The 52,220-nt window shown below is 65.1% G+C and carries 45 protein-coding genes; 28 read left to right on the top strand and 17 right to left on the bottom strand.

Annotated features, from left to right (window positions below):
- From AC0L3B_RS33870 to AC0L3B_RS33910, 9 genes are all read left to right on the top strand, one after another.
- Positions 1-267: cupin domain-containing protein (locus tag AC0L3B_RS33870; protein WP_473333206.1), on the top strand; the 267-nt coding region annotated here is incomplete at its 5' end.
- A 184-nt stretch (positions 268-451) separates the two neighbouring features.
- Positions 452-1,456, top strand: coding sequence for a Gfo/Idh/MocA family protein (locus AC0L3B_RS33875; protein ID WP_247819919.1), 1,005 nt, complete (start codon positions 452-454; stop codon positions 1,454-1,456).
- A gap of 39 nt (positions 1,457-1,495) precedes the next feature.
- Positions 1,496-2,647, top strand: coding sequence for a DegT/DnrJ/EryC1/StrS family aminotransferase (locus AC0L3B_RS33880; RefSeq protein WP_247541691.1), 1,152 nt, complete (start codon positions 1,496-1,498; stop codon positions 2,645-2,647).
- 43 nt (positions 2,648-2,690) lie between these two features.
- Positions 2,691-4,217, top strand: coding sequence for a murein biosynthesis integral membrane protein MurJ (gene murJ / locus AC0L3B_RS33885; RefSeq protein ID WP_018457510.1), 1,527 nt, complete (start codon positions 2,691-2,693; stop codon positions 4,215-4,217).
- A 163-nt stretch (positions 4,218-4,380) separates the two neighbouring features.
- Entirely contained in the window at positions 4,381-4,797 is a 417-nt protein-coding gene (locus AC0L3B_RS33890) for an SRPBCC family protein (RefSeq protein WP_085348818.1), read from the top strand.
- Between the two features lie 285 nt (positions 4,798-5,082).
- Positions 5,083-5,361 carry a DUF1127 domain-containing protein gene (locus tag AC0L3B_RS33895; protein WP_085348852.1) on the top strand — a complete coding sequence of 93 codons (279 nt, stop codon included), beginning with the start codon at positions 5,083-5,085 and terminating at the stop codon, positions 5,359-5,361.
- A 278-nt stretch (positions 5,362-5,639) separates the two neighbouring features.
- Entirely contained in the window at positions 5,640-7,949 is a 2,310-nt protein-coding gene (locus AC0L3B_RS33900; RefSeq protein WP_247392532.1) for a xanthine dehydrogenase family protein molybdopterin-binding subunit, read from the top strand.
- 88 nt (positions 7,950-8,037) lie between these two features.
- Entirely contained in the window at positions 8,038-8,484 is a 447-nt protein-coding gene (locus AC0L3B_RS33905) for a c-type cytochrome (RefSeq protein ID WP_018457514.1), read from the top strand.
- 289 nt (positions 8,485-8,773) lie between these two features.
- Entirely contained in the window at positions 8,774-10,069 is a 1,296-nt protein-coding gene (locus AC0L3B_RS33910; protein WP_473381816.1) for a cystathionine gamma-synthase family protein, read from the top strand.
- A gap of 77 nt (positions 10,070-10,146) precedes the next feature.
- Here the strand turns inward: AC0L3B_RS33910 and AC0L3B_RS33915 are convergent, their stop codons facing one another.
- Complete coding sequence (locus AC0L3B_RS33915; protein WP_007602019.1) at positions 10,147-10,563, bottom strand: CHRD domain-containing protein; 417 nt, start codon at positions 10,561-10,563, stop codon at positions 10,147-10,149.
- A gap of 155 nt (positions 10,564-10,718) precedes the next feature.
- Here AC0L3B_RS33915 and AC0L3B_RS33920 point away from each other — a divergent pair, with 155 nt between their 5' ends.
- On the top strand, positions 10,719-11,648 hold the full coding sequence (locus AC0L3B_RS33920; protein WP_473381817.1) for a c-type cytochrome: 930 nt from the start codon (positions 10,719-10,721) through the stop codon (positions 11,646-11,648).
- Positions 11,649-11,672: 24 nt separating this feature from the next.
- On the opposite strand, the gene AC0L3B_RS33925 is transcribed toward AC0L3B_RS33920, so the two are convergent.
- The gene (locus AC0L3B_RS33925; protein ID WP_007602021.1) at positions 11,673-11,918 is read right to left on the bottom strand and encodes an Lrp/AsnC ligand binding domain-containing protein; all 246 of its coding nucleotides are present in this window, start codon (positions 11,916-11,918) and stop codon (positions 11,673-11,675) included.
- A 129-nt stretch (positions 11,919-12,047) separates the two neighbouring features.
- On the opposite strand from AC0L3B_RS33925, the gene thiD reads away from it, so the two are divergent.
- The 4 genes from thiD to AC0L3B_RS33945 all read left to right on the top strand — a co-directional run bounded on the left by thiD (position 12,048) and on the right by AC0L3B_RS33945 (position 15,970).
- Positions 12,048-12,848 carry a bifunctional hydroxymethylpyrimidine kinase/phosphomethylpyrimidine kinase gene (thiD, locus tag AC0L3B_RS33930; protein ID WP_247361715.1) on the top strand — a complete coding sequence of 267 codons (801 nt, stop codon included), beginning with the start codon at positions 12,048-12,050 and terminating at the stop codon, positions 12,846-12,848.
- 205 nt (positions 12,849-13,053) lie between these two features.
- Positions 13,054-13,866, top strand: coding sequence for a UDP-2,3-diacylglucosamine diphosphatase (locus AC0L3B_RS33935; RefSeq protein WP_085348823.1), 813 nt, complete (start codon positions 13,054-13,056; stop codon positions 13,864-13,866).
- Positions 13,867-13,879: 13 nt separating this feature from the next.
- Positions 13,880-14,923, top strand: coding sequence for a glycosyltransferase family 4 protein (locus AC0L3B_RS33940; protein ID WP_473381819.1), 1,044 nt, complete (start codon positions 13,880-13,882; stop codon positions 14,921-14,923).
- 63 nt (positions 14,924-14,986) lie between these two features.
- Positions 14,987-15,970, top strand: a complete 984-nt coding sequence (locus tag AC0L3B_RS33945) for a threonine/serine dehydratase (RefSeq protein ID WP_204511770.1) — start codon at positions 14,987-14,989, stop codon at positions 15,968-15,970.
- A gap of 72 nt (positions 15,971-16,042) precedes the next feature.
- On the opposite strand, the gene AC0L3B_RS33950 is transcribed toward AC0L3B_RS33945, so the two are convergent.
- Positions 16,043-17,845, bottom strand: a complete 1,803-nt coding sequence (locus AC0L3B_RS33950) for a caspase family protein (protein WP_473381825.1) — start codon at positions 17,843-17,845, stop codon at positions 16,043-16,045.
- 164 nt (positions 17,846-18,009) lie between these two features.
- Here AC0L3B_RS33950 and AC0L3B_RS33955 point away from each other — a divergent pair, with 164 nt between their 5' ends.
- Positions 18,010-18,453, top strand: a complete 444-nt coding sequence (locus AC0L3B_RS33955; RefSeq protein WP_018457525.1) for an RbsD/FucU family protein — start codon at positions 18,010-18,012, stop codon at positions 18,451-18,453.
- 30 nt (positions 18,454-18,483) lie between these two features.
- On the opposite strand, the gene AC0L3B_RS33960 is transcribed toward AC0L3B_RS33955, so the two are convergent.
- On the bottom strand, positions 18,484-18,801 hold the full coding sequence (locus AC0L3B_RS33960; protein ID WP_007602028.1) for an antibiotic biosynthesis monooxygenase family protein: 318 nt from the start codon (positions 18,799-18,801) through the stop codon (positions 18,484-18,486).
- 88 nt (positions 18,802-18,889) lie between these two features.
- On the opposite strand from AC0L3B_RS33960, the gene AC0L3B_RS33965 reads away from it, so the two are divergent.
- A complete protein-coding gene (locus tag AC0L3B_RS33965) occupies positions 18,890-19,285 on the top strand; it encodes a hypothetical protein (protein WP_018457527.1) in 396 nt (131 codons plus the stop codon).
- Positions 19,286-19,507: 222 nt separating this feature from the next.
- Here the strand turns inward: AC0L3B_RS33965 and AC0L3B_RS33970 are convergent, their stop codons facing one another.
- Entirely contained in the window at positions 19,508-20,890 is a 1,383-nt protein-coding gene (locus tag AC0L3B_RS33970) for a hypothetical protein (RefSeq protein WP_162496464.1), read from the bottom strand.
- Between the two features lie 75 nt (positions 20,891-20,965).
- On the opposite strand from AC0L3B_RS33970, the gene AC0L3B_RS33975 reads away from it, so the two are divergent.
- A complete protein-coding gene (locus AC0L3B_RS33975; protein WP_204511767.1) occupies positions 20,966-22,162 on the top strand; it encodes an MFS transporter in 1,197 nt (398 codons plus the stop codon).
- Here the strand turns inward: AC0L3B_RS33975 and dgcA are convergent.
- Positions 22,132-23,127, bottom strand: a complete 996-nt coding sequence (gene dgcA / locus AC0L3B_RS33980; protein WP_473381831.1) for an N-acetyl-D-Glu racemase DgcA — start codon at positions 23,125-23,127, stop codon at positions 22,132-22,134. The two genes, AC0L3B_RS33975 and dgcA, sit on opposite strands and share 31 nt — an antisense overlap.
- A gap of 143 nt (positions 23,128-23,270) precedes the next feature.
- Between dgcA and AC0L3B_RS33985 the strand changes: the two genes are divergently transcribed.
- From AC0L3B_RS33985 to AC0L3B_RS33995, 3 genes are read left to right on the top strand one after another with little or no spacing between them, the layout of a single operon-like run.
- The gene (locus tag AC0L3B_RS33985; RefSeq protein ID WP_473334322.1) at positions 23,271-24,404 is read left to right on the top strand and encodes an MlaE family ABC transporter permease; all 1,134 of its coding nucleotides are present in this window, start codon (positions 23,271-23,273) and stop codon (positions 24,402-24,404) included.
- Positions 24,404-25,174 carry an ABC transporter ATP-binding protein gene (locus AC0L3B_RS33990; protein ID WP_247377986.1) on the top strand — a complete coding sequence of 257 codons (771 nt, stop codon included), beginning with the start codon at positions 24,404-24,406 and terminating at the stop codon, positions 25,172-25,174. The genes AC0L3B_RS33985 and AC0L3B_RS33990 overlap by 1 nt, the downstream gene beginning before the upstream one ends.
- Positions 25,175-25,190: 16 nt before the next feature.
- A complete protein-coding gene (locus AC0L3B_RS33995; RefSeq protein ID WP_085383964.1) occupies positions 25,191-26,069 on the top strand; it encodes an MlaD family protein in 879 nt (292 codons plus the stop codon).
- 204 nt (positions 26,070-26,273) lie between these two features.
- Here AC0L3B_RS33995 and AC0L3B_RS34000 read toward each other — a convergent pair whose 3' ends face one another.
- Complete coding sequence (locus AC0L3B_RS34000; protein WP_446482460.1) at positions 26,274-32,114, bottom strand: apolipoprotein A-IV repeat region-like domain-containing protein; 5,841 nt, start codon at positions 32,112-32,114, stop codon at positions 26,274-26,276.
- Positions 32,115-32,539: 425 nt separating this feature from the next.
- Here AC0L3B_RS34000 and AC0L3B_RS34005 point away from each other — a divergent pair, with 425 nt between their 5' ends.
- Both AC0L3B_RS34005 and AC0L3B_RS34010 read left to right on the top strand, forming a co-directional pair.
- On the top strand, positions 32,540-32,884 hold the full coding sequence (locus AC0L3B_RS34005) for an Hpt domain-containing protein (RefSeq protein ID WP_446482459.1): 345 nt from the start codon (positions 32,540-32,542) through the stop codon (positions 32,882-32,884).
- A 165-nt stretch (positions 32,885-33,049) separates the two neighbouring features.
- A complete protein-coding gene (locus tag AC0L3B_RS34010) occupies positions 33,050-33,370 on the top strand; it encodes a 2Fe-2S iron-sulfur cluster-binding protein (protein ID WP_045008721.1) in 321 nt (106 codons plus the stop codon).
- A 12-nt stretch (positions 33,371-33,382) separates the two neighbouring features.
- Here the strand turns inward: AC0L3B_RS34010 and AC0L3B_RS34015 are convergent, their stop codons facing one another.
- Positions 33,383-33,850 carry an acyl-CoA thioesterase gene (locus AC0L3B_RS34015; RefSeq protein WP_446482458.1) on the bottom strand — a complete coding sequence of 156 codons (468 nt, stop codon included), beginning with the start codon at positions 33,848-33,850 and terminating at the stop codon, positions 33,383-33,385.
- 179 nt (positions 33,851-34,029) lie between these two features.
- Between AC0L3B_RS34015 and AC0L3B_RS34020 the strand changes: the two genes are divergently transcribed.
- From AC0L3B_RS34020 to AC0L3B_RS34030, 3 genes are all read left to right on the top strand, one after another.
- Entirely contained in the window at positions 34,030-35,058 is a 1,029-nt protein-coding gene (locus AC0L3B_RS34020; RefSeq protein ID WP_085357944.1) for an NAD(P)/FAD-dependent oxidoreductase, read from the top strand.
- A gap of 116 nt (positions 35,059-35,174) precedes the next feature.
- Entirely contained in the window at positions 35,175-35,777 is a 603-nt protein-coding gene (locus AC0L3B_RS34025) for a DUF2147 domain-containing protein (RefSeq protein WP_204511761.1), read from the top strand.
- A 379-nt stretch (positions 35,778-36,156) separates the two neighbouring features.
- Positions 36,157-36,513, top strand: a complete 357-nt coding sequence (locus AC0L3B_RS34030; protein WP_446482456.1) for a hypothetical protein — start codon at positions 36,157-36,159, stop codon at positions 36,511-36,513.
- Between the two features lie 55 nt (positions 36,514-36,568).
- On the opposite strand, the gene AC0L3B_RS34035 is transcribed toward AC0L3B_RS34030, so the two are convergent.
- From AC0L3B_RS34035 to AC0L3B_RS34075, 9 genes are all read right to left on the bottom strand, one after another.
- Positions 36,569-36,838 (bottom strand): hypothetical protein, encoded by a 270-nt coding sequence (locus tag AC0L3B_RS34035; protein WP_027518960.1) that lies wholly within the window; start codon positions 36,836-36,838, stop codon positions 36,569-36,571.
- Between the two features lie 259 nt (positions 36,839-37,097).
- Entirely contained in the window at positions 37,098-38,639 is a 1,542-nt protein-coding gene (gene garD / locus AC0L3B_RS34040; protein ID WP_085383954.1) for a galactarate dehydratase, read from the bottom strand.
- A 129-nt stretch (positions 38,640-38,768) separates the two neighbouring features.
- On the bottom strand, positions 38,769-40,217 hold the full coding sequence (locus AC0L3B_RS34045) for an aldehyde dehydrogenase family protein (protein WP_473381833.1): 1,449 nt from the start codon (positions 40,215-40,217) through the stop codon (positions 38,769-38,771).
- Between the two features lie 17 nt (positions 40,218-40,234).
- Positions 40,235-41,578 (bottom strand): glucarate dehydratase, encoded by a 1,344-nt coding sequence (gene gudD / locus AC0L3B_RS34050; protein ID WP_377792150.1) that lies wholly within the window; start codon positions 41,576-41,578, stop codon positions 40,235-40,237.
- A 25-nt stretch (positions 41,579-41,603) separates the two neighbouring features.
- Positions 41,604-42,548, bottom strand: a complete 945-nt coding sequence (gene kdgD, locus AC0L3B_RS34055) for a 5-dehydro-4-deoxyglucarate dehydratase (protein ID WP_085357956.1) — start codon at positions 42,546-42,548, stop codon at positions 41,604-41,606.
- Between the two features lie 124 nt (positions 42,549-42,672).
- Positions 42,673-43,578: a LysR family transcriptional regulator gene (locus AC0L3B_RS34060; RefSeq protein ID WP_027518955.1), complete on the bottom strand. Its 906-nt coding sequence runs from the start codon at positions 43,576-43,578 to the stop codon at positions 42,673-42,675.
- A 123-nt stretch (positions 43,579-43,701) separates the two neighbouring features.
- Positions 43,702-45,042 carry an MFS transporter gene (locus AC0L3B_RS34065; RefSeq protein ID WP_473381837.1) on the bottom strand — a complete coding sequence of 447 codons (1,341 nt, stop codon included), beginning with the start codon at positions 45,040-45,042 and terminating at the stop codon, positions 43,702-43,704.
- Between the two features lie 299 nt (positions 45,043-45,341).
- Positions 45,342-47,294 (bottom strand): SGNH/GDSL hydrolase family protein, encoded by a 1,953-nt coding sequence (locus tag AC0L3B_RS34070; protein WP_473381840.1) that lies wholly within the window; start codon positions 47,292-47,294, stop codon positions 45,342-45,344.
- Between the two features lie 153 nt (positions 47,295-47,447).
- A complete protein-coding gene (locus AC0L3B_RS34075) occupies positions 47,448-48,530 on the bottom strand; it encodes a lysylphosphatidylglycerol synthase transmembrane domain-containing protein (RefSeq protein WP_018457547.1) in 1,083 nt (360 codons plus the stop codon).
- A 416-nt stretch (positions 48,531-48,946) separates the two neighbouring features.
- On the opposite strand from AC0L3B_RS34075, the gene AC0L3B_RS34080 reads away from it, so the two are divergent.
- The 3 genes from AC0L3B_RS34080 to AC0L3B_RS34090 all read left to right on the top strand — a co-directional run.
- Positions 48,947-49,453 (top strand): YciE/YciF ferroxidase family protein, encoded by a 507-nt coding sequence (locus AC0L3B_RS34080; protein WP_007612365.1) that lies wholly within the window; start codon positions 48,947-48,949, stop codon positions 49,451-49,453.
- A gap of 153 nt (positions 49,454-49,606) precedes the next feature.
- Positions 49,607-51,010 (top strand): MFS transporter, encoded by a 1,404-nt coding sequence (locus tag AC0L3B_RS34085; RefSeq protein WP_473381843.1) that lies wholly within the window; start codon positions 49,607-49,609, stop codon positions 51,008-51,010.
- 112 nt (positions 51,011-51,122) lie between these two features.
- The coding region (locus AC0L3B_RS34090) for an MHYT domain-containing protein (RefSeq protein WP_473381847.1) at positions 51,123-52,220 on the top strand (1,098 nt) is incomplete at its 3' end.

Below are 52,220 nucleotides of genomic sequence, written 5' to 3' on the forward strand. Positions count from 1 at the left end.
GTGGTGAAGCCGGGCGGGCGTCTGTCGCTGCAGAAGCACCATCATCGCGCCGAGCACTGGATCGTGGTCCGCGGCACGGCCCGCGTCACCGTCAACGAGACCGTCAAAAGCGTGCACGAGAACGAGTCCATCTACATCCCGATGGGCGCGGTGCACCGGATGGAGAACCCCGGTAAAATCATGCTGGAGCTGATCGAGGTCCAGACTGGAAGCTATCTCGGGGAAGACGACATCATCCGGATTGAAGACGACTATCAAAGGTCGTAACCAGCACACTCCGAATCACGCGACCCGGGCCAAAAGAGTGGTCTCTTCCAGAGGCTTAAGGCCCGGGAAACGTGTAACTTTTTGAATCAAATCGTGTCCGGACCGCTAGCTCCGCATTCGCCACAGATGTGGCGTCCGTGCTAGAAGCGCCCCGGGGATTTGCGTTGAATCGGGGTTTGCTCACATGAGTTCCACAGGATCTGCACCGGCAAAGGCCGGCTTGCGCGTCGGCGTCATTGGCGCCGGCGTGATGGGCAGCAACCACGCGCGCGTGCTCGCGGGTCTTCCCGGTGTCAGCCTCGTCGGCGTCGTCGATCCTTCGCCGGCACATCGCACGCGGGCGATGGAGCTTGCCAATTGCGCGAGCTTCGAGACGCTCGACCAGCTCTTGGCCGAAGGGGTCGATGCCGTCACCATTGCGGCGCCAACTCATCTGCATCACGAGGTCTCGCTCGCCTGCATCGCCAGGAACATCCACGTGATGGTCGAGAAGCCGATTGCGTCCACGGTCGCGGAAGGCCGCGAGATCGTCACGGCTGCGCAAAAGGCCGGCGTGACGCTGATGGTCGGCCATGTCGAGCGCTTCAATCCGGCCGTTGCCGCCGTCAAGCAGGCGATCGCGGGCGAGGATATTCTGTCGATCGCGATCACGCGCGTCGGCCCATTCCCGCCGCGCATGTCCAATGTCGGCGTCGTCATCGATCTTGCCGTGCACGACATCGATCTGATCCGCTGGTTCACCGAATCCGACATCGTCGAGGTGCAGCCGCAATTGTCGAGTGCGGTCGCCGAGCGCGAGGACATCGCGCTCTTGCAGTTCCGCACCGCCAACGGCGTGCTCGCGCACATCAACACCAACTGGCTGACGCCGTTCAAGGCGCGCAGCGTCACGGTCGCGACCCGCGGCAAATACGTGATGGGCGATCTCCTGACGCGCCAGGTCACCGAATGTTTCGGCTTCAAGCCTGACGGCAGCTATTCGATGCGGCATCTGCCTGTCGGCCATGACGAGCCGCTCCGCGCCGAACTGATCGCGTTCCTCAAGGCCGTGCGCAACGGCGAGACGCCGGCGGTCACCGGTGACGAAGGCGTCGCCAGCCTCGAGATCGCGACGCAGTGCCTGGAAACGCCGTCGCGGCCCGCCGCCAAGTCGTCCGCCCTCAAGGGCCCGCGCCGCGTCGCCGGCTGATCCCATTCCATGTTGACCGATCAAAACCCGCAAGGCGCCATGAACCAGCATCTGCGTTCCGAACCCATTCCCTTCATCGACGTCGCCTCGCAGCGCCGCCGGCTCGGCGACTCGCTCGATGCCGCCGTGAAGCGCGTTCTCGATCATTGTCAGTTCGTCAACGGCCCTGAAGTCGCCGAGCTCGAGAAGCAGCTTGCGGCCTATTGCGGCGCCAAGCACGTCATCGGCTGCGCCAGCGGCACCGATGCGATCCTGATGGTGATGATGGCGAAGAATGTCGGGCCGGGCGACGCCGTGCTGTGTCCGTCCTTCACCTTCATCGCGACGGCTTCGCCCGTGGCCCGGACCGGCGCGACGCCGGTTTATGTCGACGTCGACGAGACCACCTTCAACATGAGCCCGGAATCGCTCAAGCGCGGCATCGCGACCGCCCGCAAGGCCGGCCTCAAGCCGGTCGCGGTGATTCCGGTCGATTTGTTCGGCCAGCCGGCCGATCACGACGCCATCGCGGAGATCGCCAAGGCCGAAGGCTTGTTCGTGCTCGATGACGCTGCGCAGGGTTTTGGCGCGAGCTACAAGGGCCGCAAGCTCGGCACCTTTGGGCTCGCCACCGCGACCAGCTTCTTTCCCGCGAAGCCGCTCGGCTGCTTCGGTGACGGCGGCGCGATCTTCACCGATGACGACGAGCTCGCGGCGACGCTGCGCAGCATCCGCGTGCACGGGCAGGGCGTCGACAAATACGACAACGTCCGCCTCGGCCTGACCGGCCGGCTCGACACCATGCAGGCCGCGATCCTGATCGAGAAGCTGAAGATCTTCGACGACGAGATCGCCGCCCGCAACAAGGTCGCGGAGCGCTACGCGCGCGGTCTCGGTAATGTGGTCACGGTGCCGCGCGTGGCGCCCGGCAATACGTCGGTCTGGGCGCAGTACACGATCCGCCTCCCTGAGGGTACCGACCGCGACGGCTTTGCCGCCGCGCTGAAGGCCCAGGGCGTGCCGACGGCGATCTACTACGGCAAGTCGATGCATCAGCAGACGGCCTACAAGCAGTACCCGGTCGCCGAGGGCGGCCTGCCGGGCTGCGAGAGCCTGTCGCAGGACGTCATCAGCCTGCCGATGCATGCCTATTTGACCGAAGCCGATCAGGAGCGAATCATCGCGGCCGTGCGCGGCGCGCTTTCAGCCTGATTTCCCCGTTTTGCTGCGCGAGCTCTTCCTTTAGAAGGGAACGATGCTCGGACGTATCTTCACGGTTGGTGGCTACACGCTGCTCTCGCGGCTGACGGGATTTGCCCGCGACATCATGCTTGCCGCGATTCTCGGCGCCGGCCCCGTGGCCGACGCCTTTTTCGTGGCGCTGCGGCTGCCCAACCATTTCCGTGCGATCTTCGCCGAGGGCGCCTTCAACGCCGCCTGGGTGCCGGCCTATGCGCACGTGCACGGTGAGCGCGGGGAGGGGGCGGCAAGATTGTTCGCCGACCGCATCTTCACGCTGCTGCTGGCCTCGCAGGTGGTGCTGCTGATCGTCGCCTGGGTGTTCATGCCGCAGGCCATGAGCATTTTGGCGCCCGGCTTTTCCGAGGACGCCGAGCAGCGCAAGCTCGCGATCGAGCTGACCCGGATCACCTTTCCCTATCTGCTGCTGATCACGCTGGTGACGCTCTATGGCGGCATGCTCAACGTGATGCAGCGCTTTGCGAGCGCCGCAGCCGCGTCGATCTTCCTCAACATCTCGATGATGATGACGCTGGCGCTCGCCGCATGGTTTCCCGGCGCGGGCCACGCTGCCGCCTGGGGTGTCCTGATCTCGGGTTTTTTGCAGTATTTCCTGCTCGCCGGCGATCTCGCCCGCCATGGCGGCCTGCCGCGCTTTGCGCCGCTCAAGCTCGACGAAGACGTCCGCGCATTCTTTAAAGCACTCGGGCCGGCGACGCTGGGCTCGATGGGCACGCAGCTCGCGCTGTTTGCCGACACCATCATCGCGACTTTCCTGCCGGCGGGCGCGCTGTCGGCGCTGTATTACGCCGACCGTCTCAACCAGCTCCCGATCGGCGTGATCGGCATTGCCATCGGCACGGTGCTGCTGCCGGAGATGTCGCGGCGGATCACGGCCAACGACCAAGACGGTGCGATGAAGGCGCAGCGCCGCGCGTTCGATTTCACGCTGCTGTTCTCGGTGCCGTTCGTGGCCGCCTTCCTCACCGTGCCCGACGCGATCATGCGCGCGCTGTTCGCCCGTGGTGCGTTCTCGAAAGCCGATGCCGCCGCTGCCGGCGCCACGCTCGCGGCCTATGCCATCGGCCTGATCCCCTTCGTACTGATCCGCAGCGCGGTCGCGACCTTCTACGCGCGCAAGGACACGGCGACGCCGGTGCGGGCGTCGCTGACCGGCATCGCGGTCAACGTCGCCTTGAAAATTGCCTTGATGGGATCGCTGGCCCAGATCGGGCTTGCGCTGGCCACTGCCGTCGGCGTCTGGACCAACCTGCTACTGGTGCTGTTCTTCGCGGTGCGGCGAGGCTTTCTCGTGCCGGACCGCGCCTGGCTGTTGTCGCTCGCCAAATTCCTGCTGACCGGGCTCATCCTGGCCGCCGCCTTCTGGCTCATCGCGCGCTTCAGCAGTCCTTCGTTGGGCTCGATGCACTTCCGGGACGAATTGACGCTGCTTCTGCTGGCCGTCGGAGGTACGATCGTCTATGCGCTCGCCATCCTTGCGCTGTTCGGGCGCCGCTGGCTGGTCTCACTGGTGCGGGGTTAACTTTTTCATATTTTCAACGCATTGACGGCTCGAGCTTGTCGGCACGGGCCAGTCTCGATCGTCCTTGGATGGACACATCTCGGAAGTGCGGCGGATGGACCCTGCACACGTGACGTGATGCCGTCACCTCGAGCCGGCAAAATTCGAACCAGGAGCACTGTTTATGAGGATCACCGTCGAAACCAACGTAGCAGCCCCTATCGATCAGGTCTGGCGCGCTTATACGACGCCTGCCGACATCATGAAGTGGAACGCCGCGTCCGACGACTGGCATACGACCAAGGCGACCGTCGACCTGCGAGAAGGCGGTGTCTTCTCATCGCGCATGGAGGCCAAGGACGGCAGCATGGGCTTTGACTTCGCCGGTACCTACACGAAAATCGTCGAGCACAAGCGTATCGAATACGCGTTCGGCGAGCGAAATGCCGAAGTCGAGTTTGTGCCCGGCCCGAAGGGCATTCTGGTTCGCGTGGTCTTCGATGGCGAATCGACGCACTCGGTCGAGCAGCAGCAAGGCGGTTGGCAGGCAATCCTCGACAACTTCGCACGATACGTGGAAGCGAAGCAGACGAAGTCCTGAGGCGTGTGTAGGGGCAAGAAAGCGCCAGAGTAAGGGGCTCGCTTCCAGGGTGCAACCGACCTCCACACATCTCTTGATTTTGCGCGATTGCTATGGTAATCGCAGCGCATGATCAAATCAGTGCGCAAACTCAACCGCAACCACATGACCCGCTTCGGCCGGGCCGTGGAAGGAGTCGCGCGCTAGAAATTCGACGACGACATCTTTTCACCAGGCCCCGCCGGCATCGGACGGGGCCTTTTGTTTGGCCACGCTTCCCTGCCGGCACAACAGCAGGAGCGTCCCATGCCACCCCAACAGACGATCATGACATCCGAGCCGGAGAGGCTCCCCCTCGAGCTTGCCTCGACGTGGAGCATCCCAGGCTTGCTCGCGCGATACTGGCGTGCGCTCCAGGACTGGCGCTGGCGGCAGGGCCCACAAATCGCCTTGCGGGACCTGAGTGACCGGGAGCTGATGGATATCGGCCTGACGCGCGGCGAGATCGACTACATCTCGCCGGAACGGGCTATCGATAGGCTGAGGGATCACGCCAGAGATCTATGGAGCCGCGGGGGGATGTAACTGATGAGCCATCCGAAGCGGAGATGCGCTTTGCGAGCAAGCAGCCGTCAGCACGGCTGCTTGTTCTCAGGCGTGCACTGCGGGCGGGTTCGGCAACTATCATGCCATCAAGCGGACCGTTCCTCACGGCGAAATGACCGAGTTGCGGCGCTCCCGTTCCATCCTGCTCTGACAGGTGAGGGCGCTGGACGGTTTTCGCATGGCTAAACCCGTTTGCCTTGCCAGTTTTTCCACGGCAATATGCCGGCAAAACAACCATGAGAAACGGGACGAGAAAAATGGCGGCTCCCATCAAGTTTGGCGTTGGCCAAAGCGTGTTGCGCAAGGAGGATGACGCGCTCATCCGCGGCAAGGGCCGCTATACCGACGATTATGCGCCGCAGGCCGTGCTTCACGCCCTGATGCTGCGCTCGCCGCATGCGCATGCCAAATACACCATCGATGCGAGCCGCGCCCGCACCCTTCCCGGCGTCGCGCTGATCCTGACCGCGGATGACGTCAAGGATCTCGGCAATCTGCCCTGCCTGTTCAATCTCGAGACCGATCCCTTCACCGGGCCGCCTTACCCGATCCTCGCCAAGGACGAAGTGCGCCATGTCGGCGATTCCATCGCCTTCGTGGTCGCCGAGACCATCGACCAGGCCCGCGACGCGATCGAGGCGATCGAGGTCAAATGGAGCCCGCTGCCGGCGGTGACCGGTGTCGTCAATGCCGTGAAGAAGGGCGCGCCGCAGGTCTGGCCGGACAAGCCCGGCAACGTGCTGTTCGACGTCTCGATCGGTGACAAGAAAGCGACCGAAGCGGCGTTTGCCAAAGCGCATGCGGTGGCCGAGATCTCGATCGTCAATCCGCGCGTGGTCGCGAACTTCATGGAGACGCGCGCGGCGGTGTGCGAATACGACGCCAAGCGCGACCATCTGACGCTGACGGTCGGCAGCCAGGGCAGCCATCGCCTGCGCGATATCCTCTGCCAGAACGTGCTCAACATTCCGACCGACAAGATGCGGGTGATCTGCCCCGACGTCGGCGGCGGCTTCGGCACGAAGCTGTTTCCCTATCGGGAATACGCCCTGTTGGCAGTCGCCGCGCGAAAGCTGAAGAAGGCGGTGAAATGGGCCGCCGACCGTACCGAGCATTTCATGGGCGACGCGCAGGGCCGCGACAACGTCACCACCGCGAAGATGGCGCTGGCCGAGGACGGCAAGTTCCTGGCGATGGATTGCGACCTGATGGGCGACATGGGCGCGTATCTGTCGACCTTCGGGCCCTATATCCCGCATGGCGGCGCCGGCATGCTGCCGGGCCTCTACGACATCCAGGCGTTCCACTGCCGGGTGCGCACCATCTTCACCAACAGCGTGCCGGTCGATGCCTATCGCGGCGCCGGGCGGCCCGAGGCTGCTTACGTCATCGAACGTCTCGTGGACGCCTGCGCGCGAAAGCTCGACATGACGGTGGATGCCATCCGCCGCAAGAATTTCATCCAGCCGAAGGCGCTGCCCTACAAGACCGCGACCGGCAAAGTCTACGATTCCGGCGACTTCGCCGCGCATCTGAAGCGCGCGATGGAGATCGCCGATTGGAAGGAGTTTGGCAAGCGCGCCAAGGCGGCCAAGAAGAACGGCCTGATCCGCGGCATCGGACTTGCGAGCTATGTCGAGGTCTGCGGCACCATGGGCGAGGAGACCGCCAATGTGCGGATGGACCCCAATGGCGATATCACGGTCCTGATCGGCACCCAGTCGAGCGGGCAGGGCCACCAGACCGCCTATGCGCAGATCGTTGCCGAGCAGTTCGGCGTGGCGCCCGAGCGCGTGCACGTCCACCAGGGCGACACCGACATGATCGCCACGGGCCTCGGCACCGGCGGCTCGGCTTCGATCCCGTCGGGCGGTGTCAGCGTCGAACGCGCGACCCGCGAGCTCGGGCAGAAGCTGAAGGAAATCGCGGCCCAGGCGCTGGAAGCCAGCGCCGGCGACCTCGAGATCACCGACGGCATCGTGCGCATCGCCGGCACCGACCGCTCGATCTCGTTCACTGATCTCGCCAAGCGGCCCGGCGCGGATCCCTCGAAGCTGAACGCGAGCGCGACCTTCGCCAGCGCCGACGGCACCTATCCCAACGGCACCCATGTCGCCGAGGTCGAGATCGATCCGGCCACCGGCATCATCAAAATCGTCAACTACGTGATCGTCGACGATTTCGGCATGACGCTCAATCCGCTGCTGCTGGCCGGCCAGGTCCATGGCGGCGCCATGCAGGGCATCGGCCAGGCGCTGATGGAGCAGGTGGTCTATGGCGCGGGCGACGGCCAGCTCGTCACCGCGACCTTCATGGACTACGCGCTGCCGCGCGCGGCGGACGGGCCGGCCTTCGTGTTCGAGACCGCCAACGTTCCCTGCAAGACCAATCCGCTGGGGGTGAAGGGCGCGGGCGAGGCCGGTGCGATCGGGTCCTGCCCGGCGGTCGTCAACGCCATCGTCGACGGGCTCTGGCGCGAATACAAGATCGACCACATCGACATGCCGGCGACCCCGGAACGGGTGTGGATCGCCATCAACGAGCACCATCGCCGTCACAGCCTGTGACAATCTTCCACGGGAATGAAATCTGCCGAGCGGTGTTGGCCCATTGAGGGGTCAGCACGATCCTGCATCAAGGAAAGGGATTTTGCGAATGAAGCGAGTGTTGGTGGTTGGGGGCGCGCTCCTGCTCGGTATGGGCGCGGTTTGGGCACAACAGGATTCCGTCAAGGAAGTGCAGACTCTCATGAAGGGCAACGGCAAGAACGCCGGCGCAGTGGCGGCCATGGTCAAGGGCGAGAAGCCCTATGATCAGGCCACTGTGGACAGCGCGCTGGCGCAGTTCGAGGACACCGCCAAGAAGCTGCCGCACCTGTTTCCGGCGAGCGCAAAGGGTATGAAGCCCGAGGGCGACTACAGCGCCTCGCCGAAGATCTGGGAGGACAAGGCCGGGTTCGATGCGAAGGTCGCGAGCTTCGCCAAGGTCGTCGGCGAGGCCAAGGGCAAGATCAAGGATCTCGACTCGCTCAAGGCGAATTTCCCCGCGGTCGGCAAGGAATGCGGCGGCTGCCACGAGACGTTTCGTGTGAAGAACGGTTGACGGAAGAAAAAGATTCGTAGCCCGGATTGCGCTTCGCTCCATCCGGGCTACTGGGAATCGGGAAAAAGCGGTTGCGAAAGCAGCCGCTTTTTTCATGTCGGCGCGCAGCGCTGCTGGAAATTCTATCCGCAAGGCCTGACGGATCGCTACCGGAGCAGCTATCTTTGCTCCAGCCGCCGCGGCATTGGCGTGAGCTTTTGACGCTGACGCATCTCGCTCCTGACTGCGTCACGACATCAGGAGTTCCAACCCGCGGCGAGCGCCTCAATCAGCAACAGCGAGACAAGCCATGGTAAAACCGTTCCCGTCTAAGACGCACATCGGCAACCATATGCTGCATCCGGAAACGCTGATGCTGACCTATGGCTATGATCCGCAATTGTCGGAAGGCGCCGTCAAGCCGCCGGTGTTCCTGACCTCGACCTTCGTGTTCAAGACGGCCGAGGACGGGCAGGACTTCTTCGATTTCGTCTCCGGCCGGCGCGAGCCGCCGGAAGGAATGGGCGCGGGCCTGGTCTATTCGCGCTTCAATCACCCCAACAGCGAAATCGTCGAGGACAGGCTCGCGATCTACGAGCGCACCGAGAGCTGTGCGCTGTTCTCATCCGGCATGGCGGCCATCGCGACCACGATCCTGGCGTTCGTCCGCCCCGGCGACGTCATTCTGCACTCCCAGCCGCTTTACGGCGGCACGGAAACGCTGCTGACGAATACGCTTGCGCGTCTGTCGATCGGCGCCGTCGGCTTCGCCGATGGCGTCGATGAAGCCGTGGTCAGCCAGGCCGCGGAGGAGGCCATGCGCAAGGGCCGGATTTCGATGATCCTGATCGAGACCCCGGCCAACCCGACCAACGGGCTGGTCGACATCGCGATGATGCGGCGTGTCGCTGAGAGCATCGGAAAGACCCAAGGACACGTTCCGATCATCGCCTGCGACAATACGCTGCTCGGGCCGGTGTTTCAGCGACCGATCGAGCACGGCGCCGATATTTCCCTGTACTCGCTCACGAAATATGTCGGCGGTCATTCAGATCTGATCGCGGGCGCCGCGCTCGGCGCGAAGGCGGTGGTGAAAGGCATCAAGGCGCTGCGGGGCGCCATCGGCACCCAGCTCGATCCGCATTCCTGCTGGATGATCAACCGCTCGCTCGAGACGCTGAGCCTGCGCATGGAAAAGGCGGATGCGAATGCGCGCCTCGTGGCGGACTATCTGCGCGATCATCCCAAAGTGGCCAAGGTGCACTATCTCGGTCATCACGACGCGGCGTCGCCGGACGGACTTGTGTTTGCGCGGCAATGCTCGGGGGCAGGGTCCACGTTCTCGTTCGACATCTTCGGGGGCAAGGCCGCCGCCATGAAATTCCTCAACGCGCTGCAAATCCTCAAGCTGGCGGTGAGCCTTGGTGGAACGGAGTCGCTTGCGAGCCTGCCTGCCACCATGACCCACTCCGGCGTCCCCGCCGACATCCGCCGGAAGATCGGCGTGCTCGATTCCACGATCCGGCTGTCGATCGGCATCGAGCACCCGTCGGATTTGATCGCCGACCTCGCGCAGGCGCTGAACGCAGCCGAACCTGAGGTGTGACGCCTGCGCCAGCGCTACGCGGAATCGAAAAGGGCGGTTGCGCAAGCAGCCGCCCCTTTTGTTGGTCTGTGCGAAGCTTACTTCGTCACCTGACCACGGATCTCGCCCCCCGGATTGGCCGCGGTGTGGATGTTGACGTAGAGTTTGCCGCCGAGCAGATCGGCGGCCTGCGCGTCGGTCAGCGTCGCCGAGCCCTCGGCCGGGCTGGTCGCAGCGCCTGGGATCGGGATCGCAACGCCGGCGTTCTTGCCGGGCTCGGCAGGTCCGTGGAAATGCGCGGCGGTGGCGGGCCCGGACAGGCCGGAATAGGTGACCTTCCAGGACAGCTTCTTGCTGGCGGCGTCGTAATCCAGATCGGCCGTTCCGGTGCCGCTGCTGGTCGTTGCGGGGACCTCCGACTTGGCGTCGAGCGTTGCTTTCAGCTTTTCCGCGCTGGCCGAACCCGCAAAAGCAACGGCGCCAAGCACTGACATGGCGATGACGATCTTGTTCATGATTTTTCTCCCTGCTGAACCCGTTTGGGCTGCCAAACTTCCAACAGCCGGCATTGCAGTTTATTCCCGTTTCAGGCTGCGGTGGGCTAAATTCTTCGTGGCTGGAGCCGCGAGGACATCGGTCATAAGCTTCGCCGCGACGACGAAAGGACCGCATGTTGCGACGAACAATCTCCGTGGCGCTGCTCGCCGCACTCGCCACAGCCGGCGTCTATTGGTGGCTCAGCGCGCCGGTGGGGGCGGCCGTCGGCACCGCGCCTGCCCGCGTCCCTGATCTTGCCAATGGCCAGGTGATGTTCAACGCCGGCGGCTGCCCCTCATGCCATGCCGTCCCCGACCAGCCCGATCGTCTCAGGCTCGGCGGCGGCGTCGCGATCAAGTCGCCGTTCGGAACGTTCTACGCGCCGAACATCTCGTCCGATCCGACCGATGGCATCGGCAAATGGAACGATGCCGAATTCGTCAATGCGGTGATGCACGGGGTCTCGCCGGACGGAGGGCATTATTTTCCGGCCTTTCCCTATACGTCCTATCAGCACGCCAGGCGCGAGGACGTGCTCGATCTCTTTGCGTACCTGAAAACGCTGCCGGCCGTCGCAGGCAAGGTGCGCGACCACGATGTGCGCTTTCCGTTCAACATCCGGCGTAACGTCGGCATTTGGAAATTCTTATTTCTGGACGACAAGCCCTTCGTCCCCGACAGCGCGAAGTCACCGCAGTGGAATCGCGGCGCCTATCTCGTCAACAGTTTTGGCCATTGCGCGGAATGCCACAGCCCGCGCAACGCGCTTGGCGGCATCACCGCCGCACAACGCTTCGCTGGAGGCCCCAATCCGGAAGGCGAGGGATGGGTGCCCAACATCACCCAGAAGGGCCTTGGCGAGTGGAGCGCGAAGGATATTGCCTATTTCCTGAAGACCGGCGAATTGCCCGACGGCGACAGCGTCGGCGGCGCGATGACGCGGGTGATCAAGAACACCTCGCAACTGCCGGACGACGATCTCGCGGCGATGGCGGACTATCTCAAATCGCTGCCGCCGGTGGACGGTCCGCCGCGTCCCAAGCGCAAGGAGGGCGGCACCTGATTGGGCCTGCCCTTTTTCGGACGGTCAACTCGCGCCAAACGCCTTGAAGGTGATGATGGTGAGGGTGTCCTGGATGCCGGGCAGCACCTGCACCTTCTCGTTGACGAAGTGGCCGATATCGGTGTCGTTGTCGACGTAAAACTTCACCAGCAGGTCGTATTGCCCGGCCGTGGAATAGATCTCGGAGGCGATCTCGGCTTCGGCAAGCGCATTGGCGACCACATAGGATTGGCCGAGCTTGCATTTGATCTGGACGAAAAAGGGAACCATCGCGGTCACTCCGAAAGCATATCTGACGGCTAATAGGCCAAACCCGGCCGGATTTAGCAAGCGAACTTGCTGGGCTGGGAGAGGCGCGCTAGGACGGGCCATGGCTTCGAAAACGCTGAAGAGCGCCCCATGACGACACCCGTAGCGCTGACCATTGCCGGCTCCGATTCGAGCGGCGGCGCCGGCATCCAGGCCGACCTGAAGACCTTTGCCGCGCTCGGCGTTTTTGGCGCTTCCGCCATCACGGCGCTGACGGCGCAGAACACCCGCGGCGTCACCGGCATTCACGCCGTGCCCGCCGAATTCGTCACCGCGCAGATCGACGCGGTGTTTTCCGATCTTGAGGTCGGCGCGGTCAAGATCGGCATGGTGGCGCAAGCCGCCAGCATCGATGCGATCGCGGCCGCGCTGTCGCGCTGGGCGCCCGGGCATATCGTGCTCGATCCCGTGATGGTGGCGACGTCGGGCGATCGCCTGCTCGCGTCCGATGCCGTCGATGCCCTGCGCATCAAGCTGATGCCGCTGGCCTCGGTGATCACACCCAATCTGCCCGAGGCCGCGGCTCTGCTCGACGAGCCGGTCGCGGCCAGCGAGGCCGAGATCGAAAGCCAGGGGCGCCGGCTGCTGGCGCTCGGCAGTCGTGCGGTCCTGATCAAGGGCGGCCACGGCGAGGGCGCCGAGAGTATCGATTATCTCGTCGATGCCAGCACCACGATCGCGCTCGCCGCGCCGCGCGTTGCCACAAGCAACACCCATGGCACGGGCTGCTCGCTGTCCTCGGCGGTCGCCGCAGGGCTCGCCAGAGGCGAGGATCTCGAGCGCGCCGTGCGCAACGCCAAGACCTGGATCAGCGCGGCGATCGCCGCCGCCGACCGCTTCAGCGTCGGCCACGGACACGGCCCGATCCATCATTTCCATAAATTTTACTGAACGCCGGTCGCGAGCGCGCCACCGCTAGTCCCTCCCGCCATGCAGCTCCGGGTTCTTGCGGAGGGCGCTGCGACGCCATGTCGCCTGATTGTCGCATGCGACTGATATTCGCGGGTGGGCGAGGCAAGCGCGATTCGTATCTGAGGGTGCCTCAAAGGTTCGATTGGTCATCCCCCTGTCACGGGACATTGTTACAGGCTGGCGCATGGGAAGTTACGATGTGAGTGACGAGAGCCCGGAGCGGCGCTTTCGCACGTTGTTCATCTCCGACGTTCATCTCGGAGCCCGCGGTTCTCAAGCCGATCTTCTGCTCGATTTCCTGCGTTTCCATGATGCCGACACGATCTATCTCGTCGGCGATATCGTCGACGGCTGGGCGCTGAAATCGAGCTGGCATTGGCCGCAATCGCATAACGACCTCGTCCAGAAGCTTTTGCGCAAGGCGCGCAAGGGCGCCAAGGTCATCTACATCCCCGGCAATCACGACGAGTTCCTGCGCAACTATTACGGCACGCATTTCGGCGGCATCGACGTGGTCGAGAACACCGTCCACACCGGCGCGGACGGCAAGCGCTATCTCGTCATCCATGGCGACATCTTCGACCTCGTGGTGCAGAACGCACGCTGGCTCGCCCATCTCGGCGACAAGGCCTACGACTTCGCGATCCAGCTCAATCGCTTCGTCAACTTCTTTAGGCGCATGTTCAAGGTGCCCTATTGGTCGCTGTCGCAATGGGCCAAGCAGAAGGTCAAGAACGCGGTCAACTATATCGGCGCGTTCGAGCAGGCGCTCGCCGCCGAAGCGCGGCGCCACGACGCCGACGGCGTGATCTGCGGACACATCCACTACGCGGTGATCCGCGACGAGGGCGGCATCCGCTACATGAATTGCGGCGACTGGGTCGAGAGCTGCACGGCACTGGTCGAGCACGACGAGGGCCATTTCGAGATCATCACCTGGGCGAACCAGGCCGAGAAGCCGGCACAGGTCCCGCAGATCGCAGCCAAAGCCGCATGACAAGGGCAGCCTGATGCGCATCCTGGTCGCGACCGACGCCTGGCACCCGCAAGTCAACGGTGTGGTTCGGACGCTGACCAAGCTTGCCGACGCCGCCAAAAGTCTCGACGTCGAATTCTCGTTCCTGACGCCGCAATGGTTCCGCACCTTTGCGATGCCGAGCTATCGGGACGTGCGGGTGGCCATGCCGCGCCCGGGCAGAATCGCGAAGCTGATCGAAGAGGCGCGCCCGGACAGCATCCACATCGCGACGGAGGGGCCGATCGGCCTGATGGTCCGCCGCTATTGCCGGCAGCGCAAGCTGCCCTTCACGACCAGCTTCCACACCCGCTTTCCCGAATATGTCCGCGCCCGCGTGCCGGTGCCGGGCTCGCTGATCTGGCGGGCGCTGCGCCGATTCCATAGCCCCAGCCGCGCCGTGATGGCGGCGACGCCGGCGCTCGCCAGTGAGCTGACCGAGCGCGGCTTCGACAATGTCGTGCTGTGGCCGCGCGGCGTCGACCCCCATCTGTTCCATCCCCGCGCGATCGATCTCTGCCTGCCGGCGCCGGTGTTCCTCTCGGTCGGTCGGGTCGCGGTGGAGAAGAATCTCGAGGCGTTCCTCGACCTCGAGCTGCCCGGCACCAAGGTGATCGTCGGTGACGGCCCGGCGCGTGTCGCGCTGGAGGAGGCCTATCCGGACGCGATCTTCCTCGGCGAAAAGCATGGCGAGGAGCTGGCGGACATCTACGCGGCCGCCGATGTCTTCGTGTTTCCGAGCAAGACCGACACGTTCGGCCTCGTTCTGCTCGAAGCCTTGGCGAGCGGCCTGCCTGTCGCGGCGTTTCCGGTGAAGGGGCCCCGCGACGTGATCGGCGATGCGCCGGTCGGCGCGCTCGATCACGATCTGCGCAGCGCCTGCTTCGCCGCGCTGGATATCTGCCGGCAGGACTGCGTGGAATTCGCCGCCAACTACACCTGGGAGGCCTCGGCTCGGGCCTTTGTCGACAGCATTTTGGCGGTCGGCGCGGTGCTGCCGGGCCGGAACGGGGCGGAGCCGGCGCGATTCGTCGCCTGAGGGGAAGAAGCCCTCGCCCGGAGATGCCTTGCCCGCGCCTCATCCGGCGCGATAACATCAGGCATGACAGAACAGCTTCTTCCGATCGGCCCTGCCGATATCGACGCCGCAGCACGCGTGATCGCACCCTTCGCCGTCCGCACCCCGCTGTTGTCCTTTCCCGTGCTCAACGAGCGTGTCGGCGCAAAGGTCTATCTCAAGCCGGAGATGCTCCAGCGCACCGGGTCGTTCAAGTTTCGCGGTGCCTTCAACAAGGTCGCCTCGATCCCGCAGGACAAGCGCGCCGGCGGCGTGGTCGCGTTCTCCTCCGGCAACCACGCCCAGGGCGTGGCGGCGGCGGCAAAGATCCTCGACATGCAGGCGACCATCGTGATGCCCGCGGATGCGCCGTTGTCAAAGCGCGAGCGTACCAAATCCTACGGTGCCGAGGTCGTGCTGTACGACCGCGACCGCGACGACCGCGAGGCGATCTCGCGCGGCATCGCCGAGAAGCGCGGCGCGACTCTGGTCAGGCCCTATGACGATCCCTTCGTGATCGCCGGTCAAGGCACCGCCGGCCGCGAGATCGCCGAGGACATGGCGGCGCTCGGTTTCAGCCCCGACATCGTGGTCGCCCCGGCCTCCGGCGGCGGCCTGATCGCCGGCGTTGCAACGGCTGTGAAGGCGCGTTTTCCGCTGGCCGAGATCGTGGTGGCCGAGCCCGACGCGTTCGACGATCACGGCCTGTCGCTGACCGCGGGCCACCGCGAGCCGCACGCACCCGCCGGCCGCACCATCTGCGATGCGCTGATGGCCCTGATCCCCGGCGAGATGACCTTTGCGATCAACAGCAAGCTGCTCGCGCGCGGCGTGACCGCCTCGGACAAGGAAGTCGGCGCGGCCGTCGCCTTTGCCTATCGCGAGCTGAAGCTCGTGGTCGAACCGGGCGGAGCGGTCGGCCTGGCGGCGCTGCTTGCGGGACGACTTGATGTTGCCGGCAAGAATGTCGTCATCGTGCTCTCCGGCGGCAATGTCGACGCTGATCTGTTTGCCGAGCTGGTGGCCTGATAATCAATCTTCTGACATCAAGAAGGGCAGAGCGTCACCGCTCTGCCCTTTGTCGTGTGTGGCCGACCGCGATCAGTGCATGAAGCCGCGGTGGTTGTTGCCGCTGTTGCCACCCTGGCTCTGGTTCATCGACTGCCGGAAATTGTTGCTGCCGTTGTTGACGATCCGGTTGGTCTCATTGAACTGCGGGTGGTTGTTGTTCTGCACCTGCACCTTGTTCACGGGGTTGTTGCTGATCTTCGCCCCGTTGTTGATGCGGATCGGGTTGTTCTGCGTCTGAACGTTGACGGGCTTCGTATCGATGGTCGTGCCGCCCTTGCCGACATTGACCGGCATGCTCACGATCTTGCCAGGATTGCCACTGGTTGTGCCGTTGGCAGTACCATTCGGCGTCTTGTTGGTCGCAGGCAGCGTCACGATCTTGCCGATGCCGCCATTGTTGTTGGTGGTGTTGGTCGGCGCAGGCAGGGTCACGATCTTGCCCGGGGTCTGCGACGGCGTGCCGTTCTGCTGGTTGGGCTGGTTGTTGCCCGCGAGCAGGTTGACGATCTGGCCGCCATTGCCGAGCTTGCCGATGCCGTTATTGTCGCCCGACTTCTGCACGATCGGCAAATTGCCGTTCACTTGCGCGCCGCCATTACCCTGCTGCAGCGGCATGTATTTGGGCTGGCCGAGATTGCCGATCTTGAAGGTCGGGGCGATATTCTGCGGCGCCAGGAACTTGGTCGCCTGCATCAAGGGGATCTGCTTCGGCTGCATCTGGAGCTTCAGCGCGACCTGCGCATAGGGCGTGTTGCCGTAGCTGTCGTAGAAGTTCTTGTAGCCGAGCGGCGAGTTCGCGAGCACCGCCTTGTGCCAGGCCTGCGTGAGCAGCAGGTTGTTGAGCAGCCAGCGGACGTGATCGCACAGCGGGTCGTGCGGATACATCGTGATGAATTCCTGATAGTACTCCGGCCGTGCTTCGGACACGACGTAGTCATAGGCTTGGCGCGTCGAGCGGCTCGGCAGATTGGAGGCCATCTGCACCACAGGCGCATTCACCGGTGCGCGGCTGGCGGCAACCGCGGTGTCGCCGAAGAAGGTGAAGTCGGACGTGAGCGACGAGCTCTCCCACGGGATCTGCGCGCCGCTGGTGGTCTGGTTCACTTCGAGGCGCACGCGCTTGAACAGCTGCTCGATCGGCACGTTGGGCTCGCGCGCGACGTTCAGGAAGGCCTGCGTGTAGGGGCTGTGGCCGCCGGTGCCGTCCTGCGCTTCGGCGCCCGGCGCGGTCGAGTAGCCGACGATCGAGCCGTTCGGGGCATCGACGATGGCCAGGCCGCGGCCGGCATCGTTCACGTTCGGGAACGGGTTATTGCGGCAGGCATCGAGGATGACGATGCGCATACGGCTCGGGATCGTCTCCAGCGTCGACATCACGTCGACCAGGCGGACGGAGTTGTTGACGAGTTCGGTCTGGCTCGAGACCTTGGCGTCGACCGGAACGAGGTAGTTCTCGCCGGCGAGTTGCACGCCGTGACCGGCATAGTAGACCATCGCCACCGTGTTCGGACCACGCGCCGACACTTTGGCGGAGAAGTCCTGGACGACGCGGAGCATGTCGTTCTGGGTGAGGTCGGTCGCGGCGACCACTTCGAAGCCGGCGGAGTTCAGGAACTTCGCCATGGACTCCGCGTCGTTGTCCGGATTGGCGAGCTGCGGCGCGTTCTGATAGTTCGAATTGCCGATCACCAGCGCGACACGCTGTTCCGGGCCTTGCAGCGCGGTAGGGGCCGGCTCGACCGGGGCGACTTGCGCGGAAACTGGGCCGCAGGCAAAGCCGAACAGGCTCCCCAGCAGGCTAGCCGTCATCAGGAAGGGTTTTAGGCGGAACATGGCGTGCTCCTTTGGCACTGATCTCGATACGAGATTGGTTGCCGGCAAACTTGGCCGCGTTCGAGTTTGATGTCCGTGATCCCCATCACCATGGTAGGCTGCGTGATCTGAATCACGCTTGGAACCTGCCGAGGTGGGCGCCCAATGGGAGGACAGTCCGTCACATGCTGAAATCGATCGATCCGATCCTCACGCCCGACCTGCTTTGGCTGCTGGCTTCCATGGGCCATGGCGACGATCTCGCTTTCGTCGATGCCAATCACCCCTCGGCGCGCATCGCGCAGAGCACGCATTCGCAGCGCTTGATCCAGTTGCCAGGCATGAGCATGGAGACCGCGATTCGCGCCATCATGTCGGTCTATCCGCTCGACGATTTCGATCCCGATCCGGTCCGCGTGATGATGCCGGTCGACGATCCCGACCGCGTCCCCGACGTGCAGCGCGCGGTGCTCGCCGAGATCGAACGCGCCGCCGGCCGGCCCGTCACGCCCGGAAAACTCTCCCGGCCGGATTTTTATCGCGCGGCGGCGGCGAGCTTTGGCGTCGTGCAGGTCGGCGACAGCAGCAGTTACGGATGCTTCCTGATCAGGAAGGGTGTGATCAGCTAGCAGCGCACGATCGAACGATGCGGGACGGCGTCACGCGTGCTCGAATGGTCCGACCTCGCGGATCACCTTGCAGATCTGCAGGAAGCCGCTGGCGTAGAATTCGGCATGTCCTCGCTTCATCGTCTCGACATGTTCGGGATGGGTGCGCCAGGCTTCGAGCGCTTCCTCAGAGGCAAAACGGAACACGGTGAGCTCCTCGCCGTCGTCGGCCTTGAACGACTTGACCGATACAAAGCCGGGAAGACGACTGACGATGTCGTACATGCGCGCGCCGAGCCGGTCGTGCTCGTCGACAGAGGCGCCGTCACGCAATTGCAGATCGCCAATGACAATCACTTCGCCAATCATGTTTCCTTGCCCTTAATCAATAGGATTCCTGCCGCTCGATCTGCTATTCGGTTTCGTGAGGGCTTTGTTACTTGGCACTCGAAATTGAATGGTCATTCCGCAAGCGGCCGTCTATCGTCCATCCATGTCACGCTTTTTATGTCTATCTGTCGCTATCGTCCTATCGCTGCTGCCGGCTGTCGCGCCGGCTGCTTCGATCCAAAAGCGTCCCAAGCAAGCTTGGCATGGTTACGGCTTCCTGCCGGGCTATCGCCAGCCGCTGAGCAACAGCATTCCGCTCTACAAGCAGAAGGAAGCGATGCGGCGGATGTCGCCTAGCGACCGGCGCCATTGGTATATCGATCCGGTCCCCCAATATTACGGCTGGGACGGCGAGTGGCGCTATTTCGGCCGGCCCGGCTTCGGCGGCGGCCGCTACAATGGCGGTAGTTTTGGGCCGTGCTGGACGCGGACGCCGATCGGTGCGGTGTGGAATTGCGGGTGATCGGCTGAGCATCCGTCATTGCGAGCGGAGCGCGCTGCGCTCGCAATGACGTTGAGGAGAGAGTGTTTTCCTCATTCCGCTCTCGTGCGGCGGACGCAGCGTGGCGTCTCTTCGACGGTGCGCTGCAGAGCCGGGGCCATGTGGCGACGGAAGCTGTGGCTCGTGGGTTCCGGATCTGTGCTTCGCTTGTCCGGGACACGAGACGGAGGAGGCCGCATCCCCTTACGAGAAGAACGCGATCTTCTCGGCCTGGGTCATGCGGCGGATTGGCGCCATGGGATCGTTGGCGGCGGCGCGGGGCTTTTGCAGGATGCCGCTGGCGAGGATGGTGGCGCCAAGCGAAGCTTCCGGAACCGGCGACGTCATCGGGAGCGTCGTGGCCTGCGCCGCGCCGAATGTCGCGGATGCTGCCATGACGGGCGCCGGCTGCTCCATCACTTCGGCGGCGGCTTCCGCAATGGCGTTGGTGAGGCGCGCCAGCGATTCCATCGCGATCGGCGCTTCCTCTACGGGCTCCTCCACCACCGCTGCGGCGGCGACTGGCTCGGCTGCGGCCGGCTCCGGTATCTCCGCTGCGATGGGCGCTGCAGCCTCCGCAACCACCGGTTCCGGAACGGTCGCTTCCATCTCGACCGGTTCGATGATCTCGTCGAATTCGGGGTCGGGCGCGGCCATCTCCAGCGCGATGGCCTCGAGGATGGCTTCGTCCTCGGCTTCGGCGGCGGCATCGAGCGAAAATTCGTCCGTCACCTCCGCGAAAGCCTCAGTGGCCGGCTCTTCAAAAGCGATGTCTTCAGGCGCGATCCGGCTCTCGGCGACGGTCTCCGGCTCGAGCGCGGCGTCCGTCGCCTGCTCGGCAACGGAGAAGGCCTCGGAGACGATTCCGGCCGCTTCCACGGCGGCTTCGGGCTCGATCGCCTCTGCGATGTCTTGCGGCGCCTCCGTAAAAGCCACGGGTGCTTCGCTGGCCATCGCCGCGGGCGCGGCCTCCGCCAGCGGAGCTTCCGCAGCGGACGACGGTGCCTCCTGCACCGGAGCCGGCGAGGGGCGCGCGGCCTGCGGTGTTGCGTCAGCGTCGGTTTGGTCGATCCGGTCCTTGAGCAGATCGAATGCGGCCTTGAGGTCGGCGCGGGGGTCGATGGTCGAAACCTGCGCGCAGGCCGCCTCGATCGAGGCGAGCTGCGAATCAATCAGGTCGCAGATTCGGCCGTCGGCACCGATCTCGCGCCAGCGCCAGGAGATCTCCTTGATGATGCGCAGGCCGCGCGGGATCGGTGCGAGGCTCGCCTCGATCGCAGCAGGATCGAACGCCGCGATTGCGATCGTCTCGGCTTCACGAATCGCGTGCCGGATGGCGACCAAGGCTTCGGGGAGGCGGTCCTCGACGACGGGTTGGCGCTGTGCCGCAAGGGCTTCTTCGATTTTCGCGACCGCGTCGAGCACCATGCGGGTATCGGCATTGCGGTTGCGCTTGGCGTATTCGCCGAGGAACCAGCGGCCGCGCGCGGTCTCCATGAAGGCTTCGCGGATCGCGTCGTAATCCTGCTCGTTCGGCTCGGCCGCACGGGCAGACATAGGCGAGAGGGCGAATGCTTCGTTGGCCATGTCAATCTCGTCGCGCAAATCACCGCGCGTTACAGTAACGATCATCACGATATCGACCGAATCGCAATTGGTTTGATGGCACCCGAATCACAAATCCCCATCGCAGCATCTCAGAAGCGGCGATTCGCCGTGAGCCTCGCGCTGTTCTATTCGGCCGTGTTCGCGGTGTCGGGAACGCATCTGCCGTTCTTTCCGGTCTGGCTGAAGGCGATCGGCATCGACGCGGCCTGGATCGGCCTCATCAACGCGCTGCCCGCGATCACGCGCTTCACCACGCTGCCGCAGATCACCGCCTTTGCTGAAAAGAGACATGCGATTCGCGCCGGCATGATGGTGTCGGTGCTGGCGACGGCGATTGGGTTCACGGCGGTCGGCTTGCAGCAGCAGCCGCTGGCGCTGTTCCTGATCTATGCGCTGACCTGCATGATGTGGACGCCGACCATGCCGCTGACCGACGCCTATGCGCTGCGTGGCGTCGCCCGCTACGGGCTCGATTACGGGCCGGTGCGGCTGTGGGGTTCGGCAGCGTTCGCGGCCGGCTCGCTCGCCTGCGGCTATCTCGTAGACCACATCGCGGCGCGCGATCTGATCTGGGTCATCGTCGCCTGGGCCGGGGTTGCGGTCGCCGCCGGCATGCTGCTTCAGCCGCTCGACGACGTTAGGCGACGGACGACAACGGTGCACGCCGGCAAGGCGCTGCTGCGCGATGCCGGCTTCTGGGCCATCATCGTTTCGGCCGCGCTGATCCAGGGCAGTCACGTCGCGTACTATACGTTCTCGGCCATCAACTGGCAGGCCCACGGCCTCGGCGGGCTGACGATCGCGGGCCTCTGGACGTTAGGGGTGATCGCCGAGATCGTCGTGTTCGCGCTGTCGCCGCGCTTCTCGCCGCATCCGTCCTCGCTCATGGCGATCGGGGGCGCGAGCGCGGTCGTGCGCTGGGTCGTCACCGCGTACGATCCGCCGCTCGCGCTGCTCGCGGTCGTGCAACTCGGCCACGGCCTGACCTTCGGGATGACGATCCTCGGCACCATGAGTCTGCTGGTGCAGCGCGTGCCGTCGCATCAGATCGCGCGGGGGCAGGGTTATTACGCGGCGTGCAACGGGCTGCTGGGTGCGACCACCTCGATCGCGTCAGGCGCGATCTACGCTCGCATCGGCGACGGCCTCTATTATGTGATGGCGGCAATGGCCGCTGCCGGCGCGCTTGTGATCTGGTCGGCGCGGCACCGGCTGAAAGCTCATCCCCAGAGCGACGAGTCCGGCGGGTAGACCAGGCTGTCATCATAACGCAGGCCATGATCGCGGTCGCGCGTCAGCAGCAGCGGGCCGTCGAGATCGACGAAGCGCGCCTGCGGCGTCACCAGCATCGCAGGCGCCATCGACAGCGAGGTCGCGACCATGCAGCCGATCATGATCTCGAAGCCGAGCGCCTGCGCGGCATCGGCCATCGCCAGCGCCTCGGTGAGGCCGCCGGTCTTGTCGAGCTTGATGTTCACGGCGTCGTAGCGCTCGCGGAGCGACGCCAGCGAAGTGCGGTCGTGCACGCTCTCGTCGGCGCAAACCACCAGCGGCCGCTTGATCCGCGCCAGCGCGTCGTCTTGGCCCGCGGGCAGCGGCTGCTCGACCAAGGTGACGCCGACGGCCTCGCAGGCCGCAAGATTCTGCTCCAGATTGCCTTCGGTCCAGGCCTCGTTGGCATCCACGATCAGCTCGGATTCGGGTGCGGCGTTGCGCACCGCGGCGATCCGCTCCGGATCGCCGTCGCCGCCGAGCTTGATCTTGAGCAGGGGCCGGTGCGCCGCCTTGGCAGTCGCCGCCGCCATGGCCTCGGGCGTGTCCAGCGAGATCGTGTAGGCCGTGGTGCGTTCGCCCGGCGCCGGGCGGTCGAGCACGCTCCAGGCCCGCAATCCGGCCGCCTTGGCTTCCAGATCGATCAGGGCACAATCCAGGGCATTGCGGGCCGCCCCGGGCGGCATGGCGGCTTGCAGGGCCTGGCGGGTGAGGCCGCCGGCCACGGCGTCCTGCATGGCCTTGATGGCGGCAAGGGTCGCCTCCGGCGTCTCGCCATAGCGGGGATAGGGCACGCATTCGCCGCGGCCGGTCAGGCCCTTCCGGCGGATCTCGGCCACAACGGTGACGGCCTCGGTCTTGGCGCCCCGGCTGATGGTGAAACTGCCTGCGATGGGAAAGCGCTCGATTCGCGCAGCGAGGGCAGGAACTTTGCTGGAAGTCATTTTGAACTCTGGCGAAATCTGAACCTGCTAGTTACCTCTAGCAACTAAGGTTAACCAGTTGGGGATACCTTCTCCGGGTAAGGGCGCGTGCGCAACCATCTGATTTCATCTGTCTCTCGCGCCCCGGCACGGGAGCGGACATCTTGAACGGCGATCCGAAGCTGGAACGGATTGCGAAGGGCAATGCGCTGGCACTCTGCGCCACCGGAACCTGGACCGCGAGCTTCGCGCCGGTCCTGGAGCGGATGGTGGCTGACGCCGAGAAGCTCGCCGGCGGCCCACAAAGCATCTTCATCGACGTGTCCGAGGTCTCCAAGCTCGACACCTTTGGTGCCTGGCTGATCGAGCGGCTGCGCCGCAGCCTGACGCAGGGCGCCGTCGAGGCGCAGATCGCCGGCCTCTCCGCCAATTATTCAAGCCTCGTGGACGAGGTGCGGCGGGTCAGGGCGACGCCCGTCATCGACAACAGCACGATCACCATCACCGGCATGCTGGAGCAGATCGGCCAGACCGTGGCCGGGGTTGCCGGCACGGTCGCAGGCCTGATCGACATGCTCGGCGCGGTGCTCGCGGCAGGCGCGCGCACCCTGATTCACCCGCGCTCCTTCCGCCTGACCTCGACCGTGCATCATCTCGAGCAGGTCTGCTGGCGCGCGGTGCCCATCGTTGTGCTGATCACCTTCCTGATCGGCTGCATCATCGCCCAGCAGGGCATCTTCCATTTCCGCAGGTTCGGCGCCGACATCTTCGTCGTCGACATGCTCGGCGTGCTGGTGTTGCGCGAGATCGGCGTGCTGCTGGTCGCGATCATGGTCGCCGGCCGCTCGGGCAGCGCCTATACGGCCGAGCTCGGCTCGATGAAGATGCGCGAGGAGATCGACGCGCTGCGCACCATGGGCTTCGATCCGATCGAGGTGCTGGTGCTGCCGCGCATGCTGGCGCTGGTGCTGGCGCTGCCGATCCTGGCCTTCCTCGGCGCGATGGCCGCACTCTATGGCGGCGGTCTTGTCGCCTGGCTCTACGGCGGCGTCGATCCCGAAGCCTTCCTGCTGCGCCTGCGCGACGCCATCTCGATCGACCATTTCATCGTCGGCATCGTCAAGGCGCCGGTGATGGCTGCGGTGATCGGCATCGTCGCCTGCGTCGAGGGCCTCGCCGTGCAGGGCAGTGCGGAATCGCTCGGCCAGCACACGACCGCGTCGGTGGTGAAGGGCATCTTCTTCGTCATCGTCATGGACGGCGTGTTCGCCATCTTCTTCGCCTCGATCGGGATGTGATGGTGGGCGAGATCCAGAACCCCATCATCCGCGTCCGCGACATCACCGTGCAGTTCGGCGCGACGCGCGTGCTCGACGGGCTCGACCTCGACGTCAAGCGCGGCGAGATTTTAGGCTTCGTCGGCCCTTCCGGCGCGGGCAAGTCCGTGCTGACACGCACGATCATCGGCCTCGTGCCGAAGGTCGCAGGGAGCATCGAGGTGTTCGGCGTTGATCTGGATGCCTCCAATACGTCGCAGCGGCGCGCCGTGGAGCGGCGCTGGGGCGTGCTGTTCCAGCAGGGCGCGCTGTTCTCCTCGCTCACGGTGCGGCAGAACATCCAGTTTCCGATGCGCGAATATCTGCGGGTGTCGCAGCGGCTGATGGACGAGATCACCATCGCCAAGCTCACCATGGTCGGTCTCAAGCCCGAAGTCGCCGATCGCTTTCCCTCGGAACTTTCGGGCGGCATGATCAAGCGCGTGGCGCTGGCGCGCGCGCTGTCGCTCGATCCGGATCTCGTCTTCCTGGACGAGCCGACCTCGGGCCTGGACCCGATCGGCGCCGGCGACTTCGACGAGCTGGTCAGGACGCTGCAGCGTACTTTGGGGCTGACCGTTTTCATGGTAACCCACGACCTCGATAGCCTTTACACAGCATGTGACCGCATCGCCGTTTTAGGCAACGGCAAGATCATTGCGGCAGGGTCGATCGCCGACATGCAGGCCTCGCAGCATCCCTGGCTGAGGCAATATTTCCATGGCAAGCGCGCTCGCGCGGTGATGGGCTGAGGTGCCGGAGTAGCTGATGGAAACGCGGGCAAATTACGTGCTGATCGGGTCGTTCACGCTGGCGGTGATCGCCGCCGCGATCGGCTTCGTGCTGTGGTTTCAGTCGCTGCACACCACCAAGCAGCGTAGCCCCCTGCGCGTCGTGTTCGAGGGCCCGGCCGCGGGCCTGCGCAACGGCGGCAGCGTCAATTTCAACGGTATCAGGGTGGGCGAGGTGGTCTCGGTGAAGCTCGACAACCCGCGGCGGGTTGTCGCACTCGCCATGGTCGAGAATAACGCCCCGATCCGCAAGGACACCCTGGTCGGCCTCGAATTCCAGGGCCTGACCGGCGTCGCCGCGATCTCGCTCAAGGGCGGCGAAGAGGCAGCGCCAGCGCCGCCGCTGGACGAGGACGGCATTCCGACGCTGACGGCCGATCCCAACAAGCTCCAGGACGTCACCGAGGCGATCCGCGGCACGCTCCAGAACATCAACAAGATCGTCGCCGACAATCAGGAGTCGGTGAAGAACTCGCTGAAGAACCTCGAGACCTTCACCAACTCGCTCGCCCGCAACTCCGAGAAGATCGACGGCGTGATGGCCAAGGTCGACGGCGTGATGCTCAAGGCCGATAGCCTCATGCTCGGCCTCAACACGCTCGCCGGCGGCAAGGACGGCGGCGAGCTGTTCCAGGCGGTGAAGTCGATCCGCGAACTGGCCGACGATTTCGACAAGCGCTCCGGCGCATTGATGACCGACGGCCGCCGCACGCTCGGCGACATCAGCCGCGCCGTCAACAATTTCGACCGCAACCCGACCCGCGTCCTGTTCGGCGCCAGCAACAACGCGCCGCCAGCCGCTCCGCCGCCGCCGCCCGAGCCGCCGAAACCCGCCGTGCCGGAGCGCAGGCGGTAGTAGGCGCGTTGCCCTCGACCCTCTCCTTCGTCATTGCGAGCGAAGCGAAGCAATCCAGACTGCCTCGCAGAAGCAGTCTGGAATGCTTCGTCGCAAGAGCTCCTCGCAATGACGAGTTTGTAGAGGCGCAACGACGTTCCCAAAACAAAACGGAGGCCGTGAGGCCTCCGTTTTCATTCGTCATCCGTCTTGGCGACTGATCGCTTACCCCAGCCGGCCTGCTGCGTGAGCGAGCAGCGTGTACACCAGGCCCGTCTCCGAGGTCAGGTGGTTGCGCAGCTCCTGCGGGCCGCGGCCGTCGCGGGCGACTTCGTCGAGCAGGCGTTCGAACTCAGCGACATAGCGGTCGACCGTGGCCTTGAAGTTGCGGTCGGATCGATACTTGCGGGCGACCTCGTCAAAGGCCTTCTGGCCGGCGGGCGTGTAGAGGCGCTTGGTGAAGGCCTTGTTCTCGCCGCGCTGGTAGCGGTCCCACATCTCGGAGGCTAGGTTGCGGTCCATCAGCCGGCCGATGTCGAGCGACAAGGATTCCAGCGGATTGCCGCCACCTTGCGGAGCCTGCGGCTGCGGAGCCGGTGCAGCCTGGCGGCCGCGCTGGGGCTCACGTCCGCTGGGCGCGCCCTGGTTGGCGTCCGTGCGGCTAAGCAGGTCGGACAACCAGCCGTCACGGCCCTGGTCATTGCCGGCCGGCGCCACCGGGGGAGCTTCGGTGCGGCGCGAGGAGGCCGGCATGCCGAGGTCCGGCGGCGGCAGCGTCGAGGCGCTGGCGCTCTCGCGCATGCGCGTCTCGGTGCTGCGCGCGCCGACGGCCGCCAGCATCGGCTCTTCCTGGCGTTGCACGCTGGCGCGGCCCGTCGTGGAGACGTCGAGGCCGCGGCCGTGCTGGGCCACGATGCGGTTGAGCTCGGCGAGGGCCTCGATCTGGTCGACGATCACCTTGCGCATCTGCGCAGTGCTCTCGGCGGCCTCCTGCGGCATCTCGAGCACGCCGCGGCGCAGCTCGTTTCGGGTGGCTTCGAGCTCGTTGTGCATCTCGAAGGCCATCTGCTTCATGCTGGAGACGAGATTGGTGAACTTCTCGGTCGACTGCTTGAACATCGCATCCGCCTCGTCGGTGGTCTGGCGGTAGATGTCGTGCATGGCCTCGACGGTCTGCCGGTGCTCCTCTTCAGAGGCCGACCGCACCGCCTCGAACTGGCGGGTGATTGCGGCGGAACCGGCGCCGGCGGTCTCCGCGACGACGCGGGCGATGTCGCGGGCACGCTCTTCGGCAGCCGCCAGCGATTCATCGAGCAGGCCGGTGAAGCGCGACAGGCGCTGGTCGAGATCGGCCGTGCGCAGGTCAATCGTGGTGACGAGCGATTCCAGCGCCTCCTTGCGTTCGGCGAGCGAGGCGGTGGTGTTCTTGTTGCTCTGTTCCACCACCTGCGCGGCCTCGACCAGTGCCTTGCCGTGCGCGTCGAACTGGGTCGACAGCTCGCCGAGATCCTGGAGCGCCCGGGTGGTCTTGCTGTTGAAGACGTTGAGCTGGTCTTCCAGGTTCTGCGTCGCAGCGCCGTTGCGCGAGGTGACGTCGTTCATCGCCGAGACGAAGTCGGCGACGCGCGTCACCAGCGCCCGTTCGAGCGAGTTGAGGTTGTCGTGCGCACCGGTCAGCACCTCCTGGAGCAGGATGTTGCCTTCGCGCAGGCGCTCGAACAGGGCGACCGTGTCGGTGCGCAGGATCTTGCTGGTCTCCTGCATCTCGGTGACGGCCGCGATCGAGACCTGGCGCGACTGGTCGATCGCCGCGCGCGAGGCCTGCTCGAGGTCCTTGAGCGACTTGTTGACGGCACCGGTCGCCATCTCGCTCGCCGAGTTGATGGTCCGCGCCACCTCGGAGCCGTTGCCCATCATGGTCTGCGAGAACGCATGGCCGCGCGTCTCGATCGACTTCAGCGCGTCGGACGTGACGCGGTCGATGTCGAGCGTGAGCTGGCTGGTCTTCGAGCCGATCGCGTCCACGAGCGAGCCGCGCTTGGCGTCGATCATGTTGGCGAGGCGATCGGACTGCTGCTGCACGTAGGTGACGATCTCGTCGGTCTTGCCAGTCATGGCCTGGCCGAAGCTGCTGCTGGCGGCGAGCACCGAGCGCTCGACGTCCGCCGAGCTCGACTTGACCCGCGAGCTCGCCTCGTTGGAGGCGTTGATCAACGCGTTCTGGGCGTTGAGCGCGCTGGTCTGGATGTCGTTGGTCGCGTTCGCGGTGGCGGTGCTCAGCGTACGCTCGATCTCGCTGGAGATCGTGCGGATCTGGCTTGCCGCATCCGCCGAGGTCGAGACCAGCGAGGTCTGCGCCTCACGCGCGCTGTTGAGGATGGTCGAGGCGGTGTCGGCGCCGACCGAGGTCAGCGTGCGCTCGATGTCCGTGGTCAGCGACTTGATCTGGCTCGCAGCGTCCGTCGAGGCAGAGATCAGCGTGCCCTGGGCCTCGCGTACGCCGCTGGTGAGCGCCTCGATGGTGGCGCCGCCGGCGGTCGCCAGCGCGCGCTGCATCTCGGCCGCCAGCGAACGAACCTGGCCGGTCTGTTCGGCGGAGACCGCCAGCAGGGTGCTCTGGGCATCGCGGGCGCTGGTCGTGATCGTCTCGGCGGTCGACTGGCCGACCTGCGAGAGCGAGCGATGCACTTCGGCGGCGAGAGACTTGACCTGGCTCGCCGCATCCGAGGACGCGTTGACGAGCGTGCTCTGGGCTTCGCGGGCGCCGGTCATGATGGTCTCTGCCGTCGCGGTGCCCGCCATCGAGAGCGAGCGCTGCACGTCCGAGGACAGCGCCTTGATCTGGTTGGCGGTCTCGCTCGAGGCCGCGATCAGCGCGCTCTGCGCATCGCGGGCGCCGGCGGTGATCGATTCCGCCGTGGTGGTGCCGGCCATCGACAGCGAGCGCTGCACGTCGGCGGTGAGGGTCTTGACGTGGTTGGCGGCGTCCGAGGACGCCGTGACGAGCGTGGTCTGTACCTCGCGGGCACCGGCCAGGATCGAGGCGGCGGTCGCCGAGCCTGCCGACGACAGCGTGCGTTCGACGTCGGCGGTGAGAGACTTGACGTGGTTGGCCGCATCCGAGGACGCCGTCACGAGCGTGGTCTGCACCTCGCGGGCACCGGCCAGGATCGAGGCGGCGGTCGCCGAGCCTGCCGACGACAGCGTGCGTTCGACGTCGGCCGCGAGCCCCTTGATCTGGTTGGAGGCATCGCCCGACGCGGCGACCAGGGTCGACTGGGCTTCGCGGGCGCTGGTCAGGATCGAGTTCGCGGCACCGGTGCCGACGGCGGTCAGCGCACGCTCGACCTCGGCGGAGGTCATCTTGAGCTGGGCGTTGACGTCGGAGGAGACCGTCATCAGCGACTGCTGCGCGGTGCGCGCACCGGTCTGGATGGTCTCGCTGGTGTTGACCACGAGGTTGGTGAGCGAGCGCTCGGCGTCCTCGACATGCGAGCGAATCGCGGTCGAGATCATCTCGGCGCGGGACATCATGTCGTCGCTGGCCTGGCGTCCGCTGCTCTCGATGCGGCCGGCGACGGCCTCGACGCGCGAGCCGAGCAGGTCCTCGAACTGCGCCACGCGCACGTCGATGTCGCTGGCGACCGCACCGACCTTGGTCTCGATGGCCTGCTGGATGTCCTGGAAGCGCGCCGTGACCGTGTCGGTCAGGTGCATGCTGCGGCCATCGATGATCTCGGCGACGCCGGTGATGCGGCGATCGACCGCCTCGATCGCCTGCGCGGTGCCGTCCGTGAGTGTCGAGGTCAGCAGGGTGAGGCGGGAATCGATCGACTGCACGGCCTGCGAGGCGCCGTTCGTCACCGCGCTGGTCAGGTAGGTGAGGCGCGTGTCGATGGATTCGAGTGCCTGCGACGCGCCCCCGGTGAGGGTGGTCGTCAGATGCGTGAGGCGCGTGTCGATCGTCTGGATGGTCTGCGACGCGCCATCGGTCAGCGAGGTCGCGAGGTGGTTGAGGCGGTTGTCGATGGTCTCGACAGCCTGAGACGCGCCGTCGGTCAGCGACGTCGTGAGGTGGGTGAGGCGGGAGTCGATCGACTGGATCGCCTGCGCGGCGCCGTCGGTCAGCGACGAGGCGAGGTTGTTGAGCCGACCGTCGATTGTCTCGGTGACCGACTTCGCACGGGTATCGAACGACTGTTCGAGCGCGGCGACGCGGCCGACGAGCTGTTCGTCGAAGGTCTTGATGTGACCGTCGATCGTGGAGTCGAGGCTCGAGATCTTGCCGTTCAGCGAGGCATCGAGGTTGCTGACACGTTCGCCGATGGTGGACTCGAACTGCACCAGGCGCTGGTCGAGCACAGCCGTGATCGCGCCGCCATTGGCGGTGAAGCGGGTGTCGAAATTATCGACATAGGTCTTCAGCGACTCATGGATGTCCTGCGTGCGCTGGCCCATCCGATCGACGATCTCGCCGCCGAAGGTCTTCACGGTGCGGTCGAACTCGGAGATGTGGCGGGTGATCAGCGCGCCCAGCGTGCCGGAGTCGCGGGCGAACTTCTCGACCAGCTCGGTGCCCTGGTTCTTCACCAGCTCGTCGAAGGCGCTCATCTGGAGCGACAGCGAGTCGTGCGCGGTCTCGGTCTGGCTGACGACCTTGGCGACCAGCGTGTTGACGGTGGCGTCGAGTGCTTCGCTCGCCTTGTCGCCGGAGGTCATGATCTGGCCGGCGAGGCGGTTGCCGGCGTCGTCGATCTTGGCGGAGAGGTCGTTGGAGCGCAGCTCGAGCTCGAGCAGCAGCGAGTCCGAAGAATTCTTCAGGCTGTCGTGCACCTGCTCGGTGCGCTCGGAGATGCCGTCGACGATCGCGGCGGAGCGCTGCTCGAACTCGCCCGTGATGCGGTCGATGCGCTCGTTGAGCATTTCGTGGACGCGGTCGGCGAGATCGACGAACTCGTCGTGAACGTGGCCGGTCTTGAAATTGAGGCTGGTGGTCAGCCGCTCGCTGGCGTCGAGCACGGCGCGGGTGGTCTCGTTGCTGGCCTCCTCGAGGCGGTCGAGCAGGTCGCCGCCGCGCTCGCCGAGCGCGAGGATCATGTTGTCGCCGGCGTTGCTGAGCGCACCGGTGATGTGGGCGCCGCGCTCTTCGAGTGCGCCGGTGATGGACTTGGCGACCTCGTCGACGCGCGAGGCGATCGCGTCCGAGATCAGGGCGATGTCATGGCGCAAATCGATCTGCACGCCTGAGATGGCGCTGCGGACCTGCTCGGCCTGGCCGACCAGATTGTCGCGCTGATGCGCGATGTCCTGGAGCAGGGCGCGGATGCGCACTTCGTTGTCGGAATAGGCGCGTTCGAGCGCCGCGACCTCGTTGGCGACCAGCGTCTCGAGTTCGCCGGCGCGCGCGATGGCGCGCTCGATGCCGTCGCCCATCGCCGCAACCTCGCGGCGGATGGCCTGGCCGACGGTCACCATGGAATCCGAAGCCGAGCCTTCCGGCTCGGAGAAGCGGATCGCAACTTGGGCCATAGCCTGCGCGACCGAGCTCATTTGCTGGCCGCGCCAGACGAGGCTCGCCAGGAAGAAGAACAGCATGATCGGCGCGAAGAACATCGTGACGAGGCCGGCAATGGCCAACACGCCGCCGCTCTGGCCCATCGCCGCCTGGATCGAAGGCAGGAAGCCGACTGTCAGCGCGGCGCAGGCCGCCAGCCAGATGACGGTGAAGATTGTCGCGCCGGTGTAGATGTTGCGGGTCGGGCGTCCCGTCTGCAACGTCTGCAAGAGCTGGCCGATGGTCGCACGGTCGTCATTGGCGGCGCGGCGCGAGGAGCGCGGCTCCTCGATCTGGTCGAACATCGCACGTTCGTTCGCGGCAGGGCGCGCGTCGAAGCTCGGTTCGTCGAACATCGGGGGAGCCGGTGGCTCGACCGGGGGCGACGTTTCGCTGCGCATCGAGGCGTTGCGGCTGGTGTCCGCGGCCGTGTCGCTGATGTTCAGGGCTTCCTGGATTGCAGAAAGCGCATCTTCTGTGGGGTCTTTGACCTTTTTCGGAGTGTTTGCCATGTTCAGTCCGAGCCCTCGTTACTTGTACGCGTCCCCCCGCGAGCTCTGCGCGCTACGCAAGCCCACAGTCCGGATCATGCCGCTTGCGCGGATCTCCGAGCCATCCCCACCCGGACGGCTTGTCCGCCAATTTCTCCAACATCCTATTGGCAGAGCGTCGCGAATGAAATGCCCGCGATTAAGACATTCTTAATCATCGTTAACAGGATCGTGCCGTAAGGCCTTAGCAATAAATGGAATTCTCCACCGGACTCGCCGGATTGCGGCAACTTTTCGTCAATAAACAGGCAGATTTGCGCAAAACGGCCGGAACATTTCGTTAACCATTTCTATGCTTGGGTAAGGGAACTTGACCGCCGGACTGGCGGACATCGCGCGATGCCGGGGCCTGCGCCATGATACCTGAACTGCAACGGATGGACTGGATGCCCTCGCCCCCGCTTGCACCCACCGACAGCCCGCTCGACCTCGATCATCTCTCCCGCATGACGCTCGGCGATTCCGAGCTGGAGCAGGAAGTGCTGGCGATGTTTGCCGAGCAGGCGGTGCGCCTGATCGCGGCGATGGCAGCGCTGCCGGCCGAGGCCGGCGCACTCGCCCACAAGCTCAAGGGCTCGGCGCGCGGGATCGGCGCCTTTGCGGTGGCGGACGCCGCAGCCAGCCTGGAGACCGCGATCCAGACCGGCCAGGGCCGGCCTCACGCCTTCGCCGCACTGAAAGAGGCGGTGACCGAGGCTCGCGCCGCCATCGAGGCGATCCTGAATCCTTAAGCCGACAGGCCAGAACCGTGCTGTAGTCTTTTGTTTTGACGGGTCTTCTTCCCGCGAAGCGGTATTCGCGACTTCATCAAAACGCTATGGCGCCGAGCTGACCGACCCGTTATAGGACAGCCCGGACCCTCCTTCATTCCCTAGATCGCTGCAGCACGAGCACACATGGCCAAAATCCACTTTGTCGATCACAAGGGCGAAACCCGTACGGTGGACGTCGAGAACGGCGCGACTGTGATGGAAGCCGCCATCCGCAACAGCATTCCCGGCATCGAGGCCGAATGCGGCGGCGCCTGCGCCTGCGCCACTTGCCATGTCTATGTCGACGAAGCGTGGCGCGAGAAGGTCGGCAGCCCGACGCCGATGGAAGAGGACATGCTCGATTTCGGCTTCGACGTGCGCCCGAACTCGCGCCTGTCCTGCCAGATCAAGGTCTCCGACGAGCTCGACGGCCTGGTGGTGGCGACGCCGGAACGCCAGGCCTAACTCTGTTAGCTATCATGTGCTCGGCGGCGCGACCTGGATGCCGCGCTTGTGCCAAGGGCTGAGCTTCTCAAGCACTTCCGCGATCAGTGGCGTCGGCCGGCGCGACGCTTCGTCGATCATCACGGCGACCGATGTCGCCGATGCAATGCACTTCCCTTCCGAAAACACCACCTGCTCGAACGTTACCGACGTTCGTCCCAGCTTCACGACGCCGAGACCGAGCTCGATCGTGTTCGGCCAATGCAGCTCCGCGCGAAAATGGATGTCGAGCCGCACCATGATCCAGGCAAGTCCGGGCGGCGTCAGGCCGTATTCCGGGAGCTTCATCAGCGTGACACGGCCGGTCTCGAAATAGGTGGCGTAGACCGCGTTGTTGACGTGCTGGTTAGGGTCGAGATCGCCGAAGCGGACATTGTCGCTGAGGCAAAAAGGGTAGTCCTCCAGGCGCGGCGTCGTATCGAGGCGACTTGGTGCGTTCACCGATTGATCTCCGTCATATCGTTGCTGGTTACAGCCCAGTTATCCTGACCCGGCAAGTGGGCGCGGCCGCGGGGCGCTCCCGCTTTTATGCCTTCCCTGATCCATCCCCGTTGGCTAGACAGGCAGGGTCACCTCGGCCCGAAGGGCGCCGTCCCACCGACGACCGATAAAGAGACGACATGAGCGACGCGATCAAAACCGATGTGCTGATTATTGGTGCCGGCCCCTGCGGTCTGTTCGCCGCCTTCGAGCTGGGCCTTCTCGACATGAAGACGCATTTCGTCGACATCCTCGACAAGGTCGGCGGCCAGTGCGCAGAACTCTATCCGGAAAAGCCGATCTACGACATTCCCGGCATTCCGCAGGTTTCGGGGCAGGGCCTCACCGACGCGCTGATGGAGCAGATCAAGCCGTTCCATCCGACCTTCCATCTCGGCGAGATGATCGAGACCGTCGAGAAAATCGGCGATCCGCTGTTCCGCTGCACCACGGACGCCGGCAAGGTGTTCGAATGCAAGGTGCTGGTGATCGCTGCCGGCGGCGGCTCGTTCCAGCCCAAGCGTCCACCGGTGCCGGGGATCGAAGCCTATGAAGGAAGCTCGGTGCACTACGCCGTGCGCAAGATGGAGACGTTCCGCGACAAGAACGTGCTGATCGTGGGCGGCGGCGATTCCGCGCTCGATTGGACGCTCAATCTGCATCCGATCGCCAAGCGCATCACGCTCTTGCACCGTCGCGACGATTTTCGCGCCGCCCCCCACAGCGTCGAGCAGATGCGCGCGCTGGTCGCTGCCGGCAAGATGGATCTGCGGCTCGGCCAGGTCACCGCGCTGTCAGGCAACGAGGGCAAGCTGAGCGGCGCCACCGTGAAGGGCAACGACAACAGCGTGAACGAAATCACCTGCGACACCATGCTGCCGTTCTTCGGGCTGACCATGAAGCTCGGTCCGGTCGCGAACTGGGGCATCGCGCTGGAGAACAATCTGGTGCCGGTCGAGACATCCGCGTTCGAGACCAACGTGCCAGGCATCTTCGCGATCGGCGACATCAACACCTATCCCGGCAAGATCAAGCTGATCCTGTGCGGCTTCCACGAGGGCGCGCTGATGTCGCAAAAAGCCCATCGCTACGTCTATCCGGAGAAGCGGCTCGTGTTCCAGTACACGACGTCGTCCTCCAGCCTGCAAAAGAAGCTCGGCGTCAACTGATGGCGGCGGGCGATGCCCCATGTTTCTGGTGCTGGAACAGTTCGCGAAATCGCCGTAGTCTGCGGCCATTGCAGTTGGCGGCTTAGCAAGGCGATTGGCTCAGCAAGGTGATGATAATGCGGACTCTCTTTTCCAGCTTTCGGCTGTTCTCGCTCCTCGCGCTCGCGATGACGCTCGGTGCGGTGAGCCCGGTTGTGGCGCAAGTGCAGCAGCCGACCGCCGCAGGCCTCTGGCAGAAGGTCGAAGACGGCAAGACGGTGGGATGGTTTCTCTTCATTGACCACAACGGTGTGTTCGAAGGCGTCATCGCAAAAACCTTCCCGCGGCCCGGCGACGACCCGAACGAGGTCTGCGCGAAATGCACGGACGATCGCAAGAACGCGCCGGTGCTTGGGCTCTCCTTCATCCGCGACATGAAGCGCGACGGCCTGAAATATGACGGCGGCAACGTGGTCAATCCTCGCGACGGCAACATCTGGAAGGCCAAGATGACGGTCAGCCCGGATGGGCAGACGCTGACGATGCGCGGTTTCCTCGGCATCTCCCTGTTCGGCAAGGACGAGACCTGGACGCGTCTTCCCGACGCCAACATCGCGCAGGTCGATCCCGCCATCGTCGCGAAATATCTCCCGGCGCAAGCAACCGCCGCGACCAAGCCCGTGCCCGTGCCCGCGGCGAAGAAGGGCGGCGCGATGATGGCGCCGGTGCCGAAGCAGTAGGGTCTACGTCACGCGCTGTGCCGCCTGAACTTCCGTAGCTCCACACACCGCCGTCATTGCCCGCGAAGGCGGGGACTCCAGTACGCCGGAGCCTCTCGGTGTTCTTGCGCGGTGTCCGTGGACCCCGTGCGCAATCGCGCATGCGGCCGGCTGAGACAGCGGAGAACTTGGCGCGCGAGCAGCGGTCATACCCGTCGAAAGACCAATGCGTGCCGGACGCGCGCCAGTCGTTCCCCGGAATGCGCGGTGGCGCCGGATTTGCATAGCTATCCGCAAAGCTGTTGGGGGATGAGTCGCCGTCCTTGACGCCTTCGCCGAGTCGCGGAAGGCGGACGGCAGTTATCGCCCCGCGGCGATGATCTCGATCCGCGGAGACGACATGAGACGTGCAATATCGTGTGCCGCCATGCTGCTGGTCCTGACGGTGCTGCTGACGGCCCCAATGATGGCGCGCGACGACGGGCGCTACGCCAACTCGCCATTAAAACCCTGGTTCGAGAGCCTGCACAGCGAATACGGCCAATGCTGCTCGGATGCCGACGGCTATATGGTCGCCGACGTGGACTGGGAATCCGATAAGGGCCGTTATCGCGTGCATCTCGACGGCGAATGGGTGATCGTGCCCGACGGCGCCGTCATCACCGAGCCGAACAAGATCGGCCGCACCATGGTGTGGAAGCACTATATCGACGGCCATCCGCGGGTGCGCTGCTTCATGCCGGGCAGCATGACGTAGAGTGAAACGTCATCCCGGGCGACGCGCAGCGTCGAACCCGGAATGGCGTCGAGGCTTAGCGCGCCTCGTTGTTCGCGCTGACGCTCGCAAGCCGCTTCACGCGTGGCGACAGCACCGACATCTGCGCGGGCGAGGCGGGCATGCCGGCGACGATCATCGCGGGCGCAGTCGACTGCTCCTCGACGCCCGCGCCGCCGAGCACCTGGACTTGCGTCGCCGAGATCGGAAACGACGTCACTTCGTAAGAGGGAAGCTCGCCGGCGAACGCGCCTGACGAGTTGGCAATCATCGCTGCGGCAACGGCAATCATCGAAAGAACGCGCATTGGGAATCTCCGTGAGAAGTGGCAATCGGAGGTTAGGTCGCGGCGATGCCGCAACAGGTTCGCTCGTATGCGAACATTCGATCGCGGTCGCTGATCTGTTTGATTGCGTGATGTCGAGCGACGAAGCGCGAAGGAAGTTTTCAGCGCCAATGTTTCCGGACGGTTTCGCGGGAGTGGTCGCGCGGTGACGCGTCGGTGCCCCACGTCCCGAAACGGCACCAATGCATCCACGCGGCGAGGCAGCGTCCGCGCGCGGCGCTCAGGTCACCGGCGCCGGATTGAACAGCGTCAAATCGTTGTGGATGCCCCAACGATCCGACCAGGGCTTGGTGCGGCCGCTGGCGACGTCGAGGATCAGGCGGAACAGGTCCCAGCCGGTTTCCTCGATGGTCTTCTCGCCGGTGGCGATCCCGCCGGCATCGAAATCGATCAGGTCCTTCCAGCGTCGCGCCAGCTCGCTGCGGGTCGCGACCTTGATCACGGGCGCAGCCGCAAGGCCGTAAGGCGTGCCGCGGCCCGTTGTGAACACCTGCAGCGTCATGCCGGAGGCGAGCTGGAGCGTGCCGCAGATGAAGTCGGACGCCGGCGTTGCCGCAAACAGCATGCCCTTCTGCGTCGCCTTCTCGCCGGGCGAGAGGACGCCGGTGATCGCGCTTGATCCGGACTTGACGATCGAGCCGAGCGACTTCTCGACGATGTTGGCGAGGCCGCCCTTCTTGTTGCCGGGCGTGGTGTTGGCGCTGCGGTCCGCGCCGCCACGGGCCAGATAGGAATCGTACCAGGCCATCTCGCGGACCAGCGCGCGGCCGACGTCCTCGTTGATGGCGCGCCGCGTGAGCAACTGGATCGCGTCGCGCACTTCGGTGACTTCCGAGAACATCACGGTGGCGCCGGCGCGCACCAGCAGGTCGGCGGCGAAGCCGACCGCAGGGTTCGCGGTGACGCCGGAGAACGCGTCGCTGCCACCGCATTGCAGGCCGATGACGAGATCGGCGGCCGGGCAGGTCTCGCGGGTGCGCTTGTTGAGAATCTTGAGGCGGGCCTCTGCCTGGGTCATGATTGCCTCGACGATGGCGCCAAAGCCGTCGAAGGCTTCGTCCTGCATGCGCACGATGGCATTGCTGACGCCTTCCGGCACCAGACGCTCGGGCGCAAGCTTCTCGCAGCCGAGGCTGATGACAAGGATCTCGCCGCCGAAATTCGGGTTCTGTGCGATGTTTTGCAGCGTGCGGATCGGAATCACGGCATCAGGCGCGTTGATGGCGACGCCACAGCCATAGGCATGCGTCAGCGGCACGACGTCGTCGACATTCGGATATTTCGGCAGCAGCTCGGCGCGGATGCGCTTCACCGCATATTCCATCGTGCCCTTGACGCATTGCACCGAGGAGGAGATGCCGAGGATGTTCTTGGTGCCGACCGAGCCGTCGGAATTGCGAAAGCCTTCGAACGTGAAACCTTCGAGCGGCGGCAGCGGCGCGGGAACGGCGGTGGAGATTTCCAGCTTGTCGAGGGCAGGGGCCTCCGGCATACGGATGCGCGCTTCGTCCACCCATTCGCCGGCCAGGATCGGCGCGAGCGCATGGCCGATCACCTCGCCATAGCGGATGATCGGGGCGTCCTGCGGGATGTCGACCAGCGCCGTCTTGTGTCCCTGCGGCACGAAGGCGCGCAGCGTCAGCCCGCTGGCGAAGCGGGAGCCGGCGGGAAGCCCGAAATCATTGACAACGATCGCGACGTTGTCGCGCTCGTTGAGCTTGATGTAGCGAGGCTGCTCTTTCGCTGCGACTGACTGGTCCATCTGCTTTACCTCGGAAACTCAAGTCGTAGGGTGGGCAAAGGCGCAAAGCGCCGTGCCCACCATGCTTCGTGCCGAACGTAAGCGGTGGGCGCGCTTCGCTTTGCCCACCCTACGATATCTTGCCCGTGGTTAGCCGGGATAGGTATAGGCGGTCTTCACCGTCGTGTAGAACTCGCGGGCATAGGAGCCCTGTTCGCGGGCGCCGTAGCTGGAACCCTTCCGGCCACCGAACGGCACGTGATAGTCGACGCCGGCCGTCGGCAGATTGACCATCACCATGCCGGACTCGCTGTTGCGCTTGTAGTGCGAGGCGTATTTCAGGCTGCTGGTGCAGATGCCGGAGGCAAGGCCGAACTCGGTGTCGTTGGAGATCGCGAGCGCCTCCTCGTAGTTCTTGGCGCGAATGACGGCGGCGACCGGGCCGAAGACCTCCTCGCGCGAAATGCGCATGTTGTTGTTGGCCTCGGTGAACAGCGCCGGCTGGAGGTAATGGCCGGGCGTTTCGCGCTTGAGCAACTCGCCGCCCCAGGCGAGCTTGGCACCCTCGTCCTGGCCGATCTTGATGTAGCGCAGGTCCTGGTCGAGCTGGCTCTGGTCGACCACCGGGCCGATATGCACGCCGGCCTTGAGCGCGTCGTCCACCGTGAGGCCTTTCAGGCGCTCGGTCACCGCCGCAACGAAACGGTCGTGAATACCCTCGGTGACGATCAGGCGCGAGGACGCCGTGCAGCGCTGGCCGGTGGAGAAATAGGCGCCGTTGACGGCGACTTCGACGGCGGTCTTGAGATCGGCGTCGTCGAGCACGACCAGCGGGTTCTTGCCGCCCATCTCGAGCTGGAATTTCTTCATGTTGCTCGAGGTCACGCAGGCCTGCGCGATCTTGCGCCCCGTCTGCACCGAGCCGGTGAAGGTGATCGCGGCGACGTCGGGATGCTCGATCAGGGTCTGGCCGACCACGGAGCCCGAGCCGACAACGAGGTTGAACACGCCGGCCGGGATGCCGGAGCGGGTGATGATCTCGGACAGCGCATGCGCCGAACCCGGCACCAGTTCGGCAGGTTTGAACACCACGGTGTTGCCGTAGCAGAGCGCGGGGGCGATCTTCCAGGCGGGGATCGCGATCGGGAAATTCCAGGGCGTGATCATGCCGACGACGCCCATCGGCTCACGGGTGAGCTCGACGTCGATGCCGGGACGGACGGAAGCGCCCTTCTCGCCGATCATGCGCAGCGCCTCGCCGGCGAAGAATGCGAAGATCTGGCCGGCGCGCGCGACCTCGCCAATTCCTTCCGGCAGCGTCTTGCCTTCCTCGCGGGCGAGCAGGCGGCCGAGCTCTTCCTTACGGGCGATGATCTCGAGCGAAATCTTGTTCAGCGCGTCGTAGCGCGCCTGCGGCGTCGACTGCGCCCAGGCGGGGAAGGCGGCCTTCGCGGCTGCGATCGCCTTCTCGGTCTGGGTCTTGTCGGCCTTGGCGTATTCGCCGACGACGTCGTTGGTGTTGGAGGGGTTGATGTTCTTGGTGACGGCGGAGCCATCGACCCATTCGCCGCCGATGAAGTTCTTCAGGATCGCAGTCATAGCTTCCTCCAGAGTTTTTAACGAACCAGGCAAGGACGCTTGTCGTCGAAGGTCCAGCCGGGGATCAGGTCCTGCATGGCAATAGCGTCATCGCGGGCGCCGAGTCCATGCTGCTTGTAGAGGTCATGCGCGGCGTCGATGGCGGCCCTGTCGATTTCGATACCCAGGCCCGGCCTATCCGGCACCGCGATCTTGCCGGCTTTGATCTGGAGCGGCTCCTTCGTCAGGGCCTGACCGTCCTGCCAGATCCAGTGTGTGTCGATCGCGGTGACCTTGCCGGGGGCGGCGGCGCCGACATGGGTGAACATGGCGAGCGAGATGTCGAAATGGTTGTTGGAGTGCGAACCCCAGGTCAGGCCGTTGTCGCGGCAGGTCTGGGCCACGCGCACCGAGCCTTGCATGGTCCAGAAATGGGGATCGGCCAGCGGAATGTCCACCGCGCCGAGGCGCAGCGCATGGGACAATTGCCGCCAATCGGTCGCGATCATGTTGGTCGCGGTGGGCAGGCCCGTTGCGCGGCGGAACTCGGCCATGATCTCACGGCCGGAGAAGCCGCCTTCGGCGCCGCACGGGTCCTCGGCATAGGCGAGGATGCCGTGCATGTCCTTGCAGAGGCTGATGGCCTCGTCGAGCGACCATGCGCCGTTCGGATCCAGGGTCACGCGCGCATTCGGAAAGCGCTTGGCGATCGCGGTGACGGCCTCGATCTCCTGCTCGCCGCGCAGCACGCCGCCCTTGAGCTTGAAATCGGCGAAGCCGTAATGGTCGTGGGTGGCTTCCGCGAGCCGCACCACGGTCTCCGGCGTCATCGCCTCCTGATGGCGGAGGTTGAACCATTCCGCCTTGCCGGTCTCGCCGCCGACATAGTCGAGCTTGGATTTGCGGCCGTCGCCGACGAAGAAGAGATAGCCCAGCGTCTCGACGCTGGTGCGCTGCTGGCCCTCGCCGAGCAGGGCTGCGACCGGCAGGTTGAGATGCTGGCCGAGCAAATCGAGCAGCGCGGACTCCACGGCCGTGACGGCGTGGATCATGACGCGGAGATCAAAAGTCTGCTTGCCGCGGCCGCCGGCATCGCGATCGGCGAAGGCGGTCCTGATATCGGCGAGGATGTTGTTCATCGCGCCGACGGTCTTGCCGATCACGAGATCACGGGCGTCCTGCAGTGTCTGCCAGATCTTCTGCCCGCCAGGCACCTCGCCGACGCCGGTGTGACCGGCATTGTCGGTGAGGATGACGATGTTGCGGGTGAAGAACGGCGCATGCGCGCCGCTCAAATTGAGGAGCATGCTGTCACGGCCTGCGACCGGGATCACCTGCATCGCGGTGACGACCGGTGCGCCAGTGATCTCGGTGTTGGCCATCGCAGGCTCCTCCCTGTGTCGTTTGTTATTCTGCAGCCTGTTGTGACGATCGGATGGCGGGCAGATTCTTCACGAGCGCCGCGACCTCCGCGATCTCCTGCTCGGTGAGGTCGGTCAGCGGCGGGCGGACCGGGCCGGAATCGCGGCCGATCACCTTCATGCCGGCCTTGATGATCGAGACCGCATAGCCCTTCTTGCGGTTGCGGATCGCGATGAGGGGCAGGATGAAGTCCTTCAGGCCGGCGTGGATCGTGGCGTGGTCGCGCTTGCGCACGGCGGCGTAGAAGTTGGTGGCGAATTCCGGAACGAAGTTGAACACCGCCGAGGAGTAGGTGGTCACGCCCATGTCGAGGTAGGGCAGTGCGAAGGTCTCAGCGGTCGGCAGGCCGCCGATATAGGTCAGGCGGTCGCCGAGCTTGGTGTAGACGCGGGTCATCAGCTCGATGTCGCCGATGCCGTCCTTGTAGCCGACGAGGTTCGGGCAGCGTTCGGCGAGGCGGGCGAGCGTATCGGGCTGGAGGATGGCGTTGTCGCGGTTGTAGACGATGACGCCGATCTTCACGGAGGCGCAGATCGCTTCCACATGGGCAGCAAGGCCGTCCTGCTCGGCATGGGTGAGATAGGGCGGCAGCAGCAACAAGCCGTCGGCGCCCGCCTTCTCCGCGCCGATCGCGATCTCGCGCGCGGTGGCGGTGCCGTAGCCGGTGCCGGCGAGCACGGGCACGCGGCCCTTGGTCTCATCCACGGCGATCTTGACGACCTGCGGAACCTCGGCCGCCGTCAGCGAGAAGAACTCGCCGGTGCCGCCTGCGGCGAACAGGCCTGCGACGTCATAGCCGCACAGCCAGTCCATGTTGGCGCGGTAGGTCGTCTCGTCGAAGGAGTAGTCCGCCTTGAACGGCGTGACGGGGAAGGACAGGAGGCCGGATCCGATCTTCTGGGCCATTTCCTGCGGGGTCATCTTGCTCATGGGCGCTGCTCCCTGGTCTCGTGTTGTGGAGGACGCAAAGGCTGCGCGTCCATGCGCCGTGGTTTAGGAGACCGTTCGATGCGGGTCCAAGCCAAAGCCTATATCGACCAATGCGAAATCAGCATCAATCTTCCATCACCTCCGCCGAGGACAATTCGCTCGCGATCTTGACGAGCGCCGAGAGCAGCGGATTCTCGTCGTCGCGGCGCCAGACCATGAACAACTCGACCGGGACGCGGGTGCGCAGCTTCAGCGGCCGCAGGCGGACGTCCGCGATCTTCAGGCTCGCGGCCGCCGCCGGCACGATGGCGAGGCCGAGGCCGGCGCGCACCATGGCGAGGATGGAGTGGATCTGGCTCAGGTGCTGGACATAGCGCGGCAGGATGTCGGCGCGGGTGAACAGCGCCACCAGCACGTCGTGGAAGTAGCGGCTCTCATAGGGCGAATACATCACGAAGGGCTGGTTGTCGAAATCCTTGATCGTGATGGTCTCGGCATTCGCCAGCGGATGCTTTTTCGGGATCGCGGCGAGCAGGGGCTCGGCGACGACGCGGCGGCTGGCGATTTCGGGGCGCGCGATCGGGGGCCTGAGCAGGCCGGCATCGATCTGGCCCGAGGTCAACGCCTCGAACTGGTCGCCCGACACCATCTCCTTCAGCGAGAAGTCCACCTCGGGCAGCTTGGCGCGGCAGGCGGCGACGAGTTCGGGGAGGAAGCCGTAGGCGGCGGCGGCGGTGAAGCCGATCTTCAGCGAGCCGGACTTGCCGAGCGCGATACGGCGGGCGACCTGCGAGGCGCTTTCCGCAAGCTTCAGGATGCGCCGCGCTTCCGGCAGGAAGCTGCGCCCGGCAGGCGTCAGGCGCACCGAGCGGCTGGTACGCTCCAGCAGCGGCGCATCGATGATGTGCTCGAGCACCTGGATCTGCCGGGACAGCGGCGGCTGGGTCATGTTCAGCCGTGCGGCGGCGCGGCCGAAATGCAATTCCTCCGCTACCGTGACGAAACAGCGGAGCTGGTTGAGGTCGAACATCGATACATGCCTTAGATGGATAAGGCGTTTCCCCGGCGCTTCTAGCATCGATTACTCCCAAAACAAAGACGGCGGCCGTGAAGCCGCCGTTAAGTTGCCTGGTCAAGCTCCCATGGGGAGCCCTCAGGAGGAACGTTTGAGCACCACGCGCTCGATCTTGCCCACGACCACGAGATAGGCGAATGCGGCCACCAGCGCATTGGCGCCGACGAATAGCAGCGCCCCGTTGAACGAGCCGGTCGCGGCCAGGATGTAGCCGATCACGATCGGGGTGCTGATCGAGGAGAGGTTACCGAAGGTGTTGAACAGGCCGCCCGAGACGCCGCCGGCTTCCTTCGGCGAGGTGTCGGAGACGACAGCCCAGCCGAGCGCGCCGATGCCCTTGCCGAAGAAGGCGAGCGCCATGAAGCCGACCACCAGCGCCTGGCCGTCGACATAGTTGCAGGCGATGATCGACATCGACAGCAGCATGCCGCCGACGATCGGGATCTTGCGCGCCATCGTCAACGAGCCGGTCTTGCGCAGGATTGCGTCGGAGATGACGCCGCCGAGCACGCCGCCGATGAAGCCGCACAGCGCCGGCAGTGTCGCGACGAAGCCGGCTTGCAGGATCGAGAGGCCGCGCTCCTTGACGAGGTAGACCGGGAACCAGGTCAGGAAAAAATAGGTCAGCGTGTTGATGCAGTACTGGCCGAGATAGACGCCGAGCATCATGCGGTTGGAAAGCAGCTGGCGGATATGGTCCCATCCGGAGCCGGGCTCGGGCGCGCGCTCTTCCTTGGGAGCGTCGAGGTCGACCAGCGCACCACCTGCCTTGATGTAATCGAATTCAGCCTCGTTGACGCCGGGGTGCTCTTTCGGCCCGTAGACGGTCTTGATCCAGACCAGGCCCATGACGATTCCGAGCGCGCCCATCACGAAGAACACATAGCGCCAGCCGTAGTCGTGCGCGATCCAGCCCATCAGCGGCGCGAAGATCACTGTTGCGAAATACTGCCCGGAATTAAAGAACGCGGACGCGGTCCCTCGCTCGTTGCTCGGAAACCAGGCCGCGACGATGCGAGCATTGGCGGGGAACGAGGGCGCTTCGGCGATGCCGACAAGGAAGCGCAGGCCGAACAGCACGGTGATCGCGGTGCCGGCGCTGAAGAAGCCGACCCAGCCTTGCATCGTCGTGAACAGCGACCAGACGATGATGCTGAAGGCATAGACAAGCCGGGAGCCGTAGCGGTCGAGCAGCCAACCGCCCGGCACCTGCGCGATCACATAGGACCATCCGAACGCCGAGAAGATGTAGCCCATCGCGACGGGATCGAGGTGCAGCTCCTTGGAGAGCGCGGGTCCCGCGATCGACAACGTGGCGCGGTCGGCATAATTGACGGTCGTGACCAGGAACAACATGGTCACGATGAACAGCCTGACGCGAGACCTTCTCACATCCGCTGCGGACATCACTGCGCTCATGACGCGCCTCCTTAGAACTCGAAACGTTTCCCCACTGCGACTCCTAGAGGTGCGCGCGGCAAAGTGTCCAAGTTCAAGGCAGTATCGATCGATGCTGCTTTTGGATTGATGGAACGGCAGGTGGGAGGAACGATCGAGGTGACGGCGAACCCGATCGCACCACGCGCGCCGTTGTCATTCCCCGCGAAGGCAGGGAATCCAGTACGCCGCGACGTCTCGATTCAATCACGTCTGTCACGGAGTACTGGATCGCCCGCCTGCGCGGGCGATGACAGTGTGCGGGTAGAGGCTGCGCGCGTCTACTGCCGCGCGGCCGGCAGCAGCGGCGCGAGCAGCCCGCGTGTCACGCCCGGCGGTGCCGCATCCAGACCCAGCACGGCGCTTGCCGCCGGCAGCGCCGCGTCCGCCATCGCGGCGTGGCCTTCGGCGCTCGGATGCACGGCGCCGCCATAGACGGCGGAGAGCACGCCCCAGGTCGCGTCGTGGATGTCGGTCGGCTGGCTCGCCGCCGGCAAGCCTTGCGGATAGGTCATCGCGGCGAAATAGCTGTCGTTGGCGTCGCGGATCCACCGCGCGCGCGGCAAATAGGCGCGGAATTCGGAGGCGCCGCGGCCGCACAGCATCGGCTGGCTCGCCGCACTCACGATGTCAGGATTGAAGCTCTGGCCGTTCTCGGCAAAGCAGGTGCGGTCGAATTCGGGATCATTGCCCGAATGCGCGCAGAAGCCGTGATCGGCGAACGCCGCCTGATGCGAATCCACGAAGGTCATGCGGTCGGCCTCGGGATCGCGGCACAGCGCGCCACGGGTGCAGGTGGCGAGCCCCTTGAGTTGCGGCAGGAATTCGGTGTCGACGAAGGTCGAGACGCGGGCAAGGCGCTGCGGGTCGGCGTTGAAGGACGGATGAACGTCGAAGCCGGCGCGGCCGCCGCGGCAGGGCACGCCGCCATCGGCGAGCGCCGGGTTGGCGTAGGAGACGTAGACCACATGCGAGAGGTCGCCGCCGACCAGCGGCTTCAGCGCCTCGCGCAGCTTGACGAAATTCTGCGGCAGTTCGCGCGCCAGCGCATCGCGGGAATCATCGACGCTCGCCATCACGCCGGAGCGGCGGAATATCGCGCGCTCGGTTGCGGTCTCGACGATCACGTCGGCGACGAGGCCGGAGAAATAGACGTCGTTCGCGCCGACCGAGAGCAGCACGAGGTCGAGCGTGCGCTCGGGCTGGCGTTTCCTGGCGGCGGTCAGCGCCTCGCGCAGCTCGGCGACCTGCGCGTTCACGCTGATGTTGCAGACGCCGGTCTTGCCGGGCGGGCATTCGCGGGCGCGTTGCGAGCCGAGCAGCCCGTCGCTGATGCTGGCGCCGGTGCAGGCGAGCGGCAGAAAGGTCACCGCGACGTGGGTGTAGCGTACCGCAAGCGCCAGCGCGGTGCGGGCCTGGTAGCTGTAGAGCGATCGGTGGCAAGGCGAGTTGAACCAGAGGGCGCTGTAGCGCTGCCAGTTGGCAAGCGTATCCGGCGCTTCGCAGGCGCGGCCGCCCTTGAAGCCGGCGCGGCTCGGCCGATAATACTGCGCGCCGGCGGTGCCGAGATAGGAGCGGAAGCAAAAACCTTCGTCCGACAGCGCCAGCGGCCGGTCCGGATTGCCTTCGCCCGAGGCGATGCTGTCTCCGAGGCCAGCGACGAAGATGTCGCGGACCTGGATCTCGGTCTGGACCCGCTGGGTCGGATCGGAGCCGGAGGAGACATCGACGCTCGCGACCGTCTGCTTGCCGTAGCGGACCCGCAGATTGATCGGCTCGGCGCAGTCAAAGGTGGATTGTTGCGGCCCGTCGCCGTCGTCGAACGACCAGGCGCAGGTGGCGCCGACCGGCACCGCGCCGGCGAGGCGCACGGTGACGGGATGGTCGATGGGGGTGAGGTAGTTTTCCTTCGTGTTGTCGCGGGTGCAGGGCTGGTTGACCCGGCCTTGGAGGTCGATGCAGAGCCGGTTGACCATGTTGCGGGCCCAGCCGCGGCCCTCGCTCTGGAGCTCCAGCGATTGCTCGGCGGCGAGGATGCTGCGGTTACGCGCGTTCTCGACATGGAGCAGGAAGTCGCGCTCCTCGCGGAACAGCCGGAAGCGGTTGCGCACCTCCCAGCTGATCTGCATGGCGCCCGCGTCCTGCGCGGCCGTCCGCTCCGGCGGGAAGGCGGTGAGGAGCCCGGCGAGCAGCAGGGCACCGGCGAGGAAACGGCGATGGAAGAAAGGGATCATGGCTCGCGTCTTCAACGGCAAAGTTGAGGCGGAAATAAGAGAGCTGCTCTCCGCCTGCAACATTGGTCTACGGTTTTGCGGGCCGGCGTCCAGCGGACTATCGTGGGAGCATGATCTTTTCGGAAAACAGCTTCGCACTTTTCCGGATCACGCTTAGCGTTTGCTGGCCTGCCGCAGCGACCGCTCGCGCTCCATCGCTGCCACCTGCTTGGGCAGGTTGGCCTGCGCACAGGCCTCCGCCAGCCGTCGGCGCTCCTGCCAGGGCTCCACCACATTCATCCAGAGCTCGCGTGCGCCCATGATGGAGATGGCAAGACCGAACGGGATCACGAAATAGAGGATGCGGAAGACGAGGAGCGTGGCCAGAAGCTGCTCGCGGCCGAATTCGGGCAGCGCCACCAGCATGGCGGCGTCGAACACGCCGAGCGAGCCGGGGGCGTGGCTGGCGAAGCCGAGCAAAGTCGCCAAAATGAACACCACGGAGAGCGACAGGAAGTCGATCTGCGGAGTGGCCGGCACCAGAAGGTACATCGCCAGCGCGCAGAATCCGAGATCGACGACGCCGATCAGGATCTGCACCAGCGTCAGCGGCGCTGAGGGCAGCACCACCTTCCAGCCTTTCTGGCCAAGCTCGCGGCGCTTCTCGCCCATGCACAGCCAGACCAGATAGGCGCCGATCGAGGCGAGGCCGCCGATCGCAATCAGCCGGTTGATCGACGACGGCAGCTGATCCATGTAGGAGGCGGCATCCGGATGGATGGCCATGCCGATCGAGAGCACGAAGATGTTACCGAGCCAGAAGGTCAGGCCCGACAGGAAGCAGATTTTTGCGACGTCGATCGCATTCAGCCCGTAATCCGAATAGATACGGAAGCGGATCGCGCCGCCGGTGAAGACGGTGGCGCCGATGTTGTGGCCGATCGAATAGGACGTGAAGCTGGAGAGCGCTGCAATGCGATAGGGCACGTGCTTCTTGCCGATCGTTCGCAGTGCAAAAAAGTCGTAGAAGGTCAGCGTACAGAACGCGAAGCATACGCAGATCGCCGCCAGCCCGATATTGCCGCGGGGGATCTCGGTCAACGCGGTCAGGATGACCCCGGTGTCGATGCCCTTGAGCGTCCGCACCAGCGTGGTGATCGCGAACGCGATGATGAAGACGCTCGCCGCAACGCCGAGTCGCCGCCAGCCGATCCATCTCTTGAAGCCGCGCTTCAGCGCGGTCAGCAGTCCGTGCATTCATCCTCCCGGCGGGGGGCAAGACCGACCAGGCCAGACATTGGCCGGTCGGATGCGATCAGTGCCCGATGTGGGCTTGGATCGCTAGGCATGATGTAGCTCATTTAAGGCAAAAACAGTGACTTGTGCAGCCCTTGACAACGATAGGTTCTGCCTTGGACCAGCCACTTTGTCATACGCGGTTCACATCGGACGCGCGTTAAGCATATGAGTCGGGGGATCGGTCGCGTCCGTCCGTGACATAGTCTCAGATCCTGCATGGCCGGCATTGTTCCAGCGCAAGAGATGAGGGCTTTTTTGGAACGACGATGCCGTGCGCTGGTTAGTGCCGCATCAGCAATCGAACATGGCGGAATAACCGGCTTCTCCTGCAAGCCGGTGCCTCCGTGTTCCCACAACCCGAGAGGATCGGACCGATGGGATTGTTCACAAAAGACATCAAAACCATGAACGACCTGTTCGTGCATCAGCTCCAGGACATCTATTACGCCGAGCAGCAGCTCACCAAGGCTCTGCCGAAAATGGCGGATAAGGCGACCGATCCGCAGCTGAAGCAGGGCTTTTTGACGCACCTCGAAGAAACCAGGGAGCACGTCAAGCGCCTCGAGGAAGTGTTCAAGATGCACGGTGCGCAGGTGAAGGCGGTTGATTGCCCCGCGATCGACGGCATCATCGAGGAAGCCGACGAGACCGCCGGCGAAGTCGCCGACAAGGCGGTGCTCGACGCCGCGCTGATCAACGCGGCACAGGCGGCGGAGCATTACGAGATCGTCCGCTACGGCAGCCTGATCGCCTGGGCCAAGCAACTCGGCCGCAACGACTGCGCCAGCGTGCTCGCCAAGACGCTCGAGGAGGAGAAGGCCACCGACAAGAAGCTGACCACGATCGCCGAGAGCAAGGTGAATCTGCGCGCTGCGAGCTGAGGCCAGGCGTAGCCAGAATAGAGCGTCGCGCGGCCATCCGCGCGACGCTCGAACATGACGCATCCGTCACGCATCCATCATTCGATTCTTGTCGTAACAGGACGAGGGGCTGGAAGCGTATCGTTCGCATGGGGCTGCAACCGAGATGGCAGCATGCGAGTAAGCACCGCAAGATACGAAGCCTTCGAAGCCGGCGTGCCGCATTCCGGCTCCCGGCTTGCAACGTCCCTCACCCTTGCCGCGATGAGCCTTGGTTATGGCGTGGTGCAACTTGACGTCACCATCGTCAACACCGCGCTCGACGCGATGGGCAAGACGCTCGGCGGCGGCGTCGCTGAGCTGCAATGGGTTGTCAGCGCCTACACCATTGCGTTTGCCGCCTTCATCCTGACGGCCGGCGCGCTCGGCGACCGCATCGGCGCCAAGCGCGTCTTCATGGCGGGCTTCGCAATCTTCACCGCGGCCTCGCTCGCCTGTGCGCTGTCGCCCAATGCGACCGTGCTGATTGGGGCGCGGCTGGTCCAGGGCCTGGCGGCGGCGATCCTGGTGCCGAATTCTCTTGCCCTGCTCAATCATGCCTATCCGGACGACCGCGAGCGCGGCCGCGCCGTCGCGATCTGGGCGGCCGGTGCGAGCCTCGCGCTCACCGCGGGCCCCTTCGTCGGCGGCGCGCTGATCACGCTGGTCGGCTGGCGCGCGATCTTTCTCGTCAACCTTCCGATCGGCCTCATCGGCCTTTGGCTGAGTTGGCGCTATGCGACCGAGACCACGCGCGCGCCCTCACGCGAGATCGATCTGCCCGGCCAGCTCGCGGCAATTGGTGCGCTGGGGGCGCTCGCCGGCGCGATCATCGAGGGGGGCGCGCTTGGCTGGCAGCGTCCGGCTGTGCTCGCGGCGTTCGCTTCAGCCGCTCTCCTGGCGGTGCTGTTCGTCTGGCGCGAGAGCCGCGCGACGCAGCCGATGCTGCCCCTGTCCCTGTTCGATCACCGGCTGTTCAGCCTGACCGCGCTCGTCGGCCTGCTCGTGAACGTCGCGATTTACGGGTTGATCTTCGTGCTCAGCCTTTACTTCCAGAGGATCAACGGCCTGTCGGCGTGGTGGACCGGTCTCGCCTTCGTGCCGATGATGGCGGTGGTGCTGCCGGTCAATCTGCTGGCCCCGCGCCTCGCCGAGCGTATCGGCCCGTGCCCGACCATCGTCGTCGGAGCCTGCGTCTCGGCGCTCGGCTGTCTCGGCCTGCTGTGGATCGAGGCCGGCACAAGCTATTGGGCGATCTTTGCGCAGATGATCGCGATCAGCAGCGGACTTGGGCTGCTGGTGCCGCCGCTGACCTCGACCTTGCTGGGCAGCGTCGAGAAGGCACGCTCCGGCATCGCGGCGGGCGTCCTGAACGCGACGCGGCAGACAGGCAGCGTGCTCGGCGTTGCGCTGTTCGGTTCGCTGGTGGCCTCGGAAGGCGCGTTTGTGACCGGCCTGCACCTGTCGCTGGTCGCGTCGGCGGCCGTGCTGCTGCTCGCCGCCGCCGTGATCGGCCTCGGCGCGCCTTCGCGCGGATGAACAATCCGAGCGATTGAACACAGCTTCCGTTCACCATCCCCGAAACAGGCACGTAGCCGGTTACCGACTGTCCATCTCTGTCGGTTCAAGTGTGGGTCGATAGGGGCCCGCAATGCATCAAGTTCTCTACTGTCTCACCGAGGAGCACGACTGGCGGCTCGTCGCGCTTGGCGGCGCGGTGTGCCTGCTCGCAAGCGCGGCGGCGATCAGCCTGTTTCACCGGGCGCGCGCGACGCACGGCTCCGGGCGTCTGGTCTGGATCGCCCTGGATGCCGCCGTCAGCGGATGCGGCATCTGGGCGACGCATTTCATTGCGATGCTCGCCTACGGGCCGGGCGGTGCCGGCGCCTACAACATCCCGGTGACGATCCTTTCCCTGATCTTCGCGATCTCCTTAACCTTCGTGGGGTTGAGTCTTGCGGCAACTTCCGTGCGCGCGCCGTGGATCGTGCTCGGCGGCGCCATCGTCGGCGCCGCGGTCGCGACGATGCATTATACCGGAATGGCGGCGCTGGAGATGCCGGCACGGGTCGACTGGATCGGGAGCACGGTTGCCGCCTCGGTACTGTTCGGAATTGTTTTCGCGGCGCTCGCGCTGTTCGTCGCTGCGCGGCGCGACGACCTCTTCCACGCGCTGACCGCAAGCACACTGCTGACGGTCGCCATCGTCGCACATCATTTCACCGCAATGGGCGCTGTCGTTCTGACGCCGGATCCTACGCTCGCGATCAGCGGGTTATCGATCCCGCCGGCCTCGTTGTCCTTTCTTACCGCGGGTGCCGCAGTTGCGATCATCGCGATTGCGCTGGTGGCCGCGCTGCTTGATCGCCGCGCCAAGGGCGAACTGGGCCGCCAGCAGGTCGTGCTGGATACCGCGCTCGAGAACATGTCGCAGGGACTGTGCATGTTCGATGCGGACGGCAAGATCATCCTGTTCAACGAGCGTTATGCTGCGATGCTTGGCCGCACCGACATCCTGCTCACCGGCCGACTGCTGGTCGACGTGCTGCGGGAGGAGCAGGCGAAGGGTCAGTGGCAGGGCGATGCCGGCGAATTCTTCGCGCGCCTCGTCGCCGACGCGCGCGAGAGCCGCGCCACGACCGACATCGTGACCAGGTTCGGCCGCTCCATCGGGGTCGTCAACCAGCCGATGCAGGGTGGCGGCTGGGTCGCGACCTTCGAGGATATCACCGAATGGCTGGAGGCCCAG

Source organism: Bradyrhizobium sp. Kon56 (assembly GCF_055807635.1).

Coding starts and splice junctions, on each gene's coding strand:
- AC0L3B_RS33875 (WP_247819919.1), top strand. CDS start 452: ATGAGTTCCACAGGATCTGCACCGGCAAAGGCCGGCTTGCGCGTCGGC.
- AC0L3B_RS33880 (WP_247541691.1), top strand. CDS start 1,496: ATGAACCAGCATCTGCGTTCCGAACCCATTCCCTTCATCGACGTCGCC.
- murJ (WP_018457510.1), top strand. CDS start 2,691: ATGCTCGGACGTATCTTCACGGTTGGTGGCTACACGCTGCTCTCGCGG.
- AC0L3B_RS33890 (WP_085348818.1), top strand. CDS start 4,381: ATGAGGATCACCGTCGAAACCAACGTAGCAGCCCCTATCGATCAGGTC.
- AC0L3B_RS33895 (WP_085348852.1), top strand. CDS start 5,083: ATGCCACCCCAACAGACGATCATGACATCCGAGCCGGAGAGGCTCCCC.
- AC0L3B_RS33900 (WP_247392532.1), top strand. CDS start 5,640: ATGGCGGCTCCCATCAAGTTTGGCGTTGGCCAAAGCGTGTTGCGCAAG.
- AC0L3B_RS33905 (WP_018457514.1), top strand. CDS start 8,038: ATGAAGCGAGTGTTGGTGGTTGGGGGCGCGCTCCTGCTCGGTATGGGC.
- AC0L3B_RS33910 (WP_473381816.1), top strand. CDS start 8,774: ATGGTAAAACCGTTCCCGTCTAAGACGCACATCGGCAACCATATGCTG.
- AC0L3B_RS33915 (WP_007602019.1), bottom strand. CDS start 10,563: ATGAACAAGATCGTCATCGCCATGTCAGTGCTTGGCGCCGTTGCTTTT.
- AC0L3B_RS33920 (WP_473381817.1), top strand. CDS start 10,719: ATGTTGCGACGAACAATCTCCGTGGCGCTGCTCGCCGCACTCGCCACA.
- AC0L3B_RS33925 (WP_007602021.1), bottom strand. CDS start 11,918: ATGGTTCCCTTTTTCGTCCAGATCAAATGCAAGCTCGGCCAATCCTAT.
- thiD (WP_247361715.1), top strand. CDS start 12,048: ATGACGACACCCGTAGCGCTGACCATTGCCGGCTCCGATTCGAGCGGC.
- AC0L3B_RS33935 (WP_085348823.1), top strand. CDS start 13,054: ATGGGAAGTTACGATGTGAGTGACGAGAGCCCGGAGCGGCGCTTTCGC.
- AC0L3B_RS33940 (WP_473381819.1), top strand. CDS start 13,880: ATGCGCATCCTGGTCGCGACCGACGCCTGGCACCCGCAAGTCAACGGT.
- AC0L3B_RS33945 (WP_204511770.1), top strand. CDS start 14,987: ATGACAGAACAGCTTCTTCCGATCGGCCCTGCCGATATCGACGCCGCA.
- AC0L3B_RS33950 (WP_473381825.1), bottom strand. CDS start 17,845: ATGTTCCGCCTAAAACCCTTCCTGATGACGGCTAGCCTGCTGGGGAGC.
- AC0L3B_RS33955 (WP_018457525.1), top strand. CDS start 18,010: ATGCTGAAATCGATCGATCCGATCCTCACGCCCGACCTGCTTTGGCTG.
- AC0L3B_RS33960 (WP_007602028.1), bottom strand. CDS start 18,801: ATGATTGGCGAAGTGATTGTCATTGGCGATCTGCAATTGCGTGACGGC.
- AC0L3B_RS33965 (WP_018457527.1), top strand. CDS start 18,890: ATGGTCATTCCGCAAGCGGCCGTCTATCGTCCATCCATGTCACGCTTT.
- AC0L3B_RS33970 (WP_162496464.1), bottom strand. CDS start 20,890: ATGGCCAACGAAGCATTCGCCCTCTCGCCTATGTCTGCCCGTGCGGCC.
- AC0L3B_RS33975 (WP_204511767.1), top strand. CDS start 20,966: ATGGCACCCGAATCACAAATCCCCATCGCAGCATCTCAGAAGCGGCGA.
- dgcA (WP_473381831.1), bottom strand. CDS start 23,127: ATGACTTCCAGCAAAGTTCCTGCCCTCGCTGCGCGAATCGAGCGCTTT.
- AC0L3B_RS33990 (WP_247377986.1), top strand. CDS start 24,404: ATGGTGGGCGAGATCCAGAACCCCATCATCCGCGTCCGCGACATCACC.
- AC0L3B_RS33995 (WP_085383964.1), top strand. CDS start 25,191: ATGGAAACGCGGGCAAATTACGTGCTGATCGGGTCGTTCACGCTGGCG.
- AC0L3B_RS34000 (WP_446482460.1), bottom strand. CDS start 32,114: ATGGCAAACACTCCGAAAAAGGTCAAAGACCCCACAGAAGATGCGCTT.
- AC0L3B_RS34005 (WP_446482459.1), top strand. CDS start 32,540: ATGCCCTCGCCCCCGCTTGCACCCACCGACAGCCCGCTCGACCTCGAT.
- AC0L3B_RS34010 (WP_045008721.1), top strand. CDS start 33,050: ATGGCCAAAATCCACTTTGTCGATCACAAGGGCGAAACCCGTACGGTG.
- AC0L3B_RS34020 (WP_085357944.1), top strand. CDS start 34,030: ATGAGCGACGCGATCAAAACCGATGTGCTGATTATTGGTGCCGGCCCC.
- AC0L3B_RS34025 (WP_204511761.1), top strand. CDS start 35,175: ATGCGGACTCTCTTTTCCAGCTTTCGGCTGTTCTCGCTCCTCGCGCTC.
- AC0L3B_RS34030 (WP_446482456.1), top strand. CDS start 36,157: ATGAGACGTGCAATATCGTGTGCCGCCATGCTGCTGGTCCTGACGGTG.
- AC0L3B_RS34035 (WP_027518960.1), bottom strand. CDS start 36,838: ATGCGCGTTCTTTCGATGATTGCCGTTGCCGCAGCGATGATTGCCAAC.
- garD (WP_085383954.1), bottom strand. CDS start 38,639: ATGGACCAGTCAGTCGCAGCGAAAGAGCAGCCTCGCTACATCAAGCTC.
- AC0L3B_RS34045 (WP_473381833.1), bottom strand. CDS start 40,217: ATGACTGCGATCCTGAAGAACTTCATCGGCGGCGAATGGGTCGATGGC.
- gudD (WP_377792150.1), bottom strand. CDS start 41,578: ATGGCCAACACCGAGATCACTGGCGCACCGGTCGTCACCGCGATGCAG.
- kdgD (WP_085357956.1), bottom strand. CDS start 42,548: ATGAGCAAGATGACCCCGCAGGAAATGGCCCAGAAGATCGGATCCGGC.
- AC0L3B_RS34060 (WP_027518955.1), bottom strand. CDS start 43,578: ATGTTCGACCTCAACCAGCTCCGCTGTTTCGTCACGGTAGCGGAGGAA.
- AC0L3B_RS34065 (WP_473381837.1), bottom strand. CDS start 45,042: ATGAGCGCAGTGATGTCCGCAGCGGATGTGAGAAGGTCTCGCGTCAGG.
- AC0L3B_RS34070 (WP_473381840.1), bottom strand. CDS start 47,294: ATGATCCCTTTCTTCCATCGCCGTTTCCTCGCCGGTGCCCTGCTGCTC.
- AC0L3B_RS34075 (WP_018457547.1), bottom strand. CDS start 48,530: ATGCACGGACTGCTGACCGCGCTGAAGCGCGGCTTCAAGAGATGGATC.
- AC0L3B_RS34080 (WP_007612365.1), top strand. CDS start 48,947: ATGGGATTGTTCACAAAAGACATCAAAACCATGAACGACCTGTTCGTG.
- AC0L3B_RS34085 (WP_473381843.1), top strand. CDS start 49,607: ATGCGAGTAAGCACCGCAAGATACGAAGCCTTCGAAGCCGGCGTGCCG.